Genomic DNA, 57671 nt, shown 5'->3' with positions numbered 1-57671 from the left:
CCGCAGGCGAGTACTTATCGCATTGGTCAGCTCCAGTATGTCAAAGTTGTTGACGGTGATCGCGTGGTTCCGCGCCTTATTGAAACCCGGCCATACAATGATCAGCAACTTATTGTCCGTAAAGGGGTGACAGCAGGCACTGTGCTATTGGCAGAGCCGAGATAGGCTCTGCCTTATTTCACTGATTTACATGAGAGAGTATTGAGATAAGACGTTAGTTAGCTTTTACCATATCCAGCGCTACCGCTTCGGCGATTTTAATACCATCGATACCCGCAGATAAAATACCACCTGCGTAACCAGCACCTTCACCCGCTGGGTATAAACCTTTCGTGCTTAGACTTTGGTAATCAGCACCACGCTTGATTTGCACAGGCGAAGAAGTACGTGTTTCAACACCTGTTAGCATTGCGTCAGCTTGTGCAAAACCACGGATTTTCTTGTTAAATGCAGGCAAAGCTTCACGTATTGCTTCAATGGCAAAATCAGGCAAGCTCGTGCTTAAATCGGTCATTGTCACATCCGGTTTGTACGAAGGCTCAATTTGACCGAAAGGTTTTGCATCAGCACCGGCTAAAAAATCGCCAACACGTTGTGCAGGTGCTTGATAGGTACTGCCACCAAGAATATAAGCGTTACGCTCTAATTTACGTTGTAATGCGATACCTTGCAGCGGATCATTATTAAAGTCACTTGGTGCAATACCAACCACAATTGCACTATTGGCATTGCGCTCACTACGCGAATATTGACTCATGCCGTTAGTGACAACAGCTTCTGTTTCTGAAGTCGCGGCAACCACCACACCACCTGGGCACATGCAGAAACTATACACTGAACGTCCATTCTTACAGTGGTGTACCAATTTGTAATCGGCAGCGCCTAAAATCGGGTGGCCCGCATTAATGCCAAAACGCGCTTGATCAATCAGTTCTTGTTTGTGCTCAACACGGAAACCAACAGAGAAAGACTGTGCTTCAAGATGGACGCCTTTATCATGCAACATCTGCACAGTATCGCGGGCACTGTGGCCAATTGCTAACGTTACATGCTTGGAGTTAATGACCTCACCACCGTTAAGGGTTACACCCGTAACCTGGTTATCTTCGATATTGATTTCATCAACACGCGTTTCAAAACGAATTTCACCGCCAAGCTCCAGGATTTTTCTGCGCATGCGCTCAACCATAGTCACCAGCTTGAACGTACCGATGTGTGGCTTGCTCACATAGATAATTTCTGCAGGCGCACCAGCAGCCACGAACTCTTGCTTTACTTTTAAGCCTAGGAAATTTGGATCTTTCACTTGGCTGTATAATTTACCGTCAGAGAATGTACCGGCACCACCTTCACCAAACTGTACATTTGATTCGGTATTCAGTTCACCTTTACGCCAAAAACGGAACGTATCTTTTGAGCGTTCATGTACTGATTTACCACGCTCTAAAATAATCGGTTTGAATCCCATCTGGGCAAGAATCAAGCCAGTAAACAGACCACATGGACCCATACCAATGACAATTGGACGCTCTTGCAAATCAGCAGGTGCTTGTGCCACATACTTATACGTTGTATCTGGCGATTTCTTAACTTGCTGATCTTGTGCAAAGTGACTTAATAGCGCTTCTTCATCAACATCGGTCAGGGTTACATCAAGCGCATAAATTAAAGTGATCACATTACGTTTACGAGCATCATAACCACGTTTAAAGATATGAATGTCGACAAGCTGCTCTGCCGTAATCGACAGTTTATTGTAAACAAAATTGCGCAATGCATCTTCATCATGATCTAACGGTAATTTAACTTCGTTCAGACGTATCATCGTGTGTTCACCTAACAGGACATATGGTTCATAATCTAGGCGCGCAGTTTACGTGATCTAGATCCAAATTGAAATTAGCAGGGCACACATGCAAGGTGCTAAAGAACCGTGCATTTTACTCATAATAAAATCGGCTAAAAAGCGGGTTTTAAAAGCGAGTATCGAATGTGCGTTACCTTCCTGCGTGCATATTCCTGAAAAATTACTGTTGATGACAAAGCATCTAGAGTTGGGCAGTTAGAACGATGATTAAGGCTTATATTGAATGAATAGCAGTAGCAAAGAGGCCGTGCATATTATTCTTAACTAGAAACTAGAAACTAGAAACTAGAAACTAGAAACTAGAAACTAGTATATTTACTCATTAATTATGATTGATTGAACAGATTAGATTTTTATCGATGAAGCCAAACCGTCGTCATCCTTGCTCTTTGTTATCCATTGAAGCGCTTAATGCTGATCTTTTCATTATCGATTGGATTTACAGTAGCGATTATCGGGGATCCACAGTCCACTGAACCTTCCGTGCATGATGGATCCCTGATAACCGCCAGGTAAGTTTTGAGAAAGCCTATAAGTTCAGTGTTTGGCGGTTTCTGGGATGACGATCTTGGCCTTTTCAATCAATCATAATTAATGAGTCGAGGTACATGAAACTAGAAATTAACCAATGCTGCTGGTGTTTCAGTCATTTCAGTATATGTTTTAATGATACTTTGCTCTGGCTTGAACCATGACAGCTTGGCGGCAAGCTGGGTAACGCTACCTATGATGATCAAAGCTGGACTTTGGGCATTTTGTGCTAGTTCAGCCAAGTTAGCTAAGTTACCTGAGAGCACGCGCTGCTCCCGACGTGTACCGTTTTCAATAATGGCACATGGCGTGTCTGCGGCTAAACCGTGTGTGATCAGCTTGTCGCTAATGTGGCCACTCTGTTTCAGTCCCATATAGAACACAAGCGTATTGTTCGATTGTGCCAGTGATGCCCACTCAATTTCTCGGCCGTCTTTTTGAACGTGACCAGTAATAAACTGAACGCTTTGTGCGTGGTCGCGATGTGTTAATGGGATACCCGCATAAGCCGTCACCCCTGCTGCCGCAGTAATGCCCGGAACAACCTCGAACTTGATTTCGTGCTTAGCCAACTCTTCCAGCTCTTCACCTCCGCGTCCGAAAATAAATGAGTCGCCGCCTTTTAGCCGAACGACACGCTTTCCGGCCTGCGCTTTATCGACCAAGATCTGATTAATCTGATCTTGCGGTACGCAGTGGAAGTCCAGCTGTTTACCGACATAAATCATCTCAGCATCTTTATTTGCCAGCGCCAGAATTTCTGATGATACCAACCGGTCGTAAACCACGACATCAGCTTGTTGGATCACGCGGTGGCCTTTGACTGTGAGCAAATCTGGATCACCCGGACCTGCACCAACAAGAGAAACAAAGCCGCTGTTTAACGATGTGTGATTGGTGGTCATAGCAACGCCTATCAATTCAAATTTGGATATAAAGAGTAGAACTCGGCAAACTATCCTAAGGAATTATTACTTTTTATAGCCAAAATAAGACAAGTTAAAAGTTGGCCCCCCACATTCTGTGCTGGGGCCAGACAAGATGATTATTTAGTGCTTAACGCTGGCTCTGCGTTAATCTCTGCATCTATTTCTACGTCAAGTGCTGGTGCCGTTTTTGCGTGAGTTAGGTATAGAGGAACACACGTAAATATAAGACCACCAACTAGGTTGCCTAAAATCGTTGGGATAAGATTCCAGTTTAACCAAGTAGCGATACCGAAATCAGCTCCTAGCATCATACCCAGTGGGAATAGGAACATGTTGACTACCGCGTGCTCAAATACTAGTGCGAAGAAGATAAAGATTGGTAGCCACATTGCTGCAATTTTGCCTGCTACAGAACGAGCTGTCATGTTACCAATAACACCTAAACAAACCATTAAGTTACAAAGAATGCCTTTAACGAACACAGTGATCCAACCATTCACACCATGTTCCGCGTAACCCACTGTGCGTGCTGTTGCGGCGCCAATGAATTTTTGACCTACTGCACCCGCTTCTACACTGAAGTTCATTGTGAATGTTAGTGCAACAAGGAAAGCAACAAGTAGAGAACCGATAAGGTTACCTAGACCAACATAACCCCAACAGCGCAGGATACGGCCCCAAGTAATGCCTTTGCGGTTTTCAAATTTAGCCAGTGGCGCAAGACCGAAAACACCTGTAAGCAGGTCGTAACCCATCAGGCTTAGAATACAGAAACCTACAGGGAAGACTAGAGCACCTACAATGCCAACACCTGTTTGTACGATTGTTGTAATAGCAACAACAACGGCTAGAGAAAGAATAATACCTGCCATCATGCCGCGTAAGATCAGGTCACGTGTAGGTGTGTGCACTTTTGCTTCGCCAGTGTCGATCATAGTCTGAACGAATTCAGCAGGTTTTACGTAAGACATAAGAATCCCTATTATCTAAAGTTAAAAATTGAAATCTTTTTGGAATAGGTAATAGTGTGAGGCTCGAGGTTCGAGACTCTAGGTTCTAGATACTCGTCACTCGCCACTCTTCTTCCTATTTCAAAAAGCAGGGAACCGACTGACTGGAGACGGAGGGTTCCCTGAATGTTATTGAAACTTTTTAATTATGCGGCAACTTGGACGTCACCATTTTCTATTTTGATCTGATAGCTTCTGATTGAGGCTTCTGCATTTTCAAGGCAGCGGCCATCTTTAAGTGCAAAGCGTTGCTTTTTCAGCGGACTGGCAACCCAAAGTTCACCTTCATGTTCGCAGATCAAGCCACGAGACAGCACATTGGAACGGGCGAATGGATCCATGTTGTCGATGGCAAACAAAGCTTCTGATGTGTCTGGACGGAAAATTGCGACTTGTTGTCCATTCACTAGTGCACAAACGCCGGTGCCTGGCATCAAGTCTTCAATAGCACAGACTGAAATCCACTGGCTCATACGGTTTCCTCCAATGAAATATTGTAAATCGGCGCTTTTTCCTCAGCCGTTGCAGGGCGGTGTTGTTCTCGTTCAGGAACGAAAACGACATTGCTGTCACGCTCTGAGGAGTTAATAAAGTGGTTGAAACGCTTCAATTGCTTATCGTCGCCGAGTGTTGTTGTCCACTCACATTGGAAACTCGCAATCAGTTTCTCCACATCGGCTTCAAGTTGAGCATTGATACCCAGTTTGTCATTGATGATTACTTCGCGAAGGTACTCAATGCCGCCTTCTAAGTTCTCAAGCCATACCGAAGTACGCTGTAACTTATCGGCAGTGCGGATGTAGAGCATCATGTAGCGGTCGATGTATTTAAGCAGGGTGGCTTTATCAAGATCAGCCGCCAGCAAATCAGCATGGCGAGGTTTCATACCGCCGTTACCACACACATACATGTTCCAGCCAGCATCGGTGGCGATAATGCCCAAGTCTTTACCTTGTGCTTCCGCACACTCGCGGGTACAGCCAGAAACACCAAACTTCATTTTGTGCGGGGTGCGAATGCCTTTGTAGCGGTTTTCAAGTTCAACACCCAGACCAACACTGTCTTGCACACCGTAGCGACACCAGGTGCTACCCACGCAGGTTTTCGCCATGCGCAGGGCTTTGGCGTAGGCTTGACCTGTTTCAAAACCAGCGGCAATCAGTTTTTCCCAAATCGCAGGCAGGTCATCTTTCTGTGCACCGAACAGACCAATGCGCTGTGCACCGGTAATTTTGGTGTAAAGGTTATAGTCGTTAGCCACTTGCGCCACGGCAAGCAATGCTGCTGGTGTGACTTCACCGCCGGCCATGCGAGGAATGACGGAATAGGTTCCATCTTTCTGCATGTTGCCCAAGAAGATGTCATTGGTATCTTGCAGCTGGGTATTGCTGCTGTTCAGAACGTAGTCGTTCCAGCTAGACGCAAGAATAGAACCGACGGTTGGTTTACACACTTCACAGCCGTAGCCTTTACCGTATTTTTTAAGAAGTTCGTCGAAAGACTTAATTTCTTCAACACGGATCAGGTGGAATAGCTCCTGGCGAGAGTATTCGAAGTGCTCACATAAATGATTTTTTACTTCGATACCGGATTTCGCTAATTCAGCATTTAATACTTGGGTAATGAGCGGCAGACAACCGCCACAGCCCGTACCAGCGCCCGTTACCGCTTTGATTTCGCCTAATGTGGTATGGCCGTCGGCAACCGCGGTTGCAATCTTGCCTTTGGTGACATCGAAGCACGAACAGATAACCGCAGAATCAGGCAGGGAATCGGCACCCATTGCCGGTTTTTCTGCGCCAGCGTGAGCCGGAAGAATCAAGGTATCAGGGTGCTTAGGCAGTTCAATATCATTGAGTTTGAGCTGAAGCAGGTTGCCGTAATCAGAGGTATCACCGACCAAGACCGCGCCGAGTAGCTTTTTACCGTCTTCAGAAACGATGATGCGCTTATACACTTCTTCGTTTTCATCAAGGTAAACGTAGCTTTTACAATTTGGCGTACGACCGTYGGCATCACCAATACTGCCCACTTTTACGCCAAGCAATTTCAGCTTCGCGCTCATGTCGGCACCTTCGAATGTGTTATCTGCACCGATCAGGTGGCTGACGGCAACTTGGGCCATTTTGTAGCCGGGTGCAACCAGGCCGTAGAACATTTCATTCCACGATGCACACTCGCCGATAGCGTAAACATCAGAATCGGATGTGGTGCAGTGATCATCAATCGCAATACCGCCACGACGACCCGTCGCAAGGCCACATTGCATCGCTAGTTTGTCTTGTGGGCGAATACCGGTAGAGAAGACGATGAAGTCGACTTCGAGCGATGTACCATCAGCGAAATGCATGGTGTTACGCGCATCCGTACCTTCAGCAATGATCTCTTTGGTATTTTTACCAGTGTGAACTTTTACGCCCAGTTTTTCGATTTTCTTCTGAAGTTGTTCGCCACCTTGTGGGTCAAGCTGTTCAGCCATCAACACAGGAGCAAACTCGATAACATGGGTTTCAACACCTAACGCTTTCAGTGCGCCAGCGGCTTCTAAACCCAATAAACCACCGCCAACGACCACGCCGCTTTTACTGCGCTTTGCGGTTGCTTCGATGGTTTTTAAATCTTCAATAGTGCGATAGACGAAACAGTCTTTGCCTTCGTTGCCCTTGATTGGCGGAACCCAAGGGTAAGAGCCTGTCGCCATGATCAGTTTGTCGTATTGAATTTCACGGCCGGAATTGGAATGGATAACTTTTTGAGCGCGGTTGATTGTGATAGCACGTTCACCAACAAGGACGTTGATACCGTGTTTTTCGTAGAAGCCTTCTTTAACTAGAGAAAGCTCTTCAGCAGTATGGTGGGAGAAGTACGAAGACAGGTGAACCCTGTCGTATGCAACGCGTGGTTCTTCACAGAAAACAGTGACTTCGTAGTTTTCCATGTCTGCTTTATCGATTAATTCTTCGATATAGCGATGGCCGACCATACCGTTACCGATAATCGCCAATCTGACTTTGCTCATAATATCCTCTTAACCAAAGGCGTTAAATCTGAAGCAATAGTAATGAGTCAGTTTGTGAATAAATATGATGTAAATCAACCACGACATCAAATACCCCTAAAGTGGTATCTTGTTGTATATCATGGACTTATGTTGATCGATTGCTTGGTGTGGTCGTGATATGAAGGAGAATTACAACAAATACGGGCAGGATTATCTCTAAATGGTATTTATTATTCGTTTGTATTTGTATAGGTAGATGTCTGCTGTTCTAAATTCCTGATAGTGTATTATTCCACCAAATCACAGTTAAAGGATTCAAAAATAAAGCTTGCGCTTTAACACGTAACTTATTACTTTGCTTATTGACCGAATACACTGTTCAGACCGGAACAGTAAAGATGACAGACGGATTGTCATCTGAAGAAACATGGACAACATCGTTTTTGGAGTACGATAAATGAACCATAGCACTCTAGTGCCGTTGCTGACCCCAACGTCGCTGCAGATTTCAACACAGAATAGATCACACGCTCACCTCAATTCTGCTTTTACTACCTCTAGCCAGTTTTATGGCTTCTTTGCTTTTTCAAGTTTTAGCACGTTTAGCTATTAATCGTCGCTGTCTTCGCCGTCTCGGGTAATTGTCTGTCTGTTTCACCGCATCAAGCTGATTGATCTCAGTATTTAAGCATGTTGTGTACACAGATAACGACGATCTCACCAGACAGATAAACAAAAGAATTTAGAGGTAAACGTTGTGAATATGAAATTAATGGGCAGTGCGCTAATTGTCGCAGGCACGGCACTGGGTGCCGGTATGTTAGCGATCCCTATGGTACTGGCGCAATTTGGCTTGTTATGGGGTACCTTGCTGATGCTGGTGATCTGGCTCGGCACGACTTATGCGGCCTTGTTGTTACTTGAAGTCAGTATCAAGTCAGGTGGCGGGCTGGGTATGAATACCATCGCCAGAAAAACATTGGGCAAAGGCGGTCAGGTTGTGACCAATGGACTGCTTTATGCGCTGCTGGTCTGCTTGCTAATGGCCTACATTATCGGTGCGGGTGATTTGGTTAAGAAAATGACCACAGGGTTAGGCCTTGAACTGAGCATGGTACAAAGCCAGATCATCTTTACACTCATTGCTGGCGTAGTTGTGGCGGCAGGTACTGCCGTCGTTGACAAGCTAAACCGTGTCCTTTTTGCGATCATGGTGGTAGTGCTTGCACTTACCTTGATGTCACTGATGCCGAGCATGTCATTCGACCACCTTTTTGAAGCAGCCAATAATGACAAAGTCGATCTGATTAAAACCAGCTCAGTATTGTTTACCAGCTTTGGTTTTATGGTCGTGATCCCATCTCTTGTGACTTACAACGGTAATGCGACACACAAACAGCTGCGTAATATGGTGGTTGCTGGCTCTGTCATACCGCTTGCCTGTTACTTGTTGTGGCTCTATGCCGTTGTTGGCAATCTAACACCTGAGCAGTTAGTGAAATTCTCGAATGTCTCTGAGTTGATCGCGGCATTAGGTGAACGCTTCAGCAGCATCCAGGTGATTTTATCGGGCTTTACCGGGTTGGCGCTATTAACCTCATTTTTGGGTGTGGCGATGGCGCTGTTCGATCAAAACGCCGATACTTTTAAGCAAAATCGTGCGGTAACTTACGTCCTGACCTTTATTCTGCCGCTGGCTGGTGCAATATGGGCAGCAGATCAATTCTTGTCAGTGTTGGGTTATGCCGGCTTTATCTTAGTGTTTCTGGCTATCTTCATTCCAATGGCAATGACTATCAAAGTACGCAGTTCTGAAAGGTTGGCACTTGTTGATCAGGAAATTGTCGCAGAGTGTTATCAGGCTGGAGGAGGCCCGTTAGCCTTAGGGTTGAGCTTCATGTTCGGTTGTTTTCTATTGGCTGCGCAACTTATCTAGTTGCCAGTGAACAATAATTGAGTAAGGCAAAATAGTCTTACAATTGATAGCAGGCGTTTATCGAAAGGTGAGCGCCTGTTTGCTATTTCCGCTACGGTAATAGTGCATGGTTGTATAGTAGTTGAACAGGTGGGAATAACAGGGGCACTCAGTTTGACCGAACTAAGAACACCCCCATTAGTGGTAAACCTTTAGATGACCGAAAAATAAAGGCTTACCTTTAAGTGATACCGTTTTCCATTGGAGTACGAACAGGAATTCGTTGGTAAACAGCAGCTCTTAACTTGCAGCGAATCATACAAACTTTCATTATTTGCTTCCACAAAACAGGGTGTTTAAATCGGTGAACATTGCGCTAAAAGTGTAAAGTAAATAATACAGTCACACTTTTCTACTATGATCCTAGCAATGAAAACTTAAGTTAGGTGATGGAACCGATGACAGGGGGAGGCACATGCATTATCGTGCTGGTAGAGTAGGTTGGGCATATCACCACAAGGAAAAATCATGTTCTGGACTAAAGCTGAACAGGTAGTCGAGCGAGCATTGGAAAATGGAAGCCTGCTGCCAATTGCAACGGAAGCTACAACCATTGTTGAAAACGGTATCGAGTTTTTAGGCCATGTCGTTACAAACAATGCGACTAAGAAGTTTACTTCAGCCAAGAAACAGGACAATCCTTTTCTTCCCTATGAAGAAGAGATGTATGTTGCCGATGCCGGGAAGGGGCATGTTTGTCTGCTCAACAAATACCCGGTGCTAAACCCGCATTTGCTTATCTGTTCTCGTGAATTTATTTCGCAAACGGCACCATTGGAATTACAGGATTTTGCTGCCTGGATAATGGGATTTGATCATGACGAAGTACTGGGGTTTTATAATGGTGGCACCATGGCCGGGGCAAGCCAGACACACCGCCACATGCAGCTGGTGAAAACAGCTATTCCTTTAGAAGATGCCATTCTCAGCCATTCTCTTCCATTTCAGCACCGTTTATACCGCTTTGACTCACTGAACAGTGAACGCCTGTATTTGTGTTACCTCGCCGGTTTGAAAGAACTGGGTTTATCAGGCATGCAGGGCTTAACCGATGAGCCGGAATGCAAACCCTATAATCTGATACTGACTAAAAAGTGGATGTTGTTAGTGCCACGGGTAACCAATAATATCCATGGCGTGTTTGCCAACGGTATTAATTACAGCGGTCGCTTTCTGGTGAAACAGCCTGAACAGCTAGCGTGGCTACAGCAATACGGCATTATGCGCTTTCTGGGGGAGTGTAGTCAGGACTGAATTGGCCTGAGAGTTAATGGCTTTGGGATTATTTACAGCAACAGCCTTTCCCTTTGATTGAAGGCTCTTGCTGTATCGGCGGGCAAGGAACCGTGCCATAAGAACAAAAGACGCAGCAATCTCCGGCTTTGGGTTTTAACAGCGTATGGCATTTTTCACATTCGTAAAACCACTGACAGGCATTGGTTGGCATGGTCTCAACCTTTTTATTACCACAGTGCGGGCACGTTAATTCAGACTCTAAAACGATATCAGCCATTATTTATTATCCTCACAATCATTGTTACCACCAATATATACCCAAGTTACCTCAAAATGCTCGTTTCAGCGAGAATTTCCAGGCGCTAAGGTCAGGCGCTGATTTGCAGATATAGCGCGCTCTACATCAAAAATCAGCAACGCAACATGAGTGCCTGGAAAACTCGCCCTTAGGGAGTGATCCAGCCAGCCCACTTCTGTGTCAAATGCGCTCGAAAGGACCAGTCATTCCTTTGCACATTTTCCTTGAATTGAACTGGCTGGTATCACTCTGAATCCTGCATCTTGAGGTCACTTGGGTATAGTAAATAAACCGCTTGTAGCACAATCAATATCGAAGCCTCTCCTGGTCTAATTAATTCCGCATTTTCGTTTTCCGTCTTCCATGATGAAGGTCGAAGTCTGGATCAATAAAATTGTTCATATTGTTCTTTGTTTACTATGGTGAATTCATTCGATGTTCTTCGTATTCAGTCTACTAGACTGTTTTGTTTATTCTTAGCGACCCTCTACCATGAGGAAAACTGCCAAAATGACAAAATTAATTATTGCGCTAACGCTTACATCTCTTTTTTGGGGCACTGCCGTTGCGGCTGAACGCCCTACAGACGCCCAGCTTCATGCTTATAAAGCGGTGCATCATGCCGAGTATATGAAGGTCACAGCGGCTGCAGCAGGCGGAACCAATAAGCTGATACACACCACGGTACTACCGACAGAAGGAACTGACCCGGTTGTGTCGCCAGCACTGGATCATCTCTATACCAAGGCGGTTATTGATGTGACCAGCGGCCCTGTGGTTCTTGAAGTGCCCGATGTACCTGAAGACAGATACTTCTCTATCCACATCACCGATCAGGAACACTATACGATTTATGATGAGGTTCGCCCGACCGGGAAATATGTATTTATTCGTAAAGGTTACAATGGTGATTTGCCGGACGGAGCCACTGTTATCGAGAGCCCCGGAGACTACCCCCATCTGTTTATTCGTGTGCAAATCAAAAACCGGGAAGATCGACCTAATTCTCTGGCCATACAGAAACAAATTAAGCTGACAGGTATCAGCAAGCCTTTGGAATTTGACAACGCAATCAAGTTTACTATCGAAACACATGATATCTACCCGCAAAATGCAGGCCTGTTAGCATCGGTTCCGGACTATAGTGATGAAGATCATCAGAAGGTGCATGATTTTGTCGGTGTGCGAGCTCAAACGATTGTCAATAATATGGGCGCTTTTGGTCCAATTGATAGCAAGGAGCCTGGCAGCAATGATCCCGAAATCCGTGCAACGGCGATTATTGGTCATCTCGGCCTGCCCGCAGAACATGCCATCTATCTCCCCTTCTTTACCAATTGCGAGCAGAAAGTATTAAACGGCGATAACGTCGAAGTGTTTACTTTCCCGTATGAGCCGAAGGGAGTTAAGGAATTTTGGTCTGTCACTCGTTACAGCGCGCTGACAAGAAATACACTGCCAGGCAAAAATGACATATTCAATGCTTACAATACCCAGCCAGATCCCAACGGCAATATCACCATCACTTTCAGTGTTGAAGAACCGAAAGATGAAACTTACTGGATGCCCGTGAATGCAGGTGAACCCTACTACTTAGTAGCACGCTACTATCAACCCAATCTTAACGCGCTACCATCAAAACCTTGCAATTAAGCTTTTAAAGCAAAGCCAACAGGGAGTGTAATAATGTTAAAATCACTTTTTACGTGTTCAATTTTATTGTTTGGTTCGCAAGTTAGCTTTGCGCTCGACACACTGCCGGATCTTAAAACTCGCGTTTATCACCAAGAAGAATACTCTGCTGGTGACAATCCCTACAAAGTAAAACGTTATGCCCCGGAATATTATGCTAACCATGCCAACCATTTTGAGGAAGGCATGACAACGCATCCGAGTGCTCCCATTTGGTCTATTACCCCCCCAAAAGCCTTTGCCACTATTCATGTTATTGATGCGCCTCAAGGGCTTATTTTAATCGATACAGGATTAAACAAAGAGCAAATGGAGCCCGTTGCACAAAAGATTAAGACCTTAAGCGACAAGCCGATTAAAGCGGTAATTTATACTCATCCACATGCTGATCATACTGGCGGAGTCGGTGCTTTTATAACACACCAACAAGCAGATAAAGGTGAAGTAGAAGTTATTGCCGATGCTACATTTATGGATGCCTATATCTCAGAAAACGCAGCGACAGGCCCGATTATGGGACAACGTGCCATATTCATGTATGGGGCGCTTTTACAGCCTGCAGACAAGGAGCAATTTACGACAGGCTGTTGCGGCCACTTCACTGCAGGCTCTACCGATTTTGTTGCGCCAACCTACACCACCGATACTGATACAGAAACACGAGATGTTTTAGGATTAGAACTTACTTTTGTTCATTCTGGCGGTGAGAATGCCGGGCACCTGATCATCTATTCTCCAAAATATAAAACAGTATTTATTGGTGATGAACTACAGGGCCCGGCAGCGCCGCAATTACACTCGCCACGAGGCACTAAATTCAGAGACACCAATGCCTGGGTTGCCGCTATTGACAAGATTCGAGCCTTAAAACCAGAACATATGCTTCCTGGGCATGGCAAAGCGGAGTATGGCAAAGAAAATGTCGATAATATTTTAGTGATCTATCGAGACTTCATGCAGTTTCAACACGATCAGGCAATACGTTTAATTAACCAGGGGAAGAATGCAGACGATCTGGCGAACGAAATTAAGATACCCGATTATTTAACTTTAGATCCGTTTACCGTTGAAACGTATGGCAATGTAAAAACCAACACACGTTCTTTCTATACCGGTTATATTTCCTGGTTTGATGGTAACGCCGCAAACCTGGATCCATTGCCACAGGCCGAAGAGGACAGAAAACTGGTTGAAGCGATGGGCGGGCGCGATAAGGTATTTAAATTATCAGAAGCCGCCTTGAAAGCGGGTGATATAAAATGGTCAGTTGCTCTTTCAGATAAACTTGTTCGTATTGATAACAACGATATGCCAGCCCGTCACCTGAAAGCAGCTGGCTTGCGCCACTTAGGGTATGCCACGATTAATTCATCTAACCGAGGATTTTATTTAACCGGCGCCGATGAGTTGGATGGTCTCATTGATATGAAGCTAGTCGCTAAGATTGGCAAAGCTGGCTTGTTCAGCCCAGAAATTGTTTCTGGAATGGCAACAAACACTTTAATGGACAACATGCGATACAGGGTTCTGCCTGATCAGGTAAAAGGCACCAATACGGGCTACTACTTTAGATTTAGCGATACTGGCGAAGAGTTTACCCTGTATTTACGCAATGGAATTCTGGAAGTAAACCAAGCCAAACTTGATCACCAGGTTTCAATCGAAACCAATCGTCTGGCCTTTAATACGCTGTTTACCAATGATGTTGCCCCTAAACTATCGGAGTTAGGCAAGGTAAAAGGTCCAAAAGAAGCGCTTAGCCGCTTTGATGATGCCATCGATTTTGCTCTCCCATCTGTCACTATGGCTGTTAAGTAATACACGAAAAAAGGGAGTCGAGCTTCAGGCTCCCTGCAATGTCCAATTGCACCTTGAACGATTGAAAGTCAGCTTATTTGATACAGTATAAGGAACGACTACCATGGCGTCAGTTTCAAGTGAACAGCGCATCTTAAAGCGATTGCATGCCGTTACGTTTATATTCGCCATTTTGGTCACCTCCAATACATGGGCTGGCGGTCTATTCTTCTCCGAGTATGCAACCACTGCCAGCGTTGGCACTGCCGGAGTCGGAGGGATCACCAATACCACTACTGCAGAGGCCGGTGTCACCAATCCAGCAGGCCTTGTCGGGCTCAAGACCAACCAATTGCAACTGGGATTACAGATCGTCGATCTGACGGCGGAGTTTAAGAGCACCTCGCCAACAGTGGGGAAAAAAGACGGAGGTAGCACCGAACTTGTCCCCGCTGTATTTTATGCTTATCGCCTCAATGACAACATAGTGCTCGGCACTAGTTTCCATGCCGCCGGTGCCCTGAGTTTCGATTATGGAAGTGATTGGGCAGGGAAAAATTTCCTTAATGATGTGGAATTTGCCTTTCTTAACCTGACTGGAAGTATCGGCTACCGGGTCAATGACCAGTTCGCTATTGGGGGGGCTCTGGTGATCCAGCAGTTTTCCCTGGATCTGTCCACAACAGTTCCTCCTCTGCGGCCCTCCGGTACTGAACGGAAACAGAGTAGTGACGGTGACGATGTCACCCCGGGTTTTAACCTTGGCCTGATGTACGACCTCTCCGATGACACCCGAATCGGCTTTCACTACACCTCAAAGATTGAACACGAACTGGATATGGACTGGGATTCTGCACGATTCCCGCTACTCGATAAGTTCCTGTCTGGGAATTTTGACCTCAAGATCACCACGCCGGCCAGCTACACACTGGGGGGCAGTCATCAGCTGGACCAGCAATGGCGACTAATGGCCCGCCTTGCTTATGAACAGTGGAGCGACTTTGGTGAACTCACCGCAAAAACAGATATAGGCACAATTGATGGGAATATGAATCTGGAGGATATTTACGATATAGGTATCGCAGCTGAATACCGCACCCCAGCCTGGACGGTGTATACCGGCATATCCTACCAAGAGGCGATTGTCAGCGAGGAAGACCGCCTGATTTCCTTACCTGCTGATAAGAGCTGGAAACTCGGGGTTGGCGGCGAATGGGCTCTGGGCAACGACAGTTACTTTGGGCTCGCCTATGAACTGGTGTTGATCGACGAAGCCAAACTCAGTCAATCCAATATCCGCGGCACTCGCACACTGGAAGGAAAGATGAGCGACTACTATATTCAATTTCTCAGCGCGTCCTATCGCTATTAGTCTGCGAATGAGAAAGGTTTGGAGTACCTCTGGTAATTCGAACTTTTTATTACCACAGTGCGGGCAGGTTAATTCAGACTCTAAAACGATATCAGCCATAACTTAATTAACTCGTAATGATTTTTACACCAAATATAGTAAATAGACCGCCTGTTGCATAATCAATTACCCTGGTGGCTTTTCTATACATCTTCTGTGCTTTTTTTCGCGAAAAAACAAACGCTAAAATCAAATGCCAGATTAAGGAAATCGTGCCCATCAGTAACATAGTCATTATGGTGAGTTCCCATGTCATTGTACTTGGCATTGAAACTGCGAATAAACTAAGAACAAACAGGCCTGTTTTAGGGTTTAATAAACTGGTGATAAAGGCCAGACGAAATAATTGCATTGGCTTAATTGAATGCGGTTCGGCAGGGGAAGTGTGAAACACACAATTTTTGCTTTGACGAGTCGAAATAATACGCTTCAAGCCCAAAAAAATGAGGTATCCACCTCCGAGGATTTTAAGTGCATCAAACAGCCAGGGAAAAGTATTGAGTACGATCAATAGCCCCGAGGCACCTAACAATCCCCATAACATTACAGCACATCCAACCCCTAATGCTGCCCAACTGGCGAGAAAGCGATTGAATTTTAAAGCCGTATTCATTGTGAGTAAAACATTTGCGCCCGGAGTGATGGCTGCTAATGTCCAAATAATGAAGACATGTAATGCGACGTCAAGATAGTTCACCATTATTTTTCACACTCTATTGAAGTTTCCAGACCAAGCGGCCGTTAAAGCTCTAAGTAGCATATAAAATTTATCTGTTTGGTGGTATATATCGGAGCATTATTTACATAGCTTGCAGTATGTAGCAAGCGCTAATATCAAACAGATTATATGGGCGTATGTTAAAAGGGCTTTGTCTGATCATCCAGAGAGAGCAGATGGCTATGCTGACCATTTTGTTCCCATATTTACTTGACAGTGCGATATAAATAACGCTCACACACTTTAGTGTCGAGAGTGCGCAGAATTGCCGCTATGAGAGCCACTAATAGTACGGCAAATATCAATCGTCCCCAGAAAATAGTATTAAAATCTGCACCAATTAGAAGTACCAACAAGGTATCTTCAATCAAGCTATGAAGAAGGTTGAGTAGCATAATTGCTGTGAAAATATCGCGAGCTGGTATGTGACCTTTCTTTGCTTCATTGATTAATAACCCGCCACCATAAGAAAGCCCAAGTGTGACACCAATGATAGTAAGGTTTGTCGCTTCTTTGCTGATCCCTAATAATCTAAGTAATGGACTAAGAATCTTAGTCATTAGACGCTCAATTCCTAGCAGCTTTAGCACCTTAAGAGTGAACAGCAATGCTGAGATAACAACAAATATCATGGCCAGGTTTTCTATCTGACTTAGTGCCCAGCTTAAGTAATCTGTGTCAGTGCTTTGTTCCTGTTGCCATAAGACTTGCGCTGCTTGCTGTAATGAATTTGTACCCTCGTAGGTGAGGTGCAGTAACCAAGCAAACAATAAGCTTCCGCCAATTCGTACCAGTAAAGTTGTCCAAAGGGTAACTCCGGCTTTTCTAGCTAAGGCGACTTCAACTGGTAGTGAATGGGCGAGAAGCATCATACTGCCAAGAATCGATACTTGAGCAACGGTCAGAGGTATGTCTAGGTTGATAAATACCAATAGTCCCGCGTAGATGTTGGTCAATAAAGTGGTTGCCCAAACTAATCCCATTTCACTTGGTAGCCCAACGGCATGCATTAGCGGGCCAAGTAATTCGCTAAGTAAAATGATACCGCCCATTTCTTCAATCACCTTGAGGATGAGAATGATAGGGATCATCACTTTAAACAAAGTAATGGTTACTTCGAAGATCTCTTGTGAAAGTTGCTTAAAAAACGGTCCCACTTTTGTCATAACTGCTTTCTTGTATATGTATAGAATTTTTCAATAAAGAAATGATACTTAGATGAGTGTGATTTATATTCGATATTAACGCCATAAACCACACTAAAATTTCTTATTTTCGTAACCTGATATCCAGTCAAACGACACTCGGCCTGACGTTTAGCTTTTGCCGGATACGACGTGACAGGGTATCAATGCCGATGCAGAGCAAGGCGGTGATAACGATGTAAAACATGGCACGATCAAAGCGCATATCTTCAAATGCGGAGTCGATATAAAAGCCCAGTGTCGTGACACCCAATACGCCGAGTATGGCGGTTTCGCGCATGATGACTTCCCAGCGATAGAAGAGAAAGGCAAGGAAACTGCTGTATATCCTCGGTAACACTTCATACAGATAGAGGGAAATCGCCTGCCCGCGGGATACCTTCCCTTTATGAATCCCATGATGCTGTATTGGCGCATCGGCACGCAGTTTTAAAGTATTGGCTAACTCGGCCATTAAGAACGCAATTAATCCGCCATTATGGATAGCGAGTGCTAACACTGCGGGCAGCATTGATGGCCCCAATAGCAGCAGGAAAATAAACGCCAGGATCATCTCAGGGGTTGAGCGCAATACAACCAGTATCCCCTGACCGACTATTCGCCCGGTAAACCCGACAAAGAATTTGACCGCCAAAGGGAACACGATGAGGGCGATCACCCCGGTGGCGACGAGTGCCATCTGAGTGAGGATCAGCGTATTGATCACCCCTTCAAAGATGTCACCGGTTAATAACGACCAGTACCAATGAAGTGTTTCCGTTACGACCTGAAGATCGACCTCTGTTGCGCGCCGCAGGGGGGCCGGCCAGATATCCGAGCCAAAGAAGCGGGCAAAGTTATCCCAGTTAATGTGTCCGAACTCAGGTAGATAGAACCACGCTGCAGCAATATAGACCGGCAATAGTTTTGTTTTGAGCCAGACATTGATTGAGGTGATCAACAGGTAGAACAACAGGAGTAAAGCACCGGCCTGGGAATAATTGCCTTGGCTAAAAGCACTTTCTAAGTGGAATCCGAGGGTCGGCAGGCCGATAAATCCGAGTATGGTGCTGGAACGCAAAGCACATTCAAAACGATAACGGGTGTAGCTGAACAGTTGATCCCGGACCAGAGCAAGCTTGGTATAAACAAAGACACTGAACACATCGGCTTTGCGGGAAACCGTCAGTGCCGGTGTGTTATCTGCCTGCTCAAATATCTCCGCATAGACTTTGGCAAAAGTACATGCGTAGGGAATGGAAATGGCGCATAAGGCAGTCAGAGGGGTTAACCCGAAGAGCTGCAGAAAGATCAACGCCCAGAACAATTCGTGGATCGAACGAAAGAACGCACAGAGTATTCGTACCGGTCGGTGATCAAAAACTAAGGCAAGAAAAAAGCCAAAGAACGCCCCGAATGTGATCCCCAGTAAAGCAATACTCAGGGTAAAGAGGAGGGCGTCGAACAGGTATTCGGTTGCGAAGAAATCCGGTGTTACCAGACCTGTGAGTATTCGTCCCATTTCCGTCCATGGGTCGAGTGTCGAGATCTCTAAATCGGCCGTCAGGGTTAACGTCAGCGCGATAAGAATAAAGATAAAACTCAGCTTTCCCTGAGCATGTCCTGAACTTTGCATTATAACTGGTAAAGCTGATTTAGCGCGACGATATCGAGCTGGCTGGTGGGCTTGTCGAATGCAATCTTGCCATGTTTAAGGCCAATGATACGGTCAAAACAGCTCAGTGCCAGCTGCCTGTCGTGAATGGCAACGATAAGGGTGTGGTGTGACTCGCAGATATGCGTAAGAAGTAATTGTGCCTGTAGCGGGTCGAGGCTTGAAACGGGTTCATCCCCCATAAAGACGGGTTTATTGCGGTACAGCGCACGACCAATCGCAACGCGTTGACGTTGCCCGCCAGAAAGCTTGTCTACCGATGTTTTCATTTTATCATGCAGGCCCAGCGTGCTGGCGATTGCAGCAATTTCATTCCAGCGTTGAGGCTTGATGAGGTTCCATAGGTTGCCGAAGGCATTGAACTGATCCAGCCGGGCCATATAAATATTGTTATACAGGCTGAGCGGCCCGACCAGGCCGTGGCTTTGCGGGCATAACGCGGTCTGATCATGAATCAGCGAGTGGAGCCTGTTGAGTAAGGTCGATTTCCCGGCACCACTGGGTCCGATCAATGCGACTTTTTCTCCGGCTTCAATCGTCAGGGAGATATTGTGCAGTACCGGGCTATTATCATAGCCCAGTACGGCTTCATTAAGCTCTAGCAACGCCATTAATCAATAAGGCCGATTGAACGAGCAACATCTTCAACAGGTTCAAAATCTTTGTTGCTGGCTGGTACGAAGCTTTGACGCGGGAAGCTGGCTAATAGCGCAGGATCTTTCATCTCAAGCAATGCCTGAGTCAGTTTTTGTTTAAAGTTCTGACCGAATTGAGCATCGACATCGCCACGTACCGTCCATTGATAATCAGGGTAAGTCGGCGTTTCCCAAATAACAGAGACTTTGCTGTTATCTATCTTTCCTGCTTTTAGCTCGTTTTCCCACACTTTATAGTTAACGGCACCAATTAGGTAGGCACCGGATTGTACTTGCGCGATGGTGCGGCTGTGATCGCCAGAAAAACCGACACGTTTGAATATTTGCTTTGGTGATTTTTCGAAAAACTCACGCAGGTAAAATTCAGGCATCAGGCGGCCTGATGTTGAACCTTTAGAGCCGAAAGTGAAGGTTTTATTCGCGATCCCGGCAGGGAAGGTATCGGATTGTTGTAGTCCGGTAGAAGCATGGGCGATGAAGTAGCTTTTGAAAAATTGATCTTCATAGCCTTGTGCAATCGCTTCGGCCCCAGGTACTAACTGGCGAGCACGAACACCGGAAAGTCCACCAAACCAGGCAAGCTGAACCTGGTTATTGCGAAATGCAGTGATCGCTGCCGCGTAAGATTTGACGGGTATATATTTTACTTCAACCCCTGTCTGTTCACTTAAATAAGTGGCGACTTTATCAAATCGTTCACGTAGCCGATTTTCATTTTCATCAGGGATTGCCGTAAAAGTGAATGTTTGGGCATAGCTTAACCAACTCATCCCTAACAAGAAAATAGCAAAGATGGCTTTCATTACTATGGGTCCTTCAGCTTCAAAATGCTGTAGATGATACACAAAGTTTTACCCAATACATAACCAAGAGTCTGGCTTTGCGAGGAGGGGTATCTGCTGGTGAATGGCTTACTTGACTAAAAGCCACTAATTTCTTGCTGAACTCTGCATTCTGAGGTGGCTTGGGTAACTATTTCAGCAGAATTTGTAGTCAATCACATCGCGCTCTCTGAATACCGTGAGTGATATGTTATGTTGTACGGCTATTGATAACTTACATATATACCTTTATGGCAACAAAGGAGGCGGGCTGGTTGACTGTATTTCGCCATGTAGTTCTTGTATTAATGCTGCTATCAACACCGCAAGTATGTGCTGCTGATATTACGATTTGGTATTCACACCAGTCAGAATCGTTTCTGGAAGGGTTAGTGAAACGTTTTGAGCAAGAAACGGCTACTCGTGTTTCTCTCATTCAGTTTGAGCCTGAAAAAATCAAAGCTGAAATCATACTGGGGGCACAGTATGAACAAGTGCCTGATCTTATTTTTGTTCCTTCTGATTTTCTCGGCCTTTACCGACAGATGCAATTGGAGCCGATTCCCGAGCAATGGCTTAGCACTGAATTGGCCCAGGACGCACGGGAAACGGCATTGGTTGATGGCGCTTACTGGGGCGTGCCTATTATTCAGGGCAATCACTTAATGCTGTTTTATAACAAACAGTATGTGACCAATCCCGCGACAAGCTGGGAGAGTATCCGCACATCAGTCACTAAATTTCAGCAGCGTCATCTTATGCCTGTCGGTTGGAACTACAGCGATATGTATTATTTTGTCCCATTCCTGTCTGCATTTAACGGCAGGCCAATCTCTGGAGATCAGATCAGTTTAAATACGCCTGCTATGGTTCGGGCCCTTAAATTTTACCGCCAGTTAGCCCTGGACAACGTGGTGGATGGAAATTGTGATTATAACTGTTCGCAAAAGCTATTTATAAAAGGTGAGACGGCTTACGCCATAAATGGCGATTGGGCTTACCAAGATCTTAAGCGTGAGTTGGGTGACAATTTAGGAGTGACGCTGTTGCCGACAGTGAAAGGGAAAGTGATGCACCCAATGAAAAGTACGTTTGTTTTCGCGATTCCTGAAAAATCCAGTGCGGGCAGTGATAAAAAAGAGCATATCCGACACTTTCTGAAATTTGTCCAAAGAAAAGATAATCAAGAATGGGTCTATCAGAGCCATCGACTACTGCCGGTAGATCAGAAATTATTTAATCAGGTAGTCAAACAAGCGACGGGCGACGAACGGGTCATACTCAAACAGCTTCAGCTTGCTGAGCCAATGCCGTCGCTCACTGCTATGGCGATTGCATGGCAGGCGATGAAAAAAGGTTATTTAAGGTTCAAGGATGGCTTATCAGCAGAAAAAGCGGCTGCATATATGCAGCAATTGGCTGATACGCAACAACAACGGCTGCAAAACTGATGAAGTTACGTTTGAAGTATTCGCTAGCATTACTGATGATACTTGTTGCGATTTTACCAGCTGCAATCGTTGGTAGTTTGCTATTAAAACATCAGTCTGAGATTGAAAAAAATAATCACATAGAGCAACTTGAACGTCTGTCGGGAACCTTGCTGCAGGAGTTTAATTACCGTTTTAATGTGCTTTCAACCAGTCTCGATGTGCATGCTCGTGATCGGCTGCTGGTTCAGGCCATGGATGATTTTTTTCTTTCCAGCCATGTTCGAGCCACTTTAGAGTCTTTGGTTAGTCATGCTCCGTTGGTTAAAGCCGCTTATTTGGTCGATAAGAATTGGGAAGAAATTGAAAACTATCGGGGAATGACGGGGCGGATTGAATTAGATCTAGTCAAGCAGGAGCTGAATCAAAGAATAGAGAAAGGGCAGTTGAGTACCGCCCGGCAGTGGGTTTTTGCCTATCAGAATGAAGTGCTGGTCTCCAGTAACATCAGCCCCAGCCAGCGAGGGATTACACTCGTGGTTCCGATCTATCAGTCGTTATTGACTGAAGGATTAACTCGACAGCCGCTCGGTTACCTTATCGCAGTCATCCCGGTTGAGAGCATTAGTGAAGTACTCAGCCCTTACCTGAAATTTGGTGAAAAAGTAGAGCTCTACCGCGATCAGAACCAGGTGCTGGTGGTGGCGTCTGACGGCGATACCGCATTAAGTGATCCGATCACACGGAGTCAGCAGATTGAAATTGATAATGAATATATCGCAAACCCTCTTAGCTATGATGCAGTGGTATACATAGACCGAAATCTTAAGGGAGGTGAACTTGTCGATTCCCTTCATATTATTGTATTGGTGATAACAGGGTTGATTGTGCTGGGAGTGTTTGGTTCCGCGGTTACCTATCGCTGGATCACTCGTCCGCTCAGTGTATTAATGCGGATGGTCCGCTCATATTCTCGTGGTGAGTATATGCAGAAGGAGCGTAATCTGCGCTTTGCAGAGTTCTACCAAGTCGGTAAATTATTCAACGAGATGGCCTCGACGATTCAGGCTCAGCTTGAGGATCTTGCGTTTACTAACAACGAATTGAAAAAAGCTTATAGTGAAAAAGAAAAATACAATATTCAGCTGCTCAACTTTAACGATCAGTTAGGGAGAAAAGTTGACGAAAAAACGGAAGAGTTGACTCATTCGCTTCAGCGTGAAGAAAAACGACGTAAGATCTTGCAGTCATTACTGGCCTTCAGCGCTAAATTACAGCAAGGCAATATCAAAGAGGTCGCGCTAGCGCAGGTGGCAAATTTGTATCCGCAGGCGGGTTGGGCCTTGAAACTCGAAGGAACCGATGACACCGAATGGGAGATATCCGATATTGACTCTGCAACACTCGATCTGTTGGAAAACGTGAAAGCCAATGCCGAGTATTGCTATCAAAGCGGTGAAGAGATCTTACATTGCTTTAATCTGGCAGACTCCCAAGGTCATTCACTCGGGATGCTAGTGATGCAGTATTCTCTGCTTGAGCGGGAAGATTTTGAAATTATTTCTTTATTCGTGCGCCAACTCTCTTCCGCAATAGAAGGACGGATGCTAAACGAAGAACTCGAACGTATTGCCGTGACAGATGCGCTGACTGAATTACCTAACCGTAAAGCATTTGATGGCGCCTTTGACCGCTGTGCCGATTTGGTTGAGCGTTATCCGGAGCGACAATTCGGGATTTTCATCATAGATGTTAATGATTTGAAACAAGCGAACGATGATTACGGCCATGTTGTCGGTGATAAACTATTAAAAGACGTCGCTGAGGGGCTACAAGAGGCTTGCCGTCAAACAGATAGTGTTTTCAGGTTAGGCGGCGATGAATTTGCCATCGTAGTTGAAGAGGGAGGACAAAAAGCTTGTCAGGTATTGGGCCGACGATTAGAGGCTGTAAGAAGCAAACGAATTATTCAATTGGATAGCGGTGAGTCGCTCCCAATTCAGTTTGCCTTAGGTTGGGCGAGTAGCGAAGATACCCCGATGGATAAGCTGTTTCAAGTTGCGGATAAAGCGATGTATCAGGATAAACAAGCCTACCATCAGCATGCGAACTTGCAGGGCCAACCTTCTTAACTAATACCATTAATCCTAGAATGTCTTCATGAGCATTATTACTGCCATTGCTTAGGTTATTACCGGCAGGTAATAACCAAGTGATTTGGTACGTTATCAGATACCTCCACCCATATCTTTTTGCCGTGTTTCCTCACAAGTTGACTATACTGGTAATTAATTATCATACCGTTCCAGGTTTTTGATGCGCATAGCTTTTTCTGTTGGCGTAGCATCGCAGGTAACAACAAAATAATGTAACAAGGCAGAAGCGCTTCAGAGGGAACTAAATAAGTTATATGACAGCTGTTAAACGAAACAACAGAGGAGAAACTTATGTCTCGTTCACTTATTGATATTGAAGACAGCTTTTATGAGCCATTGCACCGTATGCAGGACGAACTGACACACAATTTCTGGGACTGGCCATTTACCAGTATTCGCGCTACCGGTCATAAGAGTTATCCGCCGTCAAACCTCGGCCATACCGATGACAAGGTTATTGTCTACCTGTTTGTACCTGGTCTCGATCTGGCAAGTATCGAACTGAACGCCCGCCATGGTTTGTTGACCATTTCAGGTCAACGTCCAATACCGAAAACCGAAAAAGGCAAGTATTACGCCAATGAACGCTTTTCCGGAGAGTTCCATCGTTCAATTAGCCTTCCTGACTATGCGGATCCGGATCAGGCCGAAGCAAGCTATCGAGATGGAATATTAACTGTTAGCTTGCGCCGAAACGAAGATGCATTGTCACCGAAAAAAATTGAAATTAAATGACAGATCGGAGGTTGTTATGAGTGATGAACAGTACACTTCAGAACAGAAAAAGCTACGTTATATCAGTCCCCGCGTCGATATCAGCGAAGATGGTGACGGTATTAGTCTGTATGCAGATATGCCCGGAGTGACACGTGACGGACTAATCATAGAGGCTCATGCGAATAAACTATCCATCAAAGGTAAAATCGACCTTGAGCCTGATGAAAGCTATAAGCCAATAATGAATGAAATACGCTATAACGCCTACTCACGTGAGTTTACATTGAGCAAAGAGTTTGATAGCACAAATATCACTGCCAGTTTAAATGATGGTGTGCTTTACCTGCATATACCTAAACGTGAAGAGCTAAAACCGACGCGGATCAAAATCAATGTCGATTGAGATTGATCAATTACGGCGTAAGAAATCTGGCTTTCAGAACTGAAGAGTGGTGTTATGGAGTATCGTGATTATTACGCCACCCTTGATGTTCCCCGCACCGCAACTCAGGCAGAGATTAAGCGCGCTTATAAAAAACTGGCGCGCAAATACCATCCTGATGTCAGTAAAGAAGCGGATGCCGATAAAAAGTTCATCCTGGTCCGTGAAGCATATGAAGCGCTAAAAGATCCTAAAAAGCGTGCTGCCTATGATCAACTAGGAGACAGTTGGCGGACCGGGCAGGAATTTACTGCGCCGCCCAACTGGGAGCGGAACTTTCATTTTTCAGGCGACAGTTTTAGTCAGGGAGATGACGCAGCGTTTTCCGATTTCTTTGAATCCCTGTTTGGTAACCCGTTTCAACAGGCACCTCATCACTCTCGCCAGGCGTTCCGTGGGCATCGCTTCACGACCAAAGGGGCAGATCAGCATGCCAAAATCCAGATCGATATTGAAGATAGTTTCCACGGCACTACGCGGACACTGACCCTGCAAGATCCCTCATCCGACAGGCAACAGGCTCAAACCATTAGCTTACGCATCCCCAAGGGGATCCGAGATGGACAACAGATCCGCCTGAGCGGGAAGGGGTTACCGGGACAGCCCGGTGCCGCCAACGGGGATCTTTACCTTGAGGTAAGTTTCCGACCGCATTCCTTTTATCGGCTGGAACAAAAAAACCTCTGCCTGGTACTTCCCATCGCCCCATGGGAAGCGGCATTGGGCGCTAAAGTAAAAGTGCCGACCCCAACAGGGCCGCTTGAGGTCACCATTCCGGCTAATTCGGCTTCAGGACAAACACTACGCCTTAGCGGACGCGGTCTGCCAGGAAACCCTGCCGGAGATATGCTGGTCAAGCTGAATATCGTGTTACCCAAGGTGGACGATGAGCAGTCTAAGGCGCTGTTTCGCCAGATGCAGAGCATTATGCCCTTTAATCCACGCAGCAAACTGGGAGTCTAGCCAATGACTGAGCGACTTACTCCAAATCAGCTGACGATTACACTAATAGCGGAACATGAGCCAACCCTGACTCTGGTCGAGCTATGCCGAGCCTGCGACACACATGCCGAGTGGGTGATTGCTTTGGTTGAGGAAGGAATACTCGATCCTCGAGGTGATCGACCAATACACTGGCGGTTTGAAACCACTTGCCTGAGGCGCGCACGCAGTGCTCAGAGAATGGAGCAGGATTTAGGGTTGAACCTGCCGGGTATTGCTGTCGCCTTGGATCTTCTGGATGAGGTGGAGCGCTTGCAGCGTAAACTAGACAGCCAAATGTAAAGCAAATAAAAAACACATCCAGAGAAAACAACAAAGCCACAGAAAAATTTATACAGTGCTTAAAAACTGTGTTTTTTTGATATAAGCCAGTTTCTGCATGATTTTAATGATTCAATATTGCTGTAGGAATACAGTGGATAGTATGTATGATGCTTGCATCTACCCAGCTTGCTATAGCCTCATTCCTGCTTAGAGTTTTAGCTCATTAATATCCTGTTCACGTCGATTTTCAATATTGAAGGTAATGAAAGCCCATGCGGAAATCTGTCTATTAGTCACAACTAGCCTTTGTTGATCATAACGAATTGATCTCACGTTCCAGACTCGCAAAGGTCACTTATATCTCTATCCTAATTTCAGTTTCAACTTACTTATACACAGAAGGAAACTACCACTTTAGTGGTATGCAAAGTAACCATCAACAATTACGTCAATAATAAAATTAATTGTCTCGATGTACATATAAAACTAGTAATTCACAGCTTGACTCATAACCAAACAAAACCCCAACAAATTAGAGCATAACATCTATTAATTTAATTTTGCCCACATTATGTGCTACCCATTGTCACTCCAGTAGTGAAATTACCCTACCACTCTTGGAAAACATCATCTAGATCACATAAACTTACAAATAATTGAGAATGTGATTTTTAAAAAAAACTTTCCATTACATAATGATTAAGTCATCAAAACGAAGATATTGATTAATTAAAAGGGATTTTATGAATAACATTGCCGACTTTATCGAGCAACTTGAGAGTGCGAAAAACCCTTTCAGCATTTGGGTATATTCTAGTAAAGGTCATTATTGTCAGTTTGGCACTCAGGATAATAAACTGCATACATACCAACTACAGAAAGCAATTGAACAGCATTTACAAGTTATAGTAGAAATTCATAACGATGAAAATGAGAATGCTTTTCTCTTGTTACCTGAAGTACATGTGGTTGTACCAGTAAAATTCCATGGTGATCAAGTACACTCAATAACTCGACAACAAGCAGCATAATCTGCTATCTATACATTAGGGTGTCAATAACGATTAAAAAACAAACTATGGCTAGGTTATTTCTGAATTGCCCCAATTAATAAAGATATAAATAAACAGACCCATTGGGTCTGTTTTCTTTTTACAATTCAATACTGTCAGAAGTCCATTGATGAGAAAGTTTTGATGTGTCTCAGGGTAATCCAAGCAAGCAAAAATGAAACAATAACTCTAGGGCGGAAAGTGTCCCACATCGAATTAGCCGCTCCTGTTAACTCGAAAGTGCCCCATTTCGCGTTAACGTATTTACTCTGTAGCAGATTAAGCCAGCCGATTTGCCATACTTTCTCTCATATCAGGTTAGTAATGGTCAACTAAGTGGAGGCTTAAATTTATGCTTATTGGAGGAAAGAATGATAATACCAATTACTGTATGCACAATTATAACTCCCATCCCAACCGAGCCAGCTTCAAAATCATTTAAGAAGTGGACACCAGTTCTAAGAAAATAAATTAGGTGTTCTAATGCTTCTGCAAGCAATACAAATGCAAAAAAAACGAGGATTGTTCTTCTTAAGCCCCACAAGAAATATCTCGAAGAATAAAAAAGCAATATGCATGAAACCATTACTGGATAGAGAGTAATTTTTGTAATCGCTGCAACCGCCGAAGCGTAACCAAGAGGATAAATAACCTTAAACAGAGTTAAAGCTACCAACATGAAAAAACACATTACATACTTATTAGTAAGTGCACTCATCACAAGCTGTTAATGCTGATTTTCGATACCAAAGCATTGCGGTCATTTATTAACAGTGCACCGTTTACTTTTCACGCATACCCTCATTGATTCGTCCATAATAGTCTTTCCTAAACTGTTCCAGCACAACTGCTACTTCCGAGTCTTCAGCGCCTATATGAAGTAATGCAACATGGGCAAGTTCTGCGCTGGCCTCAAGGGTCTCTGAAACTGTATAGTGCGCACCAAGCGCCCTAAGATCACGACACTTGATAAGGTCATGACCCCGTGCAAAAACAGGAATATTTGGAAAATAACAATGAAGAGAGGATACAACTTGCTCTACCACGTCCACGTCATCAATTGAAACGATCACAAAAGGTGCCTCAGCAGCACCGGCCGTTCTTAATACCTCGTGCCGCTGGACATCTCCGAAATATACAGACTTGCCTTCTGAACGTTCGCGTTCCACAAGAGATGCATCTCTATCGATTGCCACATAAGGCACCTTCATTAAATCCAAGATATAACCGATCCTATGGCCCATGCGTCCAAAACCAGCAAGAATGACAGGCTTGGTATATTGCTCTGCATTATCTGGTTTTGCCTTACTAGTATCAACATCTGGCATAGTTGTGACACTTCTACGCGAAGCAAAAAAAATCCGGTTAGCTAATTTATCTAACGCAGGTGTTGCGAGCATACTCAGCAGGACAACAATTAGAAGATGTTGGAATAAAATATCATCCAAAAGCCCCATACCTTTAGCTAATGAAAATAACACCAATGCAAATTCACCACTTTGCGCCAAGAGTAAGGCTACCGAAATAGAAGCCTTTGCCTTTATGCCAAACAACCGTGATAAAGGCCAGAGAATCAAGAATTTGACAACCATTAACGCAATTGCAACACTTAATAGCACAATGGGCTTATCTAAAAGGCTGTCGAGATTTAGGGACATACCCATTGACATAAAAAACAGTCCAAGTAACAAACCTCGAAAGGGCTGGATCTCGGCGATAATCTGGTGGCGATAAGATGAATCGGCAATTAAGAGACCAGCGATAAATGCACCCATGGCCATAGATAACCCAATACTCTCCATAGCCTGTGCTGAGCCTAATACCAACAGTAAAGCCGATGCGGTAAATATTTCGGGGGAACTAAACCGGACAAGTATATTAAGTAGGGGATTCAAAATGTATCGGGCTACAACAATAACAAGTAAAAGAATGATAATCGCCTCGGCCAAGGCAAGAAAAACATCTTCTGCTATTGTTAATTCCGGTGCGGCCACAAACGAAACAAAAGCCAAAAGTGGAACCACCGCCAGGTCTTGTAACAGTAACACTGCAACAGAAGGTCTTCCGTATTCTGATGATAGCACCTTCCTTTCCGTTAACAGTTGAAGTACAAAGGCCGTTGAGGAAAGGGCTAACGCCGATCCTATTAAAAGCGAAATTTCCCACGAAGAATTAAGGAGTTCGTGGGCTATTACAGTTATCAATCCACCCGTTATTAGAACCTGGAGCGTTCCAAGTCCTAACACCAATCCTTTCATCTTCCATAGACGGGATGGATTAATTTCTATCCCAATTACAAACAACAGGAAAATCACACCCAACTCAGCGAAGCGCGCAATTTCAGCGTAATCCTGAATATATCCCAGTCCTGATGGCCCTAATACTATACCCGCAACCAAAAATCCTGATATTGCGCCAAAACCTAAAGCTTGAAACAAAGGTACTGCAATGACAGCCGCAGATAACAGAATGATAATATCAGTCAAATATTCAATATTCATAGACAGGTTCTCATCTATTACTAACAGAATTTTAATGCCAAAACAGGTGTGTAACTATCCAAGTCTTGAAATATCTTATTAGAGTGAAGCCTATATCCTCGGCATTATTAATGCTAATTAACTTTTTGAAGACTAGATTAGGGTAAATAGACCAAACTATCTCGGAATAGCAGGCAAAGTGGGATGTTGAAGGCGGAAAGTGCGCCAAAGCGCCCTAAAACCCGCAATGAAAAACGGCACTAATCACCCTCGATTTGTGCCGTCACTCTAACAAGTCAATGTCCTTAGCGAGATAACTCCAGCACGATTGATGCTTGCTTTCTTAGAGGAGCGAGCAAAACTCAAGAGGCCATTTTGACCACTAGGAAAAATCCTAACGGACGCTTTTTCCCGTTTTCGAGTGTTTTAGTGTGCGTCATACAGTCCATGGCAAAAGCGCAAACTGCTCGGTTTGAGATATGTTTTCTTATCCGACACGCCCAAGTTAGAGCATAAGCTCTAACGCGGTTTTGTCCCGATCCGCGTTACGCGAAACGGAAGTCCCCCTTTGTTGAATAAAAAAACACACACAGTTGTATTCAGTGTGTGTTTTTTGATAAAGCCAGTAAAGCAGGACGTTCACTCACGCAGTAATGAATACACTTTTTACTGTAAACTTACTATGTTGGCTTTGTTTGTATCTGTCAGAGACAGTTTCTAGTTTCTAGTTTCTAGTTTCTAGTTTCTAGTGATTTGAGAACTCTACACCATTTTCGATTTTTGCCATGCGATCGTACAGAATAACGTTCACAGCGGCAGCAAGATTCATACAACCTTTTGTGGGTACGTAAATTGTGTCACGACAAAACGCAGTAATTTCTTTTTTCAGTGTGCCGTCTTCAGGGCCGAAGATGTAAAACGCACGTTCTGGGTGCTTGTATTCAGGGAGAGGTTTAGCCCCTTCGATAAGATCAACGGCAACAGGTGTGCAACCCATTGGGATGATGTCTTTAAGTTCTTCGACACCAATTAGCGGAATGTTGCGGTGAACATCTTTTGTATCGGTACAGAACTGCTTAGCCATATCATAGCGTGTCCCGGTATAGAATACGGTGTTGACACCGTAGCAGCCCGCAGCTCGCATTACTGAACCGACGTTTTCAGGAGTTTTAGGGTTGAATAGCCCCACACAAGAGTAGCCTTTGCTCATTACTGTACTTCTTCGATAAAAAATTGAAGCGGGATTATATACCCAACCCCCTCAAGATGCGAGATTCAGAGCTTCCTCTGCTACAAACCCACCGTATCCGAAATACCGGTGGGTTTATCTGATTTGCCTGTTTGTCTTTGTCGCTAATCATTAAGCGTTTGAACGGCTTACCTTATCAACCAAATACAGTATTGAGCGGTATTCGATACCACTATGCTCAGAAAGGCCAATTTCACAGGTACGGCTGTTGGAATAGCCTTCTTTGCAGTTGGCCGGAACTTGTTCTTTAAGTGGGGAAAGGGCCGAGGCGTTAAGCTCTGGTGTGGTAAAACCTTTATCACCGGCGAAACCGCAGCATTGAATATCTTCCGGAATGATCACCTGTTTTGCGCATGCTTCAGTGACTTTCTGCATCACATCTGCCAGCCCTTTGCGACGTGATGTACAGGTAATGTGCAGCATGACCGGTTCATCTTGCGGCTCAATATCAATCCGTGGCATCACAAAATCTGCGACAAACTGAAAGGGTTCATAGATAGTGATATCTTTACGCATCACATCTTTGCTTAAGCTTGCACATGGGCTGGTATCCATCAAGATTGGTAGCTTGCCTTGCTCAGAAGCCTGCCACAGGGTCTCTTCCAGCTGTTTAGCCTTGCTGTTTGCCGTATCGACAAAGCCTTTGCTCTTATAGGGCATACCGCAGCATTGGTTATTAAGCTCACCGGGCATCACAACTTCAAAACCCGCTTTCTCAAGCAAGGAAATCGTCACTTCAGCCAACGGACGAGGATCCATTGCCTTTTGCTCGGTGCCCATATTGCGCGATGCACAACTAGGGAAGTAGACGATTTTTTCTCGGGCAATGTTGAATATTTGCGGCGCTTTCATTTTACCAGCCGGGCGAGGCATGTGCTCAGTCCAAAGCGGAAGTTTTTGACCACTCAGTTTATAGGCCGCTTTACTCAGCTTTTTCATATTATTGCTGCCAAGTAATGAATGCATGCCATCAGCCGCACCTAACCCCAGCTTTGTTGCGGTGGTGATTGTCGAGAAATTATCTGCTGTCCAGCGAGCGATAGATTTAGCAAGCGGAGAATGTTCTTCACGTAATTTGCGCATCAGATCGCCGGTATTGATCCCGACCGGGCATCGGTCTGCACACAGTCCAGTTGCCGCGCAGGTATCGACGCCCTGATACTGGAAGGTTTTTTCCATCTCGGCAAGACGCGTCGGATCTTCTTCAGTGCGACGAAGGCGGCTGATTTCGCGATATACCGTATTACGCTGGCGCGGTGTCAGTGATAGGTTGCGTGACGGGCAGACAGGTTCACAGAAACCACATTCAATACACTTATCAATCAGGGTATCAGCCGTCGGCATTGCCTTGAGATTTTTAACATGAGCATGGTGATCGTCATTCAGGATCACCCCCGGATTCAGAATACCGGTGCTGTCGAAAATCTGCTTGATTTGCTGCATCAGGGCAAAGCCGTCCTGGCCCCATTCAAGCTCGACATACGGTGCCATATTTCGTCCGGTGCCGTGCTCTGCTTTTAATGAGCCTTGGTAATCGACCGCGACCAATTGGGCAACGGCATCCATGAAGGCGCTGTATCGGTTTATCTCTTCTTCTGTATCGAAAGCCTGAGTAAAAACAAAGTGGAGGTTACCCGCCAGGGCGTGGCCGAAAATAATGGCCTCATGGTAATGATATCGGGTAAACAGTTGTTGTAGTTCGCGAACCGCAGGGGCCAGCTGCTCAATAGGGAAGGCAACATCTTCAATGATGACGGTCGTGCCTGTTTCGCGAACAGCGCCTACCGCAGGGAATAACCCTTTACGGATAGCCCATAGCTTCGCACAGATGTTCGTGTCAGTACTGAATGAGACCTGATGAATCGGTGTGAAGTTGTCGATGATAGCTGAAATGACGTTACTTTGTTCGAGTAAATCGGCTGCATTTTCGGCGTGAATTTCAATCAATAATGCAGCGGCTTCGGTATTGCCTTCTTTCCCTAACCGGGCGATGAAATCAGGCATGCCGGGTTCATTGGCAACAGATGCCAGCGAACGGCTATCCATTAGTTCTACTGCTGCGGCACTGGTTTTACTCAGTTCGCTTACCGCCAGGCACGTGCTTTCAATATCGTCAAAAACAAAGAGTCCGGATGCTTTATGGCCATGGTCAATGACGGTGTTATAGGTAATATCAGCAATAAAGCCTAACGTCCCTTCAGAACCAATAAAGAGGTGTTGCAGAATGTCGATGGGATCAATGAAGTCAGTCAGGGAATTGAGGCTGTAGCCGGTGGTATTTTTCAGGCGATATTTATGGCGGATCTTGTCAGCAAGCTCGGTGTTGTCTTTGCACGCCTGAGCCAGTGTCGTCAGATCGTTGAGCAGTTCGCTATGGGTTTGTTTGAACAGGCTGACGCTATCCGAATTTAGGGTATCCAGCACTGTGCCGTCAGCCAGTACGATGGTCATGCCTGCGAGGGTTTTATAACTGTTTTGGGCGGTGCCACAACACATGCCTGAAGCATTGTTGGCGGCAATACCACCAATTTTACAAGTATTGATGGAAGCGGGATCCGGGCCAATTTTACGGCCATATGGGGTCAGCAATTTATTGGCTTCGGCACCGATAATGCCCGGTTGCAACCAGATCTGCTCGGCATTATTAAGAATTTTGTGATTACGCCATTTATCAGTCAGGGTGATCAGTACAGAATCTGACAGAGCCTGCCCGGAAAGGCTGGTACCAGCAGCGCGAAACGTGACAGGAATGTTTAAGTCGTAACACGCTTTAACTGAAGTGATGACTTCATCTAAAGAGTCCAGCTGAAGAATAACTTTAGGAACAAGGCGGTAGAAACTGGCGTCTGTTCCGTAAGCCAGCGTCAGCGTCGGATCGGTAATGATGCGTTTTGCATCGATATTTTTTTTAAGCTGTTCAATCAGCATGGTGTAGGGATGTTCCATTGCTCAGTGCTCCATGATGATGCCTGTTGCTGCCAGTAAGCAGCGACAGGAATATGCTGAATAAACGCTTTTATTGTTATGGCTTATATTCATCATCATTACTGTTAGGGTTGTCGGTTTTGAAGTAATACATCCGCAGTTATAGGTATTATTGATCACTCCTCTCGATTTAATATTTTAATAACATTTCTTTGGTTGATATACTGCCATCAATACATAAGTTTGTTGCAAAAAGTGTACTAATACCAAATCCATTAATGATCTGTTCAATTCAGCGAGAGATAAAATGCGAAGTACTGATGATTTTCTGGTTTTTTACCATCTGATAGAGCAAGGCTCTTTCAGCAAAGCCGCCGAACAGATAGGGCTTACCAAGTCGGTTGTAAGCAAACGCATCACGCGATTAGAAGAAGATCTCGGAGTGCAGCTTATCTACCGAACCACACGTAAGCTGACGCTAACCGAAGCGGGCGAAGTGTTTTTTGGCCATGCCAGAGAAGTGTATCACTCTGTTCAGAATGCCGAAGATGCGATGAGCGGGCTTGGTGAAAGACTTTCAGGAGCGATTCGTTTAACGGTACCAACTATTTCCGGCGAGTTAATCTTGCCTCAGGCGATTGCTGAATTCAGTGCCAAATATCCGGACATTCATATTGATATGGAGCTGGATAATCGGTTTGTTGATATCGTTGAAGAAGGTTTTGATCTTGCCATTCGAACCGGGGCATTGCCTGATTCGAGCTTTATTGCAAGGCGCCTGGTTGATGTTCACTGGGTGATTTGTGGTGCGCCGGCGTATTTTGCCAAGCATAAAGCCCCGCAGAATTCAGCTGATTTGGTCCATCACAATTGCCTTGCTTATAGTTATCAGGAAACCGGGGCAACCGAGTGGCTGTTCAAAGGCAAATCAGGTCCTTGCACTGTAAAAGTTAAAGGCAACTTCAGTACCAATAATGCCTCTGCCTTAAGAAAGGCGGCGCTATTCGGTCAGGGGCTGGTGTATGTGCCTAAAGTGCTGGTGGCAGAAGATTTACAAGCGGGAACGCTGGTAGAAGTGCTGCAGCATCAGGTGGCAAAGTGTTTAGGAATTTATGCGGTTTACCCGTATACCCGCCATCAACCGGCTAAGGTTAAACTCTTTATCGAGCATCTGTATCAGTGCTATCAGCGCCATGAAGATAAGTTCTGATGGATTTTTTCTACATCTTCAGCGGTTATATCTTCGGCAAGGTTTAGCTGGATTGCCAGCTCATCGAGCGATTCAGTAAGGCTCTCGTGCTGAAGAGCGCGTGGTGGGATATTGCCCTCCCAAACGCTAAGTTAACCGTGTGGGAGGGTGATCAGATTGGTCAAGGTTTGAGTGGGGCTGCTCAATATATTGAACTATGTAGACACAAATTCAGTGCTTTGAGTTCGCTGCTCAAATTGTGGATTCGTGAAATAATTTCACTCTCTAAATGTGCTAAATGTTTTGGGGGATCAAGTTCTGCCAATGCAGGATGAGCATCCCTGATCCTTTGCAAATCAAAGTAATTTTCATTGATTTCGTTCAGCAGTACTTGCCGATCAGTTAATGAGCTTTGTTCTTCCATAAACACCTCACTAAGCATTGTTAATGACTTTTTGGGATAATATCTTGAACCAATATTACATTACTAACCGTAATCTAGAATGTAAAGTCCGACCAGTGAATAATTTACAATTGCATGAAAACTAACTAACAATATTGTATCAAAAGCCAGGCATTACATTCTGACAACTCGTACACCGGATATGCGTTCTACTATACCCAAGTTACCTCAAGATGCGAGATTCAGAGCCTCCTCTGGGAACTCAATTCGAATGAAATGTGTGTAGGAATGGCATTCCCTTTCAAACACATTTTGTGAAGAAGTGATTTTCCAGAGGAGCTCCCAAAGGGCGAGTTTCATTAGCTTTTATTCTGTGTTAGCCATTCTTTAAATAGAACCACTATTCATTCAAATGGCTGCCTTGCCTAAAAGCTAATGAATTCTCGCTGAACTCTGCATCTTGAGGTAGCTTGGGTATATAGGGTTTGTCGCAAAATCACTTCATGAATTATGATCATTACTTCCCCCTCCCTTAATTTCGTGGTTGGTTATTGAGCTGTTAGATTCGCTGGGTATATGTTGTAATAAATCTCTTTGATTTCCTTTCAAAGCAGACGCTAGTTCACATTAACACTTGTTTGTTTACAACTCTCGGGTGTCGGCCTATGCTAAAATGGCTATGCACCCTACCGCTTAGTGGGGACCTCTTGTTGACATCCGGCTGAATCAGGTCGGCACGATTACGTTGCCCCCTGAGCCCAATTCAATTCGAGGTCACCTTATGTCTACCGTTACCCCCAGTTCGCCGAAGGTCCAACCGATTGCCGCAACTGGATCACTTTTCACTCCTCCGCAACCATCCACAGTTCAGTCCTCCACATCGCCAAACTTACTCTTCGCCAATGCAGATTGTGTCAGCAGGGACGAACAGGTGATATCTATACAGTCGCGATTCCATGGTAAACAGAAGCGCAACTCAACAGCAGTTATCTATTGCGAAGCGAACTTCGGTGCCATCGACGGCAAGACAGCTAACGGGCTTGTCCGTCACTCGGAAAAATATAAAATTGTCTCGGTCATTGACAGCGAGAAGGCTGGTCTTGATGCAGGAATGGTCCTCGGTGACGCACCGAACGACATTCCCATCTGCCGTGATCTTGCCGACTCATTGGCACAGGCCGGAAGTCTACCCGACTACTTCATTTACGGGATGGCACCGTCCAGTGGTATGTTATCGACACTTGAGCGCGACATCGTACTCGAAGCGATCAGCCTCGGCATGAACATCGTCAACGGCCTGCATGAGTTTCTTAACGACGATCCGCAGTTTGTAGCGGCGAGCAGGGAGAATAATGTAGAGATCATCGACGTCCGTAAGCCCCGAGCCAAGAAGGATCTGCGGATTTTCAGTGGCCGGATCGCTGAGGTTACCTGCCCGCGTATTGCGGTGCTGGGCACAGACTGCGCCATCGGTAAGCGCACCACAGCGACCATATTGGCCAGCACTCTCAGAAAGCGCGGTATGAACGTGGTGATGGTCGGAACTGGCCAAACCGGGTTGATCCAAGGTGCGCGTTATGGCATCGCACTCGATGCTGTCCCTTCACAATTCTGCGCAGGTGAACTGGAAGCTATCATCGTCGAAGCATTTGAATCAGAGAACCCCGATGTAATTATTATCGAAGGGCAAGGCGCACTCAGTCATCCTGCTTTTTCGACCACCTCTTTTATCCTCCGAGGCAGTTGCCCCAACGGCGTGATATTGCAGCATGCACCGGGACGAGCCCATCGCTGCGACTTCGAACAGATGGCAATGCCGGTGGCGGCCACTGAGATTAATCTCATCCAGACTTTTGCTGACACGAAGGTTATTGGACTCACGATTAACCACGAGAATATGACCAATGCCGAGATCAGCACAGCCATCGAATCCCATGAGTGTGAACTCGGTATTCCTGCCACCGATGCTCTGACTCAGTCACCCGAGCGCCTGGTACAGATGGTCTTTTCGGCGTTCCCTGAGCTTGAAGAGAAACAGATCGTTTGCGCATTATGAGTGCACCGCGTTTGGAGATCGATCTCGACAAGATTCATCACAATGCCCGCACGCTGGTTGATCGGCTGGCCTATCGAGGCATCTCGGTCACGGGCGTGATGAAGGCGGGGCTCGGTTCACCCGAGATCGCCCGGGTGTTGCTGCGTGCGGGCGTGAGCATGATCGGTGACTCCCGAATAGAGAATATCGAAACAATGCGTCGTGCGTGCATCGCGGCGCCGATGATGCTTATTCGTTCGCCAATGATCAGTCAGGCGGACAGAGTCGTGACGCACGCCGACCTGAGTCTCAACACCGAACTCGACGTCATCAGCAAGCTATCGTCTGCCGCGAAGGGGGCGGGGAAGAAACACGGAGTCGTGCTTATGGTCGAGCTTGGCGATCTCCGTGAAGGTATTATGCCTGCCGACCTTGAGGACACCGTGCGTCAGGTACTTCGCTTTCCGAATATCGTTCTTAGAGGGATCGGTGCCAACCTAGCCTGCCACAGCGGGGTGTCACCCGACACAAGGAATATGTCTGAGCTGTCTGCGCTTGCAGGTTCAATCGAGGCGACATTCGGATTGACTCTCGACATAGTGTCAGGCGGAAACTCTGCCAATCTTGAATGGGCACTCAGCGGTGCAGACACAGGGCGGATCAACAATCTTCGCTTGGGTGAATCTATTCTGCTTGGTTGCGAACCTCTCCATCGCCAACCGATTGATGGCCTGTATACCGATGCGATCACGCTTATCGCCGAAGTGATCGAATCGAAAGTTAAGCCTTCGCAGCCATGGGGCAAGATCGCCCAAACTGCGTTCGGAGAAAAACTGCCTGCTATAGATCGAGGATACATCTCACAAGCGATTCTGGCCATTGGGTACCAAGACGTTGATCCAAGTGGCCTCCAAGGGCCGCCCGGCATCGAGATCATTGGGGCCAGCAGCGATCATCTCATCGCAGATTCCGGCCATTGCCGCCTGTCGGTTGGCACTGAGATCCGGTTCCAGTTGAATTACAGTGCGCTGGTTAGAACGATGACCTCACCCTTTATCACCAAGGTGCTGAAGGCTCCGACATAAAAAAGCGTGATGATGTAAAAACATCATCACGCTTTTTATTTAACTAAACAGATTTACTGTAACAAATTAGCCCGCTTGGTTTTTCGTATACATTAAATCAGCGTACTCATGATAGCGGCCACAATTCCGTACATAATCATAGGTACAACGGTACGCTTGATAATGAACCCTTCTTTGTTGGCAATACCCAGAATGGTTGAAACCGCGATGATGTTATTGATACACACCATATTACCCATTGCGCCACCGACAGATTGAAGTGCAAGGATCGTCGTTTGTGGTAAGCCAACATTGACAGCAATGGTCTGCTGAATCGCACCAAAGGTCAGGTTCGATACCGTTGCAGAGCCAGAGAAGAAGGCACCTAATGCACCAAGGTAGGCCGCAACATATTGCCAGCTGGTTCCCATTAAATCTGAGAAGGCTTGTCCGGTTGTCATAATTGGCGAGTTTTCACCGCCAGTCATCATTAATTTCACCATGATCAGTGCACCAACCAGTGCAATGAATGGCATTTTAATGCGACTGCCTGTTTCGACAAACATCTGCTTTACAAGCTTGCCCTGTAATTTAAACAGCGGAATTGAAATCAGTACAACCAGCAAGAATGGGATCAAAGCAGGTACATAAAGGGTTTTATAAGCCCAGGCAACATCAGTACCCAAGATATGGCTTAGTTTAAGTATTAGCGCCTGACTGATACTGAAATCACCCAGTGGCCCCAGCGAAACACTGAACATTTCAGTGCCATCGGTCAGCATCGCCTTAATGCCAAACTGCTTAATACGGGTGACAACCAAAATAGCGATAAGCAAAATGGTTGGGGTCATGGCTTTGAAAATTTCGAAGCCAGTGACCTTTTCGTTAGCAGATGCTGTTGCTGTTGATGACTTGCTCTGTGTCTTACTCACCGCCATGTTGAAAGCATTATTATCAGCCAGCATTGCCGCTTCGCCAGCAACTGCTGTTTGTTTGATGGCTGCTTGTTCTTTCTTAGCCAGGCCAAGGTTAAGGCGGGCAAATACCACTGATAACGTCAGGCCAATAGCACCACCGACAAGGGCAGGGAACTCATAATTCACTTGCGCTAGAAGGAAATAAGGCACAGTACATGACAGAGTACTGAGTAATACGAACAGGTAGTTACGACGTATATCACCCCAGCTGACGATAAAGCGTAAAGCCATAGGAGGAATAACAAAAGCCGCAACAAAGTGAATTAAAGCGGTGATTTTACCGGTTTCAAGCAGTGTTGCGTCATCTAAACCGAGGTTAGAGAAGCCGAACCAGGTGGGTGTACCAACGGCACCGAATGAAACCGGCACCGAGTTCATCACTAACGCCAGCATCGCAACTTTGAGTGGATTAAAGCCTAAGCCAACCAGGATCGGGGCTGCAATTGCGGCGGGAGTACCAAAGCCGGAAGCGCCTTCAATCATGAATGCAAACGCCCAACCGATAATCATCAGCTGAGCCACCTGGTTGCGGCTGATCCCTTCCAGCCAGCGACGAATAATATCTTCAGCACCAGAAAGGTAAGTCATGCGGTTAAGTAAAATGGCACCGGCAACGATTGAAATTGGGGTGATAGCAGAGAGGATGCCGGCTACGATGTTGGCGTTAATTAAGGTGATATCAGTGTTGAAGTAAAAAAGTTGTATTACACCGACCATCAAAGCGGTGGTTGGCAAAGCAATATGCGATGGTACGCCGTTTTTTTTCGTCATCATCCAAATGAGGATGATAATAGGCATTACTGATAAAAATAGGGACGTCATTGTATACCCACTCCGTGTATTAAGGCCTGCTTCCTGAACGGCATCAAGCTCTATGAACTCGTTGCGTTAAGTGGCCTTGTTATCGTTATTGTCGTTTTAGTTACATAGTCAGAAACTGAAGTTGTTTACTGACAAGCTGTTTTCCGTGGGGAAGACATTCTAAGGCGCAATTTTTATAAGGCTATGCCTCTTCAGAGATGCAAGATTCAAAAGGATGTTGTAATTGTTGTGTTAATACATATGTTAAATTCGGCTATTTTTAATAACCTTATATAAAACATATCAATAGAGATTTGTATGATAAAGCGAGTTGGTTGGATTGTGCGACGATTGGAAACAGTCATTTTCACAATTAAAGCCAATGAGGAGGGTGGAATATGACCAATCATGGTCTGTTAACAGGCTGGTTTAACGTGATTGAACAGGTGTGGCGGGATAACATGATGTAATATAACTACATTACCCTGTACATTTCTATTTTTTTGCTCCGTTGTGTTATTAAGTTACCAGGTCAAAGTGCGAGGAGATAGGGCTGAAATAGAGATCAAGAAGAGATAATGAAGGTGAAGAAAAGAGAGGAGAAAATTAATCAATGTTACAGGTGTGTTTAATTAGACTTGAACAAAATGTAGATGATTAGTGTGAAAATCTGCGAGTACCTTGTCACACAGTAAAACCATTATGAAGAGGTACTCAGGCAGTATTCAGCTAAATAATAACTTTTTTATTTACCGCAGCACTTCTTGAATTTTTTGCCGCTGCCACAAGAACAAGGATCGTTGCGGTTTGGTGTTTTATCAAACGTCGTCGTTTTTGGCTTATTCAGAAGCGCTTCAAGATCGACAATGTTCTCTTCTACATCAGCATTGATTTCGATGGTGGCAAAAATAGTGTTCTCTTCCAGAATCGCTTCAACTTCAGCTTTTCGCTCTTCACTAACCACTGTCAGAGATAATGGAAAGTCTTCAGAACCTGGCTTAGCACTACGGTTGGTGTTGAAGCCATAGCTTGAGTGTTTTGGCTTCTTCTCTATACGACCTTTGAAGAAAAATTTAGACATGACGAGTTCCTGTGTACCTTGAATGGGCCTGAACGCTTAACATAAAACGAGTTGGACCACTGAAGTAAGGTGTTAATAGAAAAAGCCTGCTTTGTCGGCAGGCTTTTATAAATTGGGTGGAATGAAGCTCAGTACACACTGAATGACGTCACAGTGGTGCTGTGTCTTGCTCATTACCAGAATTGAGGGGAATGGTAACGGTAACGCCTGTTTCTAGCAAGTGTTTGGTTGTTGCTGTTTCCCTGACGTTGAGATAGAAGACAAGCTTCAGATGACGCCAGAACCAACCGGCTTGGCGTTATCATGGAATATATACCCAAGTGACCTCAAGATGCAGGATTCAGAGTGAGCTCAGCGAGTTCAATTCAAGGAAAATGAGCACAGGAATGGTTGCCCCTTTCAAGCTCATTTGACGCCGAAGTGGGCACGCTGACTCACTCCCAAAGGGCGAGTTTTATTGACTTCTATGCCGCGTTGCTGATTATTGACGTAGAACCACTATGTCTTCAAATCAGTGCCTTACCTAGAAGCCAATAAAATCTCGCTGAAACGAGCATCTTGAGTTCACTTGGGTATACCCGTAAGGCTAATAAACAAAAAGCCCATCGCGCCCTGATTTTTTAACCTTAAACAATGCTTTATCGGCACAGCAAAGCAGATGCGCAAAATCGTATGAAGTATCAGCATTTACGATCCCGATACTTATACTGACCGACAAATCCTCTGCAATTCGGCTGTAGTCTTGCTCTTTAACTAATAAGTTGATTTTTTCGCATAAAGCGTGCACTTCATGTGGCTGCCAACCAACAATACCCATTACGAACTCTTCCCCTCCCCAACGTGCAATAAAACAGTCATTTTGACTGAACTGCTTAAGACCCTTAGCAACGGTTCGTAAAACTTGGTCACCGGCCAGGTGGGTGTAGGTATCATTGATTTTCTTAAAGTGATCGATATCTAACATCACGATCGATAGCGCCGTATTTGGCCGAGATGTTGAAATGACCTGGTCAATCCATTCATCAAATGCGCGACGATTATGCAAACCGGTTAATTGATCTTCCCTGGCCTGTTTTTCAAAAGCAGAGGCTTGCATTTGTAGGGCTTGGGTTTTTTGCTCAACCTCATATTTTAGTTTTAATTCAGACTGTTTGAGAAGGCGGAGCCTCCACCAGACGGACAAGGCAAAAGAGAGGATGACTAATAAGGCTAGTCCAAGTTGGATACTCTTTCTTTGCCACCAGTGGGGAAGAATACGAAAAGAAAAGCTTGCTTGGTTTATTTCATTCGGGTGATAAGGATAATACGCGTTAACAATAAAGCGATAATGCCCAGGTGCAAGGTTTGTATATTCGGCGAACCCTTGCGAACCTCTTTCAATCCATTCTGATTCGAGCCCCTCTAGCTTGGTGCGGTAGCGTATGTGCTGAGAAGAAATAAAACCAAGCCCTACGAAATCAAATGTCATTCGCTGGCTTCCTGCGGGTAAAACAGAGGGTTGGTTATCAGCTAAGTTCAACCATGTTTGAGCACCTCGTACTCGTTCTATGATCGTCGGGAATATGGGTGACACGAGTTGTTTGAAACGTTGGGGATGAGTGGATGCCACGCCTTTCGCTGTCGCAAACCATAACTGACCTGAAGAATCGATGGCAGCAGTAGGGTTCGAACCACCATTAAGCTGGGCCGTTGCCATTCCATCTAGCTCATTATAATGATCGAAATTGATGCGAGATCTCGTTCCATCGGCGACGGCATTGGCTTCATCTGCCGAAACCCGCCAGATACCGCGATTAGAGGTGAGCCAAAGATATCCATTTCGATCAGGGATAACTTGAAATAACTTATCAATTGGAAGACCATTTTTCTGTCCAATAATGCTTAGTTTTTGATCTGAAAAGCGGTAACGAATAAGCCCACGATCGGTGGTCATCCACATATACTCTTTTTGGGCATAAAATCCGAATACGAATTCGGCTTTCTCAAGTGGTTGCAGGTTTAGGCTTCTGACCTGGTTTTGATTAATTACTGCGACACCAACCCCCGTTCCAACCCAGACATTCCCCTGTTCATCCAATGTAAGTGCCATGATGAAATTACCAGGGAGACCATCTTTTGTCGTAAACAGTTGGTGTGTACCATCGGTAGAGTATTTGACCAGCCCGGCTGTTGTACCAACCCACAATTGCCCCTGGTTGTCTTCAACAATGGCGCGAATTACGTTCGCGGGTAAACCTTGGAGATCAACATGCTTTAGCATTTGGTTATCGAAGCTAAACAGGCCGTGATTATATGAACCAACCCATACTCCGCCTTTTTGCCGGGGAGCTAAGCTCATTACCGAGAGCGTTTCAGGAGCCAAATCGTCTGAAGTTGAAGGGGAATAATTACGGTTTTGTCTGTTTTGAATGACACTCAATCCACGGCTGCCTCCCACGATGATTTCGCCGGAATCCAAAGCGAGGACGGTTCGGATATAATCGCCTGCCAGCCCTCTTGTTTTATCCCATGTACTAAAAGGTGTCTGACGCAAGCGGATAAGTCCGGTGTGAGTACCCACCCAAATTGAACTTTCACGATCCTGATAGATAGATAAGATCTGGTTATGGGGTACCCCATTAAGTTCAGTTAACGAAGAGACTTTGTTAGCTGAAAAACGATAAATGCCCTGGTTAAACGTGCCAAACCAGTAATTGTCCTGGTCATCAATTAGAATATTGGATACAAAAATGTTATTTAATTTGTCATGAATACGAGAAAGTTGACCGTTTTGATAGCGCCAGGCACCGTTTTCTCCACCAAAGATAATACGCCCTTGCGCATCTTCGATGCCAGAATAAACAGGAGCGTTCTTTAGTCCATTTGATTGGCTGATGTTTTCAATCTTGTTGGATGAAATGAGGTACAAACCCTGGCTAGTTGATGCCAGTAGATCACCATTTTGACGAAATGAAAGATGGTACACGCTTAGTGCCGGTAAAATGACTTGGTTTTCAGCTTTGTCGTGAGCACGAAAAATAAGGCCTTCTCCCCGTAAACCGATCCAAATACCGCCGTTAGATTGGCGCAAAACGGTGTTAACAAGGTTTTTGAACGGGGGGAGAGGTTGCCAGTTGTAAGGTTTTCTATAAATCAGGCCACCTCTGGCACCACCTGCGAGTAACCCACCATCAGGATCAGCGTAAAGAGCTTGAACACCTGAATCGATCAGTGCGCTTTCAGGGCCTCTGGTAAAGATCTTAAATTCTCGGCCATTGAAGCGGGCAATACCTTCCCAGGTTGCAAACCACAGATAGCCATCTTGTGTTTGGCTTATTGCATTAATGCTGTTGTGAGGCAGACCATCTCGGCTGGTCCACGTTTCGGAAAGGTATTCATCCAGCAAGGAAGCTTGTGAAGAAAAAATCCCCCCAAAACATAACCCGATCACTAAAAAAGTGTTGATGAGTCTGGTTAACGAAGAATTTAGCGGCATGCCTGTTTACCTGTCACGATATTTACCCGGTGGATAAAAAACGGGAAATATTAGCATGATCAATAGATTAAGCATATTCAACCTTTATCACAAAGTAAAAATATGCGCCCATGATCACGAATTGAAATCATGTGGTCAAGAAACAGGCTAGAGGCAACTTAAAAAATCAGTTTTATACCTTGCAGTACACTCTCGCTTCGCGCGGGGTATAAATACCAAATGTCACAGTTCTTAAAAAGCCATTAAAGAAGGTTTCTTGAACTTCAACTTTTGCCACCTTATCTAAACCGCCACAGACAGATACGGCATCAATTTCCTTTTCTTGAGCTAAACCATTTATAAAAAAGTGGGTTGGTTGTTCTTGTTTAATTTCATTTGATTCATTCGACATTACGAATGTCTGCTGAGCACAACCATTCAATAGGGTTACAGCAAGAACTGCCAAAAGTAGTTTTTTCATTTTATCACCATAGCTAATTTCAAGCCGTGGAGGTTATCTTATTATTAATATAAAATACAGTGTTTTATATTGAGGTTGATAACGCGTGGCTATTGATTAGTGGCATTAGCGTTGAAGTGAGACAGCGGTGCTTCTTTTTTGAGGCGAGTCAAGTTTTGCATCAATAGAATCAGCTAATGATTGGTTGTGTTTACGATTAATGATATCGCTATTATTAAAGCGTAAAGGACAGTCCTTTCTTATCTGGCGTTTGTCGAATCACGATTACTGTCCTATCGTAGAATAATGAAAAGTAAAAAGAATTTGATTTACAGGGTTGGTGGATAAAAAGGATAGGGAGATGATTATGCGAAGGAATTGGGCACTTGTACTTTGTTTTATGTTAACAAGCGTTCAGCTTGCTGCTTCTGAAGTGATTGAATCTACACACCTTGTTGGATTTGGTGAGGCAAAATACCCCAGTGATTTTCCCCACTTTGACTATGTGAACCCTGAAGCACCGAAAGGTGGCACTGTTACTTATGCTCAAGTTGGCACTTACGATAATTTTAACCGATACGCGACCCGCGGTGTTTCTGCCGCACGTGCAGAAGCAATGTATGACACCTTGTTTGTCGCGGCGGCTGATGAAATTGACAGTTATTATCCGCTGATTGCGGAAAAGGTCCGTTATTCAGATGATTATTCCTGGATGGAAGTTGATATCAATCCGAAGGCGCGTTTTCATGACGGTAATCCGATCACCGCGCAGGATGTGGCGTTTTCCTTCAGTAAGTTCATGACGCAAGGGGTACCACAGTACAAGGTTTACTATAAGGATGTGAAATCAGTGACGGTTGTATCCGTTGGTACTGCTCGGGTTGAGATGGCAAAGCCGAACCGCGAAGTGCTGCTTTCTCTGGTGCAGAATCTGACCGTGTTGCCAGCCCATTACTGGAAAGACAAAGATCTTGGGGAGCCATTAAATGAACCGCCGCTGGGTAGCAGCAGTTATAAAGTGGCCGATTACAAACCAGGGCAAAGTGTGACGTATGCGCGGGTGAAGGATTATTGGGCTGCGAATTTACCCGTTAACATTGGCCGTAATAATTTCGATACCATTCGTTATGACTATTACCGTGATGAAACGGTCACACTGGAAGCTTTTAAAGCCGGTGAGTATGACGTTCGTGAGGAAAACGTGGCAAAGTTCTGGGCGACCATGTATGAAGGGCCAAATTTCGACAAAGGTTATATTCGTAAAGAAGAGATCCCCCATCAGATCCCTCAGGCTATGCAGGCTTTTGTTTTCAATACCGACAGTCCATTTTTTAGTGATTCAAGGGTGCGGGAGGCGTTGAGCTACGCCCTGGATTTTAAATGGATGAATAAAATCTTGTTCTATGATCAGTACCAGCGTTCGCGTAGTTTTTTTCAGAATACCGACTATGAAGCAAAAGGACTACCTTCAGAAGCTGAACTGGTTGTGCTGGAGCCGATTAAAGACAAGATACCGCCACGTGTTTTTACCGATTTTTATGAGCCGCCAGTGACTGATGGTTCCGGCCGTATTCGGGCCCAGATCCGCCAAGCTCTGGGGCTGCTAAAAGAGGCGGGCTGGGAGCTGAAAAATAAGAAGATGACCAGCGTGAAGACTGGCGAGCCGTTTACATTTGAGCTACTGATTTATAGTCCGAGCACAGAACGTCTGGCGATCCCTGTACAGAAAAACCTGAAGCAGATGGGGATCGAAATGAAAATTCGCACGATTGATACCACGCAATATATTAAGCGAGTGCGCGATCGTGACTTTGATATGGTCTCTGCCGGATATGGTGCTAATCCTTATCCCAGTCCAAAATTGCTAATTGCCTGGAATAGCAAATTTATCGACAGTACCTATAACACTGCCGGTGTTCGGGATCCGGCTATTGATTACCTGACCGAAAAGATCGCCGACAACCAGCAAGATCCAGACGCGTTGCTGGCATATGGCCGGGCATTGGATCGGGTGTTGCAATGGAATTTCTTTGTCATTCCCCAATGGCATATTAGTAAATTCAGGGTCGCAAGCTGGGATAAGTTTTCTCGCCCGGCGATCAGGCCAAAGTATGAACTCGGGCAGGATACCTGGTGGATCGATCAAGAAAAAGCACGAAAATTACCAGAAAAACGGCGTTAGTCGTCATTGTTGTACCCATCATGCATTGGAAATGCAGCCTGCAATTTCAAGCATGAAGGGTATATAAGCCCATAAGATTGTGATGTAGTTAATATGACAGCATATATTTTTCGTCGTCTGTTACTGGTTATTCCCACCTTGTGGGCGATCATCACCATTAATTTTTTTGTTATTCAGGTTGCGCCGGGAGGGCCGGTAGAGCAGGCTGTCGCCCGCCTTGAAGGGCACTCGTCCGGCATTATGGAGCGCTTTGTCGGCGGCGGTAAGGAAGTTCAGTCTGCAGAGCCCGGCGATCAGAGTTCGGGGTATCGCGGTTCGCGAGGTCTGGATCCGGAAGTCGTAGAGGCGATCAGGAAGCAGTTTGGTTTTGATAAACCACTGCTCGAACGCTATCTCGACATGTTAAAAAACTATGCCACCTTTAATTTCGGCGAAAGCTTATTTAAAGGCGGAAACGTGATTGATCTGATCATAGAGCGGTTACCGGTCTCGATTTCCCTTGGCCTGTGGAGTACGCTGATCATCTACTTTATCTCTATCCCGCTCGGGATAGCCAAAGCGATAAAGCATGGTTCGCGTTTCGATATCTGGAGTAGCGCGCTCATTATTATCGGGTATGCAATACCGGGTTTCCTGTTTGCAATTTTACTCATCATTGTCTTTTCCAGTGGTAATTATTTTAGCTGGTTTCCGCTGCGGGGACTGGTGTCATCAGATTTTGCACAGATGACATGGTATCAGCAGGTGGCGGACTATTTCTGGCACATGACATTGCCAATTCTGGCGATGGTGGTCGGTGGCTTCGCGACCCTGACCATGCTGACCAAAAACTCCTTTCTGGATGAAATTAATAAGCAATATATAGTAACTGCCCGTGCCAAGGGGCTGGACGAACGCAGCATTCTGTACCGTCATGCATTCCGCAATGCGATGCTGATCATTATCGCCGGTTTTCCCAGCGCATTTATCAGTATTTTCTTCACCGGCGCGATGTTGATTGAGGTGATGTTCTCGTTAGAGGGGATAGGTCTGCTGGGGTTTGAATCAACCATTCAGCGTGATTATCCGGTGGTTTTCAGCTCTCTCTATATCATGACGTTGCTGGGGTTGGTGCTGAACATTATTTCAGATCTTACTTATACCCTGGTCGATCCTCGCATTGATTTTGAGGGGCGCTAGCCATTATGAACCCAAAAACAAAGAAGCTGAATCCAAAAGCAATGAAGATAAAACCAATAACGATGAACCCGATAACAAGGGAAAGATGGTCACGGTTTCGGGCCCATAAACGGGGTTACTGGTCGTTGTGGATTTTCGCTGTTTTGTTTGTGATCTGCCTTTTGGCTGAGGTGGTTGCTAATGACAAGCCGCTGGTGATTAATTTTAAATCAGATTGGTACTTCCCAATCGTTCAGCAGTACGCCGAGACCGATTTTGGCGGGGAGTTTGAAGCAGAAGCGGACTTTACTGATCCCTATGTCGTGGATCTGATTGAAGCTGACGGTTACATGATCTGGCCGTTGATCCCTTTTCATTATGACACCATCAACTACAACCTGTCTGGGCCCGCGCCTTCGCCTCCTGACCGCGTAAACTGGCTGGGAACGGATGATAAGGGGCGAGATGTGCTGGCACGCATTATTTACGGTTTCAGGGTATCGGTCCTGTTCGGGTTTGCTCTGACCATTATTTCCACCTTGATTGGTGTTGTTGTGGGCGCTTGTCAGGGCTATTACGGCGGCTGGCTTGATCTGCTTGGCCAGCGTTTTATCGAAGTCTGGTCGGGGATGCCAACCTTATTTTTACTCATCATATTGTCGAGTTTTGTTGAGCCAAATTTTTGGTGGTTGCTCAGCATCATGGTGTTGTTCAGCTGGATGACGCTGGTGGGTGTGGTACGGGCTGAGTTTCTCCGTTGTCGAAATCTTGATTATGTACGAGCGGCGCAGGCGTTGGGTGTTAGCGATAGTCGGATCATGCTGCGTCATATGTTGCCAAACGCCATGGTTGCTTCACTGACAATGATGCCTTTTATCCTCAGTGGCTCGGTCACCACATTAACGTCACTGGATTTCCTGGGTTTTGGCCTTCCTGCCGGCTCACCGTCACTGGGTGAATTACTGGCGCAGGGCAAAACCAATTTACAGGCACCCTGGCTAGGGCTCTCTGCCTTCGTGGTGCTGTCGATAATGCTAAGCCTGCTCGTCTTTGTTGGTGAAGCGGTTCGTGATGCCTTTGATCCGCATCATCAGAAATAAGAGAGGTGCTATGACAGACGCATTATTATCCATTGAAAACTTAGCGGTTGGATTTGAGAGTGGGCAACAGGTTACCCAGGTGATTCAGGAGGTCACTCTGTCGATTCACCGTGGTGAAACACTGGCGTTAGTGGGAGAAAGTGGCTCTGGTAAGTCAGTGACAGCGAATGCTATCTTGCGTCTGTTGCCTAAGGCCACGACCCGCTACCTCAGTGGCAGAATCAAGTATGACGGTATTGATATGCTGACGTGCAGTGAGCGGCAGATGCGGGGCCTTCGGGGGAATCGTATCGGCATGATCTTCCAGGAGCCGATGATGTCACTTAACCCGCTCCATAGAATTGGTCGGCAGTTATGTGAAACGCTGTCGATTCACCGTGGAATGCGTCAGCGTCAGGCAGAAGAAATTGCGCTGAGCTGGTTGAAGAAAGTCGGGATCCGCAATCCCGAAAGCCGCATTTCCGCATTTCCGCATGAGCTATCAGGTGGTGAACGTCAGCGAGTTATGATCGCCATGGCGCTGATCAATGAGCCGGAATTACTGATAGCGGATGAACCGACAACCGCCCTCGATGTATCGGTACAGGCGCAAATCCTCGCCTTGCTGAAAGAGCTGCAACAGGAGCTCGGAATGGCGATGCTGTTTATCACGCACGATTTGAGTATTGTCCGCAGCATTGCTGATCGTGTTTCAGTCATGCAGCTCGGCAGTGTGGTAGAGACGGATAGTAAAGAGATCATTTTATCGACTCCGAGCCATCCATATACCCGTCTACTTATTGGATCGGATCCGAAAGGTGAGCCGATACCGGTTGAGCAAGATTCCCCTGTTTTGTTTGAGGCAAAAGATCTGCGAGTCTGGTTTCCGGTTAAAGGCGGTATTCTTAAACGGGTTAAAGGCCATATCAAGGCTGTCACGGATATCAGTTTTCAGCTTCGTAAGGGCCATAGCGTCGGTCTGGTTGGTGAAAGTGGATCCGGTAAATCAACCACGGGAATGGCAATATTACGATTACTTAACAGTGAAGGCAGTATTGTCTTTGAGGGAAAAGACATATCGACCTTTGATCGAAAAAAAATGCTGCCGCTGCGTCGGCGTATGCAGGTGGTATTTCAGGATCCATTTTCAGCTCTTAACCCGCGGATGTCTGCGGCACAGATCATCGGAGAGGGGGTGAAAGTTCATGAACCCATGACCCCGGAGCAAGAAGATCAGGCCATTTGTCTGGCGATGGAAGAGGTGGGGCTAGATACGGAAACGCGTCACCGTTACCCTAATGAGTTTTCCGGCGGACAACGCCAGCGTATTGCGATTGCAAGGGCACTGGTGCTTAAGCCGGACTTTATTTTGCTTGATGAACCGACATCATCATTGGATCGCACTGTTCAGTTTCAGGTGCTCGCCTTACTAAAATCATTACAACAAAAGTACGGCTTGAGTTATCTGTTTATCAGTCATGATTTAAATGTAGTGAAATCGCTGTGCCACTACACATTAGTACTCAAAGACGGCCAGGTTATTGAGGAAGGGGATACCGCAACGCTATTCAGCCAACCCCAAGAGAGTTATACAAAACAGTTAGTTAGCCTCTCCAGTCTCTGAGCATTAAACTTCCGATTTACAGTTATATGGTCTGGGAGGAGTATACCCGACCAAGGGTATTACCCAGATAGCATGAATAACCATGCATTGAGCTGGTTATATTTTAATCTATCGCTTGTTGCGCTAATGTTACTCATTTGTGCTTCCTGTCACGTTAACAAAAGTTTAAAAACAAAATCCTTAACAATTCACTTACATTTTGCTTATTATGCTGCCTGAACATTAACCAATGATGTATTCAAGACAGGGAGATTTTAATGCAGTCGTTTGTGGATTTTTTAAATGGAATAATATGGAGCCCGGTGCTGATATACCTTTGTTTAGGTACGGGTTTGTTCTACTCCGTGACTACTCGTTTTGTCCAGATCAGGCATTTCAGAGAGATGTGGAGGCTTCTATTATCTGGCAAGAGTTCCGATAAAGGTATTTCCTCTTTTCAAGCTTTAGCAGTTTCTCTATCGGGACGTGTAGGTACAGGTAATATTGCAGGTGTTGCAGCGGCTATCGGTTTCGGTGGTCCTGGTGCGGTGTTCTGGATGTGGGTTGTTGCCTTCCTGGGTGCTGCGACAGCGTATACAGAATCCGCGCTTGCGCAGATCTATAAAGAAGAAGATGAAGACGGTCAGTTCCGTGGCGGCCCGGCTTATTACATCGAAAAAGCAATGGGCCAGAAGTGGTATGCATGGATTTTTGCCATCGCAACTATCTTCGCGTGTGGTGTGCTTCTGCCTGGTGTTCAGTCAAACAGTATTGGTAATGCAGTAGAAGCTGCATTCGGCACTGGTGAAATGATTGAAACGGCGGTTGGTACATTTAGTTTTGCCAAGATTGCGACCGGTACTATGGTTTCAATTATTCTGGGCTTCATCATTTTCGGTGGTGTTAAGCGTATTGCGAACTTCACCCAGATAGTTGTTCCTTTCATGGCGCTGGCTTACATCATTGTTGCTTTCGTTATTATCCTGCTTAATATCGGTCAGGTACCTACTGTTTTTGCCATGATTGTTGGTGATGCTTTCACGCCTATGGCGGGTGTTGGTGCTGCAATCGGTTGGGGTGTTAAACGTGGTGTTTACTCTAACGAAGCGGGTCAGGGTACGGGTCCTCACGCAGCAGCAGCGGCAGATGTACAACATCCTGCTCAGCAAGGTCTGGTACAGTCGTTCTCAATCTACATTGATACACTGCTGGTGTGTTCGGCAACTGCGTTCATGATTATTATCACTGGCGCTTACAATGTACATGGTGGTGCCGAAGGCGTGTTCCTTGTTCAAAACCTTGCTGCCGACATCGGTGCCAATGGTCCGGTCTTTACCCAGATGGCGATTGAAAGCACGATGCCTGGTATCGGCAAGCCGTTCATTGCATTTGCACTGTTCTTCTTTGCCTTCACCACTATTCTGGCGTACTACTACATTGCGGAAACCAACATTGCTTATATCCGCCGTACGTTTAAAGTGCCAGGCTTGATGTTTATCCTGAAAATTGTACTGATGGTTGCCGTTTTCTACGGCACCGTTAAGACCGCAAATCTGGCGTGGGCACTGGGTGATGTTGGTGTTGGCCTGATGGCATGGTTGAACATCGTCGGTATCGTTATTATCTTCTTCATGTCTAAACCAGCACTGATAACGCTGAAAGATTATGAAGCGCAGCAAAAAGCCGGTGTGACTGAATATACTTTTAACCCTGTTAAGTTAGGCATCAAAAATGCTGACTTCTGGGAGAAGAAATATAACGCTCATGAAAGACCACAAGCTGATGACATCGCTGAAGGTGAACCGGTTAAGTCGCCAGTTTAATAATGTAATGAATGTACTTAGGATCTAACGATTCAAATAAAAGGGTTAGCCACTGGTTACCCCTTTTTTTGTTTACCGGCAAAGATATTTTATCCAACAAATAAAAACAGTATTAATACGAACTAGAATGAACTTATTTGCATAATACCAGTTACACTTATTGTATTAGCCCAGTGTTAGGCACAAGGAATCGGAGGTGTATTTTGACCAATTATGATCCCATAGATTTGCTTTATGGCGGCATGGAAAAGCTTGGCCCCGGTGATAATACGGAAACCCTGCGAGTATTAGCCCTTCTTCCAAACCAGACTTATCGCCTTGTTGTTGATGCCGGGTGCGGAACGGGTCGCCAAACCCTAGCGTTAGCAAAAGCCCTTGGGACACCGATTCAGGCTGTCGATGTGTATGAGCCGTTCTTAAAGGACCTTATGCGACGAGCGAGAGAGGGCGGCCTTGAAGATCTCGTCCAACCACACTGTATGGACATGCAAGATCTGACTCAGAAATTTAATAATATTGACCTGCTTTGGTCGGAAGGGGCCGCTTACAATATTGGTTTTGCCAATGCACTATCGATCTGGGCACCATTGCTAACGCCGAACGGATTGTTGGTGGCTAGCGAGCTGTCATGGTTACGAGAGCAAGTACCTGCCCAGGCGAAAACATTTTTTCAGGAGGCATACCCTGAAATGCAGTCAGTACAACGTAATATCGAGATAGCAGAGAGTGCGGGCTACAAAGTGCTGACCACCCATAAGCTACCGCGAGAACATTGGATCAAAGGTCATTACGACATTCTTAGCTTGCGAGCCCAGGCTCTTGTCGATCATACGGATGCCGCTGTCAGAGATTTGGCAGCAGAAACGCTTGCAGAAATCGACATGTTTGAGATTTCGGAAGACAGCTATGGCTATGTTTTCTATATACTTCAGCGTTGCTAATTAGGGTAATACACGCTGGCTGTTTACGACAAACGAGGCAGCTATTTGGCCTTTTATAGACAATGATGAATAGATACGGGTAAAATATGTCCCACTAAAATAGAGTGAAAAGTGACTAGTGGGTTATATCGCAATGAAAAACAAATTTGAATTATTGGCACCTGGTGGCGATATTGAGTCTATAAAAGCCGCAATTGTAGCAGGCGCTGATGCGATATACTGTGGTCTGGATAATTTTAATGCCAGAAATCGAGCAACAAATATAACATTTGATAATTTAAATGGCATCGTAAGACTAGCCCACAAAAACAATTGTAAAATTTTTCTAACACTAAATATAATTATATTAGAAAGCGAAATTCCAGCTATTATACGATTGCTCAATAAGTTGGTAAATACAAAGATTGATGGTGTTATTGTTCAAGATTTAGGTCTGTTTTATATATTGAAAAAACACTTTAAAGACCTTGATGTACATGCGTCTACACAGGCTAATACGCATAATGACGGACAAATTTTCTTTTTAAATAAGCTGACTGCAAGTAGAGTGAATTTATCAAGAGAGTTAAATATTACTGAGATAAAGCACCTGGCTCAAGTTGGACATGAAAATAATGTCTTAATGGAAGTGTTTGTTCATGGTTCATACTGTATTGGTTTTTCAGGGCTTTGCTATATAAGTTCTGTTCGTAACGGTAATTCAGGAAATCGTGGTCGATGCAGTCAACCGTGTAGAGATCAGTATTTAACGACATCGGCGGGTAAAGATTACCCTCTTAACCTTAAAGATAACTCAGCTTTTTCTGATCTAAAAGAGCTCGCTGATGCTGGTGTTTACTCCTTGAAAGTAGAAGGAAGGATCAAAAAATCTCACTACGTATATACAGTAGTGGATAACTGGAGAAAACAGATCCAAAGCTTCTGCAATAATAATGAGTTACTTAGCGATAACACAGAGCTATATAAAGTGTTCAATAGGGACTTTTCAAACTCTTATTTAAAGGGTGACATTAATAAAAACATGTTTATTGATAACCCTCGTGATCATTCAGTTAAACATTTCTCTGAAGTTTATGGTTGTTCGACCGATGAAAGTGTTCAGGAAGTTAAGCAAAAACTTTATGATGACAAAACCGAGATAATCACAACGGTCACGGAAAAAATCAAAGATTTAAATATCGATAAAATCCCTTTAACAATTAGTGTTTCCGGAGAGGTTAATAGCCATCTGAAAATATCGGTAAAAACACCAGACACTTCATTTGATGTGCTTTCAGAAAGCAAACTGATTAATGCTGACAAATACACGATAGATTACAATAGTATAGAAAAAAGATTTAAGACATTAAATGATGCTGAATATTGTGTTGAAGCATTAGACATCGATAATCTTCAGAGTGATCTTTTTGTTCCATTTAAAGAACTAACGAAAACAAAAGACAGAATTGCATTTCTTCTAAATGGTTCAAAAGAGCGAATTGCTCCAATTGAAACGCCGGTATTAAAAAAACCAGCATTGTCGAATCAGGATGAATTAAAGATAAAGCCGACACTTTCAGTACTCATATCTGATAAAAAAGATGTCGATCTTTGTAATTCCACATCAGCGGATATTTATTATCAGCTTCCTGATTCTATTCACGGCGAATATTCTCAACTTGTTGAGCTGTTTTTAAATAATGAAAAATTAATTCCATGGTTCCCATCGATTTTGATCGGAGAAAACTATACCGCTGCGATAGAATTTCTTGGTCAGGTGAAACCAAAACTCATTGTAACGAACAATACCGGAATCGCTTACAAAGCCTATGAAAATGGAATTAACTGGATAGCCGGGCCATACCTGAACATTACGAATTCCTTCAGCCTTTTATGCATGAAAGAAGAGTTCAATTGTTGTGGCTCATTTATTTCAAATGAAATAAATAAAAAGCAAATAAAACAAATTGTGAGTCCAGATAACTTCACGCTGCACTACAGTATCTATCACCCGATTTTACTGATGACGAGCAGACAATGCTTTTTTCATCAGACAACAGGATGTAAGAAGAAGAATTTTGATGCAAAATGCCTTAAAAAGTGCAAAAAATCCGCATCAATTATTAATTTGAAAGAAGCTTCTTTTGTAATCGATAAACAAAAAGGTGATCACAATAGCATCTATAGCCATAATAATTTCTTAAACACAGATATTATTTCAGAGATACCGGACGTGTTTTCTAGTTTCTTTATTGATCTAAGGGACATAACAACTGAAACTCAAATTGAGAAAGATAAAGCAAGCGTTATACAGCTTTTCCAAAATCTCTTAAACGGAAATCCTGATTCAAAATCGGAACTTGAACAAGTTGTTTATCCTACAATGAACGGTCAATATATAAAGGGATTATAATAAAAACCAATAAAATGATAAGCGCGGCTAAGGGTAACTTAATGGTTGGATAAATCACCGTCATTATCTTTAGATACGGGCTTACTTTTTGGAAGGATGCTGCCTGATTTACAACGGAGTTTGACGTGAATTGTGGGATGTACGTTCTGAATTCCCGCTTGTAGATCGGTACTTTAGCGAAGCGGCCTTTAAAAGGCCGCTTTTTCTCGTGTCCGGATGGCCGAACATCAACACCCGTCCGGATCTTTAGCTCACATTTCTCTCAATATAGCGTTGGACAAGATTTTGTGGGATGGGTACAAAAGAGAGCCAAAAGAGGACAGCCAAAAGAGGACAGGCATACTTAAGAAACCATCAATCCTGTTAGTTTCACTGCATAGCAACACCAATCCCAATCTGATCCACTGCCCCTTTTAAAGTCTGGCATATGAACTATGGTCATTATTCCATCAGCAAGGATTGACTCATGACCACTGCCAGAAAACAACAAATATGTCTGGAATCAACGCAC

43 protein-coding genes (1 of these 43 running past the window's edge) are annotated in these 57671 nt (G+C 45.0%); 23 read left to right on the top strand and 20 right to left on the bottom strand.

Translation table 11 applies throughout. The features are described 5' to 3' along the window. Positions 1 to 165, top strand: partial view of an efflux RND transporter periplasmic adaptor subunit gene (locus tag L4D76_RS01255; protein WP_428439117.1) — the end only. It extends 888 nt beyond the left edge of the window; the window shows 165 of its 1053 coding nt (coding positions 889-1053); the start codon falls outside the window, past its left edge; its stop codon occupies positions 163 to 165. A 49-nt stretch (positions 166 to 214) separates the two neighbouring features. On the opposite strand, the gene L4D76_RS01250 is transcribed toward L4D76_RS01255, so the two are convergent. The 5 genes from L4D76_RS01250 to nirB all read right to left on the bottom strand — a co-directional run bounded on the left by L4D76_RS01250 (position 215) and on the right by nirB (position 7356). Beyond that, on the bottom strand, positions 215 to 1825 hold the full coding sequence (locus L4D76_RS01250; RefSeq protein ID WP_428439116.1) for an NAD(P)/FAD-dependent oxidoreductase: 1611 nt from the start codon (positions 1823 to 1825) through the stop codon (positions 215 to 217). A 656-nt stretch (positions 1826 to 2481) separates the two neighbouring features. Beyond that, positions 2482 to 3303, bottom strand: coding sequence for a uroporphyrinogen-III C-methyltransferase (gene cobA, locus L4D76_RS01245; protein WP_428439115.1), 822 nt, complete (start codon positions 3301 to 3303; stop codon positions 2482 to 2484). Between the two features lie 140 nt (positions 3304 to 3443). After that, positions 3444 to 4298: a formate/nitrite transporter family protein gene (locus L4D76_RS01240; protein WP_428439114.1), complete on the bottom strand. Its 855-nt coding sequence runs from the start codon at positions 4296 to 4298 to the stop codon at positions 3444 to 3446. Between the two features lie 185 nt (positions 4299 to 4483). Further along, positions 4484 to 4810, bottom strand: a complete 327-nt coding sequence (nirD, locus tag L4D76_RS01235; RefSeq protein ID WP_428439113.1) for a nitrite reductase small subunit NirD — start codon at positions 4808 to 4810, stop codon at positions 4484 to 4486. Continuing rightward, the gene (nirB, locus tag L4D76_RS01230) at positions 4807 to 7356 is read right to left on the bottom strand and encodes a nitrite reductase large subunit NirB (protein ID WP_428439112.1); all 2550 of its coding nucleotides are present in this window, start codon (positions 7354 to 7356) and stop codon (positions 4807 to 4809) included. Before nirB ends, nirD begins: the two co-directional genes overlap by 4 nt. 739 nt (positions 7357 to 8095) lie before the next feature. On the opposite strand from nirB, the gene L4D76_RS01225 reads away from it, so the two are divergent. After that, the gene (locus L4D76_RS01225) at positions 8096 to 9274 is read left to right on the top strand and encodes an amino acid permease (RefSeq protein WP_428439111.1); all 1179 of its coding nucleotides are present in this window, start codon (positions 8096 to 8098) and stop codon (positions 9272 to 9274) included. A gap of 507 nt (positions 9275 to 9781) precedes the next feature. Further along, on the top strand, positions 9782 to 10567 hold the full coding sequence (locus L4D76_RS01220) for a DUF4922 domain-containing protein (RefSeq protein WP_428439110.1): 786 nt from the start codon (positions 9782 to 9784) through the stop codon (positions 10565 to 10567). A 28-nt stretch (positions 10568 to 10595) separates the two neighbouring features. Here the strand turns inward: L4D76_RS01220 and L4D76_RS01215 are convergent, their stop codons facing one another. Continuing rightward, on the bottom strand, positions 10596 to 10826 hold the full coding sequence (locus tag L4D76_RS01215) for a GDCCVxC domain-containing (seleno)protein (protein WP_428439109.1): 231 nt from the start codon (positions 10824 to 10826) through the stop codon (positions 10596 to 10598). Positions 10827 to 11357: 531 nt separating this feature from the next. Between L4D76_RS01215 and L4D76_RS01210 the strand changes: the two genes are divergently transcribed. The 3 genes from L4D76_RS01210 (at position 11358) to L4D76_RS01200 (ending at position 15708) form a co-directional block, all read left to right on the top strand. Then, the gene (locus tag L4D76_RS01210) at positions 11358 to 12500 is read left to right on the top strand and encodes a DUF1254 domain-containing protein (protein ID WP_428439108.1); all 1143 of its coding nucleotides are present in this window, start codon (positions 11358 to 11360) and stop codon (positions 12498 to 12500) included. A 33-nt stretch (positions 12501 to 12533) separates the two neighbouring features. Beyond that, positions 12534 to 14357, top strand: coding sequence for an alkyl sulfatase dimerization domain-containing protein (locus tag L4D76_RS01205; RefSeq protein WP_428439107.1), 1824 nt, complete (start codon positions 12534 to 12536; stop codon positions 14355 to 14357). Between the two features lie 103 nt (positions 14358 to 14460). Continuing rightward, positions 14461 to 15708, top strand: a complete 1248-nt coding sequence (locus tag L4D76_RS01200) for an OmpP1/FadL family transporter (protein ID WP_428439106.1) — start codon at positions 14461 to 14463, stop codon at positions 15706 to 15708. A 106-nt stretch (positions 15709 to 15814) separates the two neighbouring features. Here the strand turns inward: L4D76_RS01200 and L4D76_RS01195 are convergent, their stop codons facing one another. The 5 genes from L4D76_RS01195 to L4D76_RS01175 all read right to left on the bottom strand — a co-directional run bounded on the left by L4D76_RS01195 (position 15815) and on the right by L4D76_RS01175 (position 20783). After that, on the bottom strand, positions 15815 to 16447 hold the full coding sequence (locus tag L4D76_RS01195; RefSeq protein WP_428439105.1) for a LysE family translocator: 633 nt from the start codon (positions 16445 to 16447) through the stop codon (positions 15815 to 15817). A 224-nt stretch (positions 16448 to 16671) separates the two neighbouring features. Further along, entirely contained in the window at positions 16672 to 17631 is a 960-nt protein-coding gene (locus tag L4D76_RS01190) for a hypothetical protein (RefSeq protein ID WP_428439104.1), read from the bottom strand. Positions 17632 to 17758: 127 nt separating this feature from the next. Further along, a complete protein-coding gene (locus L4D76_RS01185; protein WP_428439103.1) occupies positions 17759 to 19285 on the bottom strand; it encodes a PhnE/PtxC family ABC transporter permease in 1527 nt (508 codons plus the stop codon). Next, the gene (locus L4D76_RS01180) at positions 19285 to 19935 is read right to left on the bottom strand and encodes an ATP-binding cassette domain-containing protein (RefSeq protein ID WP_428439102.1); all 651 of its coding nucleotides are present in this window, start codon (positions 19933 to 19935) and stop codon (positions 19285 to 19287) included. The genes L4D76_RS01185 and L4D76_RS01180 overlap by 1 nt, the downstream gene beginning before the upstream one ends. Further along, on the bottom strand, positions 19935 to 20783 hold the full coding sequence (locus tag L4D76_RS01175; protein ID WP_428439101.1) for a putative selenate ABC transporter substrate-binding protein: 849 nt from the start codon (positions 20781 to 20783) through the stop codon (positions 19935 to 19937). Before L4D76_RS01175 ends, L4D76_RS01180 begins: the two co-directional genes overlap by 1 nt. A gap of 293 nt (positions 20784 to 21076) precedes the next feature. Between L4D76_RS01175 and L4D76_RS01170 the strand changes: the two genes are divergently transcribed. The 7 genes from L4D76_RS01170 (at position 21077) to L4D76_RS01140 (ending at position 27843) form a co-directional block, all read left to right on the top strand. Then, entirely contained in the window at positions 21077 to 22252 is a 1176-nt protein-coding gene (locus L4D76_RS01170) for a sugar ABC transporter substrate-binding protein (protein ID WP_428439100.1), read from the top strand. Then, positions 22252 to 24363, top strand: a complete 2112-nt coding sequence (locus L4D76_RS01165; RefSeq protein WP_428439099.1) for a diguanylate cyclase — start codon at positions 22252 to 22254, stop codon at positions 24361 to 24363. The genes L4D76_RS01170 and L4D76_RS01165 overlap by 1 nt, the downstream gene beginning before the upstream one ends. Positions 24364 to 24678: 315 nt before the next feature. Further along, positions 24679 to 25122 carry an Hsp20/alpha crystallin family protein gene (locus tag L4D76_RS01160; RefSeq protein WP_428439098.1) on the top strand — a complete coding sequence of 148 codons (444 nt, stop codon included), beginning with the start codon at positions 24679 to 24681 and terminating at the stop codon, positions 25120 to 25122. 16 nt (positions 25123 to 25138) lie between these two features. Further along, positions 25139 to 25507: an Hsp20/alpha crystallin family protein gene (locus L4D76_RS01155; protein ID WP_428439097.1), complete on the top strand. Its 369-nt coding sequence runs from the start codon at positions 25139 to 25141 to the stop codon at positions 25505 to 25507. Positions 25508 to 25561: 54 nt separating this feature from the next. Beyond that, entirely contained in the window at positions 25562 to 26509 is a 948-nt protein-coding gene (locus L4D76_RS01150) for a DnaJ C-terminal domain-containing protein (RefSeq protein ID WP_428439096.1), read from the top strand. A 3-nt stretch (positions 26510 to 26512) separates the two neighbouring features. Beyond that, positions 26513 to 26830, top strand: a complete 318-nt coding sequence (locus L4D76_RS01145; RefSeq protein ID WP_428439095.1) for a chaperone modulator CbpM — start codon at positions 26513 to 26515, stop codon at positions 26828 to 26830. 725 nt (positions 26831 to 27555) lie between these two features. Next, positions 27556 to 27843 carry a hypothetical protein gene (locus L4D76_RS01140; protein ID WP_428439094.1) on the top strand — a complete coding sequence of 96 codons (288 nt, stop codon included), beginning with the start codon at positions 27556 to 27558 and terminating at the stop codon, positions 27841 to 27843. 349 nt (positions 27844 to 28192) lie between these two features. Here the strand turns inward: L4D76_RS01140 and L4D76_RS01135 are convergent, their stop codons facing one another. From L4D76_RS01135 to L4D76_RS01120, 4 genes are all read right to left on the bottom strand, one after another. Beyond that, positions 28193 to 28543 (bottom strand): hypothetical protein, encoded by a 351-nt coding sequence (locus L4D76_RS01135; protein ID WP_428439093.1) that lies wholly within the window; start codon positions 28541 to 28543, stop codon positions 28193 to 28195. 103 nt (positions 28544 to 28646) lie between these two features. Continuing rightward, positions 28647 to 30365, bottom strand: a complete 1719-nt coding sequence (locus tag L4D76_RS01130) for a monovalent cation:proton antiporter-2 (CPA2) family protein (RefSeq protein WP_428439092.1) — start codon at positions 30363 to 30365, stop codon at positions 28647 to 28649. A 724-nt stretch (positions 30366 to 31089) separates the two neighbouring features. Then, complete coding sequence (locus L4D76_RS01125; protein ID WP_428439091.1) at positions 31090 to 31554, bottom strand: RNA methyltransferase; 465 nt, start codon at positions 31552 to 31554, stop codon at positions 31090 to 31092. Between the two features lie 150 nt (positions 31555 to 31704). Then, complete coding sequence (locus L4D76_RS01120; RefSeq protein WP_428439090.1) at positions 31705 to 34539, bottom strand: FAD-binding and (Fe-S)-binding domain-containing protein; 2835 nt, start codon at positions 34537 to 34539, stop codon at positions 31705 to 31707. Between the two features lie 286 nt (positions 34540 to 34825). Between L4D76_RS01120 and L4D76_RS01115 the strand changes: the two genes are divergently transcribed. Beyond that, entirely contained in the window at positions 34826 to 35728 is a 903-nt protein-coding gene (locus tag L4D76_RS01115; RefSeq protein WP_428439089.1) for a LysR family transcriptional regulator, read from the top strand. 181 nt (positions 35729 to 35909) lie between these two features. Here L4D76_RS01115 and L4D76_RS01110 read toward each other — a convergent pair whose 3' ends face one another. Beyond that, positions 35910 to 36131 carry a hypothetical protein gene (locus L4D76_RS01110; RefSeq protein WP_428439088.1) on the bottom strand — a complete coding sequence of 74 codons (222 nt, stop codon included), beginning with the start codon at positions 36129 to 36131 and terminating at the stop codon, positions 35910 to 35912. A gap of 760 nt (positions 36132 to 36891) precedes the next feature. Between L4D76_RS01110 and L4D76_RS01105 the strand changes: the two genes are divergently transcribed. Both L4D76_RS01105 and L4D76_RS01100 read left to right on the top strand, forming a co-directional pair. Continuing rightward, positions 36892 to 38166, top strand: a complete 1275-nt coding sequence (locus L4D76_RS01105; RefSeq protein WP_428439087.1) for an N-acetyltransferase DgcN family protein — start codon at positions 36892 to 36894, stop codon at positions 38164 to 38166. Beyond that, positions 38163 to 39230: an alanine/ornithine racemase family PLP-dependent enzyme gene (locus L4D76_RS01100; RefSeq protein ID WP_428439086.1), complete on the top strand. Its 1068-nt coding sequence runs from the start codon at positions 38163 to 38165 to the stop codon at positions 39228 to 39230. The genes L4D76_RS01105 and L4D76_RS01100 overlap by 4 nt, the downstream gene beginning before the upstream one ends. A gap of 92 nt (positions 39231 to 39322) precedes the next feature. Here L4D76_RS01100 and L4D76_RS01095 read toward each other — a convergent pair whose 3' ends face one another. The 4 genes from L4D76_RS01095 to L4D76_RS01080 form a co-directional block, all read right to left on the bottom strand. Continuing rightward, positions 39323 to 41008: an L-lactate permease gene (locus tag L4D76_RS01095; RefSeq protein ID WP_428439085.1), complete on the bottom strand. Its 1686-nt coding sequence runs from the start codon at positions 41006 to 41008 to the stop codon at positions 39323 to 39325. A 724-nt stretch (positions 41009 to 41732) separates the two neighbouring features. Beyond that, the gene (locus tag L4D76_RS01090) at positions 41733 to 42068 is read right to left on the bottom strand and encodes a PBPRA1643 family SWIM/SEC-C metal-binding motif protein (protein ID WP_428439084.1); all 336 of its coding nucleotides are present in this window, start codon (positions 42066 to 42068) and stop codon (positions 41733 to 41735) included. 586 nt (positions 42069 to 42654) lie between these two features. Beyond that, positions 42655 to 45543 carry a ligand-binding sensor domain-containing protein gene (locus L4D76_RS01085; RefSeq protein ID WP_428439083.1) on the bottom strand — a complete coding sequence of 963 codons (2889 nt, stop codon included), beginning with the start codon at positions 45541 to 45543 and terminating at the stop codon, positions 42655 to 42657. A gap of 172 nt (positions 45544 to 45715) precedes the next feature. Then, positions 45716 to 46003: a Bor family protein gene (locus L4D76_RS01080; RefSeq protein ID WP_428439082.1), complete on the bottom strand. Its 288-nt coding sequence runs from the start codon at positions 46001 to 46003 to the stop codon at positions 45716 to 45718. A 340-nt stretch (positions 46004 to 46343) separates the two neighbouring features. On the opposite strand from L4D76_RS01080, the gene L4D76_RS01075 reads away from it, so the two are divergent. The 7 genes from L4D76_RS01075 (at position 46344) to L4D76_RS01045 (ending at position 57160) form a co-directional block, all read left to right on the top strand. Beyond that, the gene (locus tag L4D76_RS01075; RefSeq protein WP_428439081.1) at positions 46344 to 48164 is read left to right on the top strand and encodes an extracellular solute-binding protein; all 1821 of its coding nucleotides are present in this window, start codon (positions 46344 to 46346) and stop codon (positions 48162 to 48164) included. A gap of 93 nt (positions 48165 to 48257) precedes the next feature. Beyond that, the gene (locus L4D76_RS01070) at positions 48258 to 49343 is read left to right on the top strand and encodes a microcin C ABC transporter permease YejB (RefSeq protein WP_428439080.1); all 1086 of its coding nucleotides are present in this window, start codon (positions 48258 to 48260) and stop codon (positions 49341 to 49343) included. Positions 49344 to 49384: 41 nt separating this feature from the next. Further along, on the top strand, positions 49385 to 50422 hold the full coding sequence (locus tag L4D76_RS01065; protein ID WP_428439322.1) for an ABC transporter permease: 1038 nt from the start codon (positions 49385 to 49387) through the stop codon (positions 50420 to 50422). 10 nt (positions 50423 to 50432) lie between these two features. Next, on the top strand, positions 50433 to 52025 hold the full coding sequence (locus tag L4D76_RS01060) for an ABC transporter ATP-binding protein (RefSeq protein ID WP_428439079.1): 1593 nt from the start codon (positions 50433 to 50435) through the stop codon (positions 52023 to 52025). A 257-nt stretch (positions 52026 to 52282) separates the two neighbouring features. Then, positions 52283 to 53827, top strand: a complete 1545-nt coding sequence (locus L4D76_RS01055) for an alanine/glycine:cation symporter family protein (RefSeq protein ID WP_428439078.1) — start codon at positions 52283 to 52285, stop codon at positions 53825 to 53827. 203 nt (positions 53828 to 54030) lie between these two features. Beyond that, complete coding sequence (locus L4D76_RS01050) at positions 54031 to 54768, top strand: SAM-dependent methyltransferase (protein ID WP_428439077.1); 738 nt, start codon at positions 54031 to 54033, stop codon at positions 54766 to 54768. Between the two features lie 133 nt (positions 54769 to 54901). After that, positions 54902 to 57160: a peptidase U32 family protein gene (locus tag L4D76_RS01045; protein WP_428439076.1), complete on the top strand. Its 2259-nt coding sequence runs from the start codon at positions 54902 to 54904 to the stop codon at positions 57158 to 57160. Positions 57161 to 57671: the final 511 nt, after the last annotated feature.

This window comes from Photobacterium sagamiensis (genome assembly GCF_050337085.1).
GTDB classification, from domain to species: Bacteria; Pseudomonadota; Gammaproteobacteria; order Enterobacterales; family Vibrionaceae; genus Photobacterium; species Photobacterium sagamiensis.
The sequence above is the reverse complement of the archived record's forward strand: the minus strand, read 5'-3'. Positions and strand labels throughout refer to the sequence as shown.

What these genes read in the sequence shown, in the direction of transcription:
- L4D76_RS01190 (WP_428439104.1), bottom strand. Translation starts at nt 17,631, where the DNA reads ATGACAAAAGTGGGACCGTTTTTTAAGCAACTTTCACAAGAGATCTTC.
- L4D76_RS01180 (WP_428439102.1), bottom strand. Translation starts at nt 19,935, where the DNA reads ATGGCGTTGCTAGAGCTTAATGAAGCCGTACTGGGCTATGATAATAGC.
- L4D76_RS01075 (WP_428439081.1), top strand. Translation starts at nt 46,344, where the DNA reads ATGATTATGCGAAGGAATTGGGCACTTGTACTTTGTTTTATGTTAACA.
- L4D76_RS01125 (WP_428439091.1), bottom strand. Translation starts at nt 31,554, where the DNA reads ATGAGCAAAGGCTACTCTTGTGTGGGGCTATTCAACCCTAAAACTCCT.
- L4D76_RS01110 (WP_428439088.1), bottom strand. Translation starts at nt 36,131, where the DNA reads ATGGAAGAACAAAGCTCATTAACTGATCGGCAAGTACTGCTGAACGAA.
- L4D76_RS01070 (WP_428439080.1), top strand. Translation starts at nt 48,258, where the DNA reads ATGACAGCATATATTTTTCGTCGTCTGTTACTGGTTATTCCCACCTTG.
- nirD (WP_428439113.1), bottom strand. Translation starts at nt 4,810, where the DNA reads ATGAGCCAGTGGATTTCAGTCTGTGCTATTGAAGACTTGATGCCAGGC.
- L4D76_RS01060 (WP_428439079.1), top strand. Translation starts at nt 50,433, where the DNA reads ATGACAGACGCATTATTATCCATTGAAAACTTAGCGGTTGGATTTGAG.
- L4D76_RS01085 (WP_428439083.1), bottom strand. Translation starts at nt 45,543, where the DNA reads ATGCCGCTAAATTCTTCGTTAACCAGACTCATCAACACTTTTTTAGTG.
- L4D76_RS01140 (WP_428439094.1), top strand. Translation starts at nt 27,556, where the DNA reads ATGAATAACATTGCCGACTTTATCGAGCAACTTGAGAGTGCGAAAAAC.
- L4D76_RS01165 (WP_428439099.1), top strand. Translation starts at nt 22,252, where the DNA reads ATGAAGTTACGTTTGAAGTATTCGCTAGCATTACTGATGATACTTGTT.
- L4D76_RS01045 (WP_428439076.1), top strand. Translation starts at nt 54,902, where the DNA reads ATGAAAAACAAATTTGAATTATTGGCACCTGGTGGCGATATTGAGTCT.
- L4D76_RS01055 (WP_428439078.1), top strand. Translation starts at nt 52,283, where the DNA reads ATGCAGTCGTTTGTGGATTTTTTAAATGGAATAATATGGAGCCCGGTG.
- L4D76_RS01215 (WP_428439109.1), bottom strand. Translation starts at nt 10,826, where the DNA reads ATGGCTGATATCGTTTTAGAGTCTGAATTAACGTGCCCGCACTGTGGT.
- L4D76_RS01095 (WP_428439085.1), bottom strand. Translation starts at nt 41,008, where the DNA reads ATGACGTCCCTATTTTTATCAGTAATGCCTATTATCATCCTCATTTGG.
- L4D76_RS01145 (WP_428439095.1), top strand. Translation starts at nt 26,513, where the DNA reads ATGACTGAGCGACTTACTCCAAATCAGCTGACGATTACACTAATAGCG.
- L4D76_RS01200 (WP_428439106.1), top strand. Translation starts at nt 14,461, where the DNA reads ATGGCGTCAGTTTCAAGTGAACAGCGCATCTTAAAGCGATTGCATGCC.
- L4D76_RS01210 (WP_428439108.1), top strand. Translation starts at nt 11,358, where the DNA reads ATGACAAAATTAATTATTGCGCTAACGCTTACATCTCTTTTTTGGGGC.
- L4D76_RS01065 (WP_428439322.1), top strand. Translation starts at nt 49,385, where the DNA reads ATGAAGATAAAACCAATAACGATGAACCCGATAACAAGGGAAAGATGG.
- L4D76_RS01220 (WP_428439110.1), top strand. Translation starts at nt 9,782, where the DNA reads ATGTTCTGGACTAAAGCTGAACAGGTAGTCGAGCGAGCATTGGAAAAT.
- L4D76_RS01100 (WP_428439086.1), top strand. Translation starts at nt 38,163, where the DNA reads ATGAGTGCACCGCGTTTGGAGATCGATCTCGACAAGATTCATCACAAT.
- L4D76_RS01155 (WP_428439097.1), top strand. Translation starts at nt 25,139, where the DNA reads ATGAGTGATGAACAGTACACTTCAGAACAGAAAAAGCTACGTTATATC.
- L4D76_RS01115 (WP_428439089.1), top strand. Translation starts at nt 34,826, where the DNA reads ATGCGAAGTACTGATGATTTTCTGGTTTTTTACCATCTGATAGAGCAA.
- L4D76_RS01150 (WP_428439096.1), top strand. Translation starts at nt 25,562, where the DNA reads ATGGAGTATCGTGATTATTACGCCACCCTTGATGTTCCCCGCACCGCA.
- L4D76_RS01205 (WP_428439107.1), top strand. Translation starts at nt 12,534, where the DNA reads ATGTTAAAATCACTTTTTACGTGTTCAATTTTATTGTTTGGTTCGCAA.
- L4D76_RS01135 (WP_428439093.1), bottom strand. Translation starts at nt 28,543, where the DNA reads ATGTTGGTAGCTTTAACTCTGTTTAAGGTTATTTATCCTCTTGGTTAC.
- L4D76_RS01240 (WP_428439114.1), bottom strand. Translation starts at nt 4,298, where the DNA reads ATGTCTTACGTAAAACCTGCTGAATTCGTTCAGACTATGATCGACACT.
- L4D76_RS01080 (WP_428439082.1), bottom strand. Translation starts at nt 46,003, where the DNA reads ATGAAAAAACTACTTTTGGCAGTTCTTGCTGTAACCCTATTGAATGGT.
- L4D76_RS01185 (WP_428439103.1), bottom strand. Translation starts at nt 19,285, where the DNA reads ATGCAAAGTTCAGGACATGCTCAGGGAAAGCTGAGTTTTATCTTTATT.
- L4D76_RS01160 (WP_428439098.1), top strand. Translation starts at nt 24,679, where the DNA reads ATGTCTCGTTCACTTATTGATATTGAAGACAGCTTTTATGAGCCATTG.
- cobA (WP_428439115.1), bottom strand. Translation starts at nt 3,303, where the DNA reads ATGACCACCAATCACACATCGTTAAACAGCGGCTTTGTTTCTCTTGTT.
- L4D76_RS01195 (WP_428439105.1), bottom strand. Translation starts at nt 16,447, where the DNA reads ATGGTGAACTATCTTGACGTCGCATTACATGTCTTCATTATTTGGACA.
- L4D76_RS01120 (WP_428439090.1), bottom strand. Translation starts at nt 34,539, where the DNA reads ATGGAACATCCCTACACCATGCTGATTGAACAGCTTAAAAAAAATATC.
- L4D76_RS01090 (WP_428439084.1), bottom strand. Translation starts at nt 42,068, where the DNA reads ATGTCTAAATTTTTCTTCAAAGGTCGTATAGAGAAGAAGCCAAAACAC.
- L4D76_RS01130 (WP_428439092.1), bottom strand. Translation starts at nt 30,365, where the DNA reads ATGAATATTGAATATTTGACTGATATTATCATTCTGTTATCTGCGGCT.
- L4D76_RS01250 (WP_428439116.1), bottom strand. Translation starts at nt 1,825, where the DNA reads ATGATACGTCTGAACGAAGTTAAATTACCGTTAGATCATGATGAAGAT.
- L4D76_RS01175 (WP_428439101.1), bottom strand. Translation starts at nt 20,783, where the DNA reads ATGAAAGCCATCTTTGCTATTTTCTTGTTAGGGATGAGTTGGTTAAGC.
- L4D76_RS01105 (WP_428439087.1), top strand. Translation starts at nt 36,892, where the DNA reads ATGTCTACCGTTACCCCCAGTTCGCCGAAGGTCCAACCGATTGCCGCA.